Raw genomic sequence first — 57,671 nt, forward strand, 5'->3', positions numbered from 1 at the left:
GCGCCAGCGTTACCCTGCTTAAGGGTGACCTTGCCGGTATTGCCCGCGCGCGGGCACTCTCCGAAGCCACGGTTCGCAATATCCGGCAAAACCTGTTCTTTGCGTTCGTCTATAACGCAGTCGGGGTGCCTCTGGCAGCCGGTGTGTTGTATCCCCTCTGGGGCATCACGCTGTCGCCGATGGTGGCGGCACTGGCCATGAGCCTCAGTTCGGTGTCGGTGGTGGGCAACGCGCTGCGGCTGCGGCGTCACGGATAAGCAAATGGACACGCGCGCGATGCCCCCCCGCGCGCTAAGCTTCGCGTCTCCCCACCCGTTCGTGAGCTCCCCGCATGTCTCAGTCCACCGACTTTCGCATCGAAACCTATGTGGGTGCCGCGATGCTCGACTACCTGGATCAGGTAGCCGCACTGCGCACAGCCGTCTTCCGCGAGTGGCCGTATCTGTACGAGGGTGACGACAACTACGAGCGGGAATATCTGTCGCACTACGCCGCCTCGCCGCGCAGCATCTGCGTGCTGGCGCGCGTGGGTGAGCAGATTGTGGGCGCGTCCACCGGCATTCCGCTGCGCGACGATGCCGCTTCGCTGCATGTGCCGTTCGAGCGCAAGGGCATCGATGTGGACGACGTGTTCTATTTCGGTGAATCGGTGGTGCTGGCCGAGTGGCGCGGCCGTGGCATTGGTCATCGCTTCTTTGATTCCCGCGAAGCCCATGCCCGCAGTGCGGGCGACTTCCGCTGGACCGCTTTCTGCTCGGTACAGCGCGATGAGAACGATCCGCGCCGTCCGTCGGGGTACCGTGGCAACGGCGTGTTCTGGACCAAGCGCGGCTACGAGCCGCGTACCGACATGCATTGCGAATTGAGCTGGCCGGAAGTGGGCAGCGACGCTCCTGTGAAACACCGCCTCGGCGTGTGGATGCGGAAGCTGGTGCGCTGATGGAGCGCACACTCGCACAGTGGCTCACCTATCAGGAAGGCGTGCATCCCCGGGACATCGAGCTCGGGCTGGATCGCGTCCGTGAAGTGTGGGAGCGCATGGGCGGTGGCCAGCCTGCGCCGTTGACCATCACGGTGGGCGGCACCAATGGCAAGGGTTCCACCGTTGCGCTGCTGGAGGCCATGCTTCGCGCGGCCGGCTATCGCACCGGCTGCTATACCTCGCCGCATTTGCTCGTCTACAACGAGCGGGTGCGCATCGACGGCGCCCATGCCACGGATGAGGCGCTGGTCGCATCGTTCCAGCGTATCGACACGGCCCGGGGCAGCATCGCGCAAACCTATTTCGAGTTCGGCACGCTGGCGGCGCTGGATCTGATGAAGCGCGCCAAAGTGGACGTGGCCATCCTGGAAGTGGGCCTTGGCGGCCGTCTGGACGCCGTCAACATCATCGACGCCGATGCCGTGGTCATCACCACGGTAGATCTCGACCATCAGGATTGGCTGGGCTCCGACCGGGACAGCATTGGCATCGAGAAGGCGGGCATTGCCCGGCAGGGACGTCCGGCCATCGTGGGCGAAACCAGCCCGCCGGCCGGGTTGCTGATGACGCTGGGCGCCCTCGGCGCTTCGGTCGAACGCGCCGGCCTGGAATTCACGGTTCATCGCGGCGCCGACGGCTGGCGCTGGCAGCACAAGGACGGCACGACGTTCGACCTGCCGGACCCGGCGCTTCACGCCCCGTGCCAGCACGACAACGCAGCGGCGGCGATTGCCGTGCTGCACGCGCTGGGCGAGCGCGTGAATGTGGATGCGGCTGCGCTGGCTCGCGGCCTGCGCGAGGTGGTTGTTCCCGGCCGCCTCCAGCAGACCCGTTCGGCGCCGCGCGAAGTGGTGGACGTGGGCCACAACCCGCAGGCCGCCCGCGCGCTGGCCGGCTGGCTGGACGCGCAGCCCGCGAAGGGCAGGGTGTTCGCGGTGTACGGGGCGCTGGCTGATAAAGATGTGGCGGGCGTCATCGGGGCACTGGGTACGCGGATTGATGGCTGGTACATCGCGGGGCTGGACGGCGCCACGGCGCGCGGCCTCACCGCCAGGGCCGTGACCACGGTGTTGCAGGAAACCCTCCCCGGAGCCCATCACGCCTCGTTTGACGACGTGCCTTCGGCGTTGCTTGCGGCGCGCAGCGATGCATCGGCGGACGACACCCTCCTGGTTTTTGGTTCATTCTTCGTCGCAGCGGCAGGCCTGTCGCTGTCTATGTGAACGTGTTCCGTTGCCGCGCAGGCGGCAGGGACCCGTTGCCGGGTATAATCGCGGCGATACGCTAAGCGTCGGTCGTATGGAGCCTTCCTTGAAAACACGCCTGCTGGGTGCCGCCGTTCTGATCGCTCTGGCGGTCCTGTTTGTGCCGATGTTCTTTTCCAGTGCGCCGCCCAAGTCGGACGCCGACCAGACGGTCAGCCTGGAGATTCCGCCGGCTCCGGATCGCGAATTGCAGACGCGCACGCTGAATGTGGCGCCCAACGGTGGGCCGGCCACGGTCACCGGCACGCAGGTGGCCAATGGCCCCGTACCGCCCGCCCAGCAGCCGGGTCAGCCGGCAGCCACCAGCGGCGACAAGCTGGCCTCGGTAGACATCGCCTCGCGCAAGCCGGCCGACGCGCTGCCTGAAGACTTCGCCAAGGCTCCCGCGCAGACCAGGCCGGTTGCGACGCCCAAGCCGGCTGCGCCGGTCGTTACGGCACCGGTGAAGACGCCGACGGCCGTGGCCACGGCTCCCGCCGAGCCCGCAGGCACCGCCGCGCATGGCAGCTATTCGCTCAATCTCAGTGCATACGCCGATCGCTCGAAGGCCGACGCCCTGGTGTCCAAGGTCCGCGCGCTGGGTTATCCGGTAAGCGCCACGGCCACCACGCAGGCGGGGCGCGCCCTGACCCGCGTTACCGCGGGCCCGTTCGAGTCCCGCACGGCAGCGGAAGCGGCCCGTCTCAAGATCACCTCGGCGGTGCCCGGTGTGCCGGCATCCTTGTCCTCCGGTGCCAGCAACCAGCAGGCGGATGTTGCCCCGAAGGCGGCCGCCCCTCTCGCTGCCGCGCCGCAGGCCGCCGCCGCGCCGGTGGCCAGTGCTCCGCGTGCCGGCGGCTTTGCCGTTCAGGTCGCGGCGGTCAGCAGCGAAGCGGAGGCCACCCGTCTGCGCGACAAGCTGCGCGGTGCGGGTATCGCAGGGTATGTGGACTCGGTGTCCAGCAGCAGCGGCGCGAAGCTCTGGCGTGTGCGCGCCGGCCCGCAGACGCAACGCGACGACGCCGTGCGCCTGAAGGAAACGGTAAAAGCCAAGCTCGGTATCGATGGCGTCGTGGTTACCGCGCCGTAAGGCGGCTACCCCGGCGTCACGCTGTCCCATGCCTCCTCGCCGCCACGGAATGCCCGAGTGAACTGGATCGACTACATCATTCTCCTGATTCTGGGACTGTCGATCTTGATGGGCCTGTGGCGCGGCCTCATCTCAGAGATCCTGTCGCTGGTTATCTGGGCGGCGGCGTTCTGGGTGTGCTGGACGTTCGGGCCGGTGCTGGCCGCGCACTTCGAGCACGACATCCCGCAGCCCTCCGTGCGCATGCTGGTGGGTTACGGCGGGTGCTTCATCATCGTGTTGATCGTGGGTGCGCTGGTGCGCTTCCTGGTTGGCAGGCTGGTGTCGGGCACCGGTCTTGGTGGCACGGATCGCCTGTTGGGCATGGCCTTCGGGTTTGTGCGCGGAGTGTTGATCGTGTCGCTGGGTGTATTTCTTCTGGGCTTCACGCCGCTGGCGAACGACGCCTATGTGCGCCAGTCGCAGATGCTGCCGCAGTTCCGCGGCGTGGCCGACTGGCTGGGCAGCGAATTGCCCTCATCGGTGCGCGGCAATTTCCATCTGCCCGACAACATGCTCGATCACATGCCCAAGCTTCCGGACAGGCTCCCCATGCCGCAGCTTCCGCAGTTCAATCAGCTCAACCAGATGAATCAGTTGAACCAGCTCAATCAGTTCAATCCCCTGAATCAGCTGAATCCACAGAATCAGCCGAACATCCCTCAGCGACCCGGTTCGCTGGATGCGGCAAACATCGAACAACCTCACCCTGCTGCCAGTTCCACGGCAGCCATCAAGTAGAAGGCAAGTCCCATGTGCGGAATCATCGGCATCGTCGGTACCACCGAGGTGGCATCGGCCCTGTATGACGGTCTGACCGTCCTGCAACATCGTGGGCAGGACGCCGCCGGCATCGCTACCGTGGATGGCGCGCGTCTGCGCCTGCACAAGGGCAACGGCCTGGTCCGCGACGTCTTCAACCAGAGCGGCGTCACCAAGCTGCGCGGCCGTATCGGCATCGGTCATTGCCGTTACCCCACGGCTGGCTCCGAAGGCATGGAAGAGGCCCAGCCGTTCTATGTGAATTCGCCGTACGGCATCGCGTTTGCGCACAACGGCAACCTGGTGAACACCGAGGTGCTGCGCAAGGAGATGTTCGAGGACGACCGTCGCCACATCGACACCGACTCCGATTCGGAAGTGCTGTTGAACGTGCTGGCGCACGAGTTGCAGATTGAAGATCGCGGCGCGCTCACGGCAGAGCACGTGTTCAAGGCTATTTCGGCCGTGCACGCGCGTGCGCGCGGCGGCTACGCCTGTCTGGCGCTGGTGCTGGGCTACGGCCTGGTCGCGTTCCGTGACCCCAACGGCATCCGTCCGCTGGTGCTCGGTGAGCGCGAGACGCCGGAAGGCCGCGAGTATGCGGTCACCTCCGAGTCGGTGGCGCTGGACGTGCTGGGTTTCAAGCGCATCCGTGATGTTGCGCCGGGCGAAGCGGTCATCATCACCGAGGGTGGTCAGCTGCATTCGCAACAGTGCGCCCCGGGTGCGGTGCATGCGCCGTGCATTTTCGAGTACGTGTACCTGGCCCGTCCCGATTCGATGATGGAAGACGTGTCGGTGTACAAGGCGCGTCTGCGCATGGGCGAGAAGCTGGCAGAGAAGATTCTCCGCGAGCGCGGCCCGGATCACGGCATTGACGCCGTGATCCCCATTCCCGACACGTCGCGCACGGCGGCAAGCTCGCTGGCCCAGGCGCTGGGTGTGCCGATGCGCGAAGGCCTGGTCAAGAATCGCTACATCGGTCGCACGTTCATCATGCCGGGGCAGGGCGAGCGCGTGAAATCCGTGCGTCGCAAGCTCAATGCCATCGACCTGGAATTCCGCAAGAAGAACGTACTGCTGGTGGATGACTCCATCGTGCGTGGCACCACGTCCAAGCAGATCATCCAGATGGCCCGCGACGCAGGTGCGAAGAATGTGTACTTCGCCTCGGCCGCACCGCCGGTTCGCTATCCCAACGTGTACGGCATCGACATGCCGGTAACTTCCGAGCTGATTGCTGCGGGTCGTACGGTGGAAGAAGTGGAGAAGGCATTGGGTGCCGACTGGCTGATCTACCAGGATCTGGAAGACCTGATCTGGGCGGTCAGCGATGGCAACGAAGACCTGAAGCACTTCGATACCTCGTGCTTCTCGGGCGAGTACGTCACGGGCGTGGAAGCGGGTTACCTGGAAAAGCAGGAAGCCCAGCGTTCCGACGCCGCCAAGACCGAACGTCGCAGCGCCTGATTCCACGCTGATGTTGACCGGAAGGCGGCCCCGCGTGGCCGCCTTCCTTGTTTCAAGGGAGCTTCCGTGAACGACCTGCACGCCGCCGCCAAACGTTGCCTGGACGCTGCTGACCCGGCTGAGAAAGTGCGGCTGTCGTTCGAGACATGGCAGCGGCTGGTCGCCGGTGAGCTGGCGCCGGACGAGGCGTCGCCGCCCGCCGAGCCGATGGGTCCGCCGGGGCGTCCGGAGCGTCCGCGCCTGATTTCGCCGCGAGAGCTGGCGCAGCGTGGACTGGGTACGCCTCAAGGCCGTGCGGCACTGGTGCATGCCATTGCGCATATCGAGTTCAACGCCATCAACCTGGCGTGGGATGCGGTGTATCGGTTTCGCGGCAAGCCAGCGGAGTTCTACAGGGACTGGGCATCGTGCGCGAACGACGAAGCGCGACACTACACGATGCTTTCCACGCGACTGGCCGAACTGGGCTACGCGTATGGTGACTTCGATGCGCATAACGGCCTCTGGGACATGGCGGAGAAAACCGCTCACCACGACACCGCGCGCATGGCGCTGGTGCCGCGCGTGCTGGAGGCGCGCGGTCTGGATGTCACGCCGGGAATGATTGGGCGACTGACGCGGCACGGTGACGAGCGCACCGTCGCGATTCTGGAAGTGATTCTCCGCGAGGAAGTGGCGCACGTGGCGGCGGGAACGCGGTGGTTCCATTTCTGCTGCGAGCGCGATGGCATTGAACCGCGCGCCACCTTTGTGGCGCTGCTGGATGAGTACATGCACGGGTCATTGCGCGGGCCGTTCAATCATCCTGCCCGGCGCGAGGCCGGCTTCAGCGAGCAGGAACTGGAGTGGCTGGAAACGCTGGGCTGATCGCCTTTCGCGAGCCATCCTGTGGGGCCGATCCGGCTTGCGATACGTGGCGGGGCCACTTCAGCTAAATCGCGCCGCCACACTTCTTGCAATACGTTGCATCCCGATCGTGCCCCAGCAGCCCGCATTGCTCACACAGGCGCGCATCGCGGTCATTCCGCAAAATCCCCGCTGCCAGCTCCGCACCCACGATGCCGGTAGGCAGCGCAATGATCGCGTAGCCCAGCAGAATGGTGACGGAGGTCAGCATCTGCCCCAGCGGCGTGCGCGGGGTGAGGTCGCCGTAGCCGGTGGTGGTCAGGGTCACCACTGCCCAATACATCGCGGCGGGAATGCTGGTGAAGCCATGCTCTGGCCCTTCCACCACGTACATCATGGTGCCGAGGATCACCACCAGAATGCACACGGCGAAGAAGAACACGAAGATCTTCCGGCGCGCGTGCGCCAGCGCGGCCATCAGGCCGTGGGCTTCGTCGAGGTACAGGGGGATTTTCAGCAGGCGGAAGATCCGCAGCAGGCGCAGGATGCGCACGTCGATGAGGTAGTGGATGCCTGGCGTCACCAGTGCGATATAGCTTGGCAGGATCGCCAGAAGGTCAATGACGCCAAACAGGCTCAGTGCGTAGCGCAGCGGATGACGTACCGACATCAGGCGTACCGCGTACTCCACGGTGAAGGCGCCAGTGAACACCCATTCGGCGATATACAGCCAGCCGCCTGCGCGGTTGTGAATCGAGTTCACGCTGTCGAGAATCACCACCAGCACACTGGCGACGATGACCAGCAACAGGGTGAGGTCGAAGCGTCGTCCAGCGACCGTGTCTGACTCGAAGATCAGCTCGTGGGCGCGCCGCCGCCATCCGGCGTCCGGCTTGCCGAACCGCTTGCTGCGCATGTCCCGGCGTGACAGGTTCATTCCAATCGCCTTGAGGTTCCCGGTAGGCGAAGTCTAGCGCGGGCGCTGGTGTGCGCTATAGCCGGGTTCTTATGCCATCACGAGCTTGCTCGCGTTGGCTTTATGCCTTGGGCAACTGCAACCCGCGCAATGCCAGGCCATCCGGATCAACCGTCAGCACCGACCCATGGTCGTACCAGTCGCCCAGCACAATGCGTCGGGCCGGATTTCCGTCCAGTGCAAAGTCGTGAATGGCGGGGCGGTGCGTGTGGCCGTGCACCAGCCGGTGCACACCTTTTTCGCGCATCGTGGTTTCCACGGTCTGCTGATTCACATCCATGATGGCTTCGCTGATGCTGCCGGTGCGCTCCCTGCTTTCACTGCGCGCCTTCGCTGCAAACGCGCGTCGCGCTTCCAGCGGCATGGACAGAATCTGAGCCCCCCAGGCCGGATTGCGCACCTGCTGGCGGAACTGCTGGTACTGCACGTCATCGGTGCACAGCAGGTCGCCGTGCATCAGCAGGGTGGGCGTGCCGTACAGGTCATGCACGACGCCATCCTCAAGCAGAATCATGCCCGCGCGATCCGCGAACGCCTGGCCCAGCAGGAAGTCCCGGTTGCCCGCCATGAAGTACACCGGCACGCCGGCATCGCTAAGTCCGCGCGTGGCGGTGGCAATGCGTCCGGGAAGCTCGGCGTCGTCATCGTCGCCGATCCATGCTTCCACCAGATCGCCCAGGATGTAGAACGCATCGGCAGCGCGTGCTTCGTCGCTGGCCAGATAGTCTTCAAACAGCGCGGTGATGGCGGGGCGGCTATCGTCCAGATGCAGGTCGGAAATGAAAAGCGTCGTCATGCGATCAATGCTTGGCCGGCTTGGGCTTGGCCGGTGGGGCCTTGGGCGCAGCGTCCTTCGCAGCGGTGGGCGCGGTAGTGGACGCCGGGGCCGGCACGGGTTTTTCTTCGCCGACCACGGCGGCCGTCTGAATCACGACCAGGGGATTGGGTACGTCGTTGACGAACGGGCCCTGGGGGCGCGTGGGCAGCTTGGCGATCTTGTCGACCACGTCCATGCCGTTGACCACCTTGCCGAACACGGCAAAGCTCCACGCGAAGCTGCCCTGCGAGCTCACGTAGTCGAAGCGGCGGTTGTCCACCAGGTTGATGAAGAATTGCGAGGTGCCCGAGTTGGGGTCGGTGCCGCGCGCGACGGCAACGGTGCCTCGCACATTCGACAGGCCGTTGTCGGCTTCGCTGGGTACAGCGGCACGCGTGCGGCGCGGCGTGAGGTCGCGGTTGTACAGGCCGCCCTGAATCACATAGCCGTCCACCACGCGGTGAAAGACCGTGCCGTCGTAGAAGCCGTCGCGCACGTATTGCAGGTAGTTGGCGACGCTCTTGGGGGCCTTGTCGGGAAACAGTTCGATGGTGATGTCGCCCTGGCTGGTATGCAGGATCACACGCGGATGCTGCTCGGCAGCAGGCGCAGCGGGTTTGGCCGTCTGCGCCACGGGCGCGAGGGGCAGGGCGAGAAGCAGGCTGGCAAGAACGAATCGGAGCATGGGCGTCATCGGGTACGGCAAGACAGTCCGGCGATGATACGCCGGATGGCCCTGGTAGGTTATTCGGTGGCCAGCTCAAGCTGGAGGCCAAGATCGGCCAGGGGCTCACGCTCCTGTTCGAGGTCGGCTTCGGTGAGCGGGTGCTGGTCGAGCCAGTCGGCTGGCATGGACAGACGCAGGCGCTGGCGCGTGGCGGCCACGCGGATGCGAGGCAGGGCTTCCGCGCGACGGGCGCGGCGGAACAGGACGCCAAGGCGCAGCAGTGCGGTGATGTGGCGGGCCAGCATGCGGTAGCGCACCGGCAGGCTGGTCAGCACGGATTTTTCAGGCTTGCGGCGATGGCATTCGACAATCGCCGCCAGCAACTGCTGTTCCTGCCGCGAGAAGCCGGCCAGATCAGCGTGACGCAGGATGTAAGCGCCGTGGCGCTGATGCTGGCTGTGCGCGATGGCCAGACCCAGTTCGTGCACGCGCGCGGCCCAGGACAGCCACTCACGGGCATCGTCGTCCAGCTTCCACGCCTTGGCCACCTGATCGAAGAAGGCGAGCGCGGTGGTTTCCACGCGGCGGGCCTGGGCGCGGTCCACGCCGTAGCGGCTGGCGATGGCGTCGATGCTGGCCGTGCGCGGATCGCTGCCGGCTGCGCGGCCGATCAGGTCCCACAGCAGGCCTTCACGCATCGAACTTTCCGAAACCCCCAGCCGCTCGATGCCCAGCGATTCAAAGGCGGCCTCGAAGATGGCCACGCCGCCAGCGAACACTTCGGCACGGTCTTCAGCCAGACCCGGCAGTTTCAGCGTGGCAGACGAGCCCTGCTCGATGATGGCCTCGCGCACCGTCGCCAGCGCCATGGGCGTGATGCCATGGTCAGACAGCTTCATGGCGCGCACCACGGCACCAATGGACTTGGCGGTGCCCGAGGAACCCCATGCGTCGGACCAGCCGGTTTCCCGGTATTCCTCGCCGAACTGCTGGAGCAGCACGCCGATTTCGCGACGGGCTTTCTGCCAGCGCTTGCGGGTGATCTTGCCGCCGGGGAAGAAGCGCATGGTGGAGGCGATGCAGCCCACCTGCACGCTTTCCGTGTGCAGCGGCGCCGTGCCCCGACCAATGATGAATTCGGTACTGCCGCCGCCGATGTCGATGACCAGGCGGTGATCGCGCGTGGCGGGGAGGTCGTGCGCGGCGCCCAGGAAGATCAGGCGGCCTTCTTCACGGCCAGAAACGATTTCCACCGGATGACCCAGGGCCGCTTCTGCGGCCGACAGGAAGGCCTGCGGTGAAGCCAGCCGGCGAACGGTGTTGGTGGCCACGGCGCGCACGCGCATGGCGGGAATGCCCGCGATGCGCTGGCCGAAGCGCGCCAGACTGGCGAGCGCGGCAGCGCGGTGTTCGGCATCCAGTGTGCCATCGGAGCGCAGGCCCACGGCCATGCGTACGGAATCGCGAAGGCGGTCGATGACGCGCGGTTCGCCATGTTCGTAGCGCGCCACGACCATGTGAAAACTGTTGGAGCCCAGATCTACGGCGGCGAGCAACTCGCCTTCACTGATCTGTGATTTGCCGGCGTTGCTCAATGGGCGGTCCCGAGACTTCGATTTGGGCGATTCTTGCACGTGAGCGGGGCTTGCAGGCAAGCGCTTGTGTTCGCTAGGCGCTGGCCGATCGTGAAGATCGCAGGGCGGATACAACAAACAAGACGAGCCCCAGCGCGCCGTATACCCAGTAGTCGGTGGGCGCGACGCCGCACCAGTGCTTGTGCCAGGGCACATGCGAGGGGTCAAAGCGAGAAAGGCCGAAGGCCGGATTGAGCACGAACCAGAGGAAGTCTTCGGTGACCCAGAACACCATCAGGCAGGCCAGCGCGCGAATCTGGGCGCGCCAGCGCCAGTGACCCTCGACGATCATGGGGAAGTGGAAGAGCACCGCGATGAACGGAAAAACCCAGGCGTGATAGCCGGTCATGGGCCGGCCGCCCCATAGCAGATCCAGCAGCCAGTGGTGCTCGATGCGCCAGGTAGGCAAGCCGGTAGCCCAGCCGTTCGGGCCTTCAATCTGGATTTCGACGTTGGCAAACATCCAGGCCAGCAGCACGGTGGCCAGGAAGGTGCAGGCCAGACGCACGGGCCGTTCGATGTGAAACCTCACGCGTGAGCTGCCAGGTCTGCAAGAACGACGTCCAGCACGTGCTTGGCGGCATCGGGCCGGCCGATGGCGCGTGCGCGCTCGCGCATGCTGGAAAGATGGCCTGGATTGCGTGACAGATGGCCGATGCGCCAGGCCAGGGCCTCCGCATCAATGGCTTTCAGTGCGGCGCCCTGTTCCAGAAGATAATCGGCGTTGCGCTCTTCCTGCCCGGGAATGGGCGCGTTGACGATCATAGGCAGGCCCATGGCCAGGCACTCGGAAGTGGTGAGGCCACCTGGCTTGGTGATGGCAAGGTCGCAGCAGGCCATCAGGCGCTCCACCTGCTTGCTGAAGCCCTGCGGGAAGAGCCGGCCGGGATGTGCCACGGCAAGTTTTTGCAGTTTGCTGAGGGCATCGGCATTGCGGCCTGCCAGCACCACCAGTTGGAAGTCGCCCTCCACGGCGAGCAATCGTGCGGCGACCTCGTCCAGATTGCCGACCCCGGCGCCGCCGCCCATCACCAGATAGGCAGGCCGTGCCGGATCAATGCCGTATTCCCCGGCGCATTGCGCGCGCGCGGGAGCCGTGGCAAACGCGGGCATGATCGGAATACCGGTGGCGTAGACGTTGCGGCGGTCGATACCCACCGCATGCATGCGCGCGGCGATTTCGTCGTTGGCCGCAAAGTAGCCGCGCATGCGCGGCACTACCCACATGCGATGCAGGTCGAAATCGGTGACCTGCACCCACACCGGTACGTGGAAGCGTTCGCGGCGGATGTCATGCATCAGCATTTCGGCGGGCAGAAAATGCGTGCAGATGATCGCGTCTGGCTGGAACGCCGCGATGGCCTTGCGCAGCGCGCGCGTGTTCAGTCGTTCCATCGTGCGGCGCATGCGCTGGGTCAGGGCGTCCGGATGGGCGTCGCCAGTGATGCGGTAAAGCATGCCCCACAGCTGCGGATGCCTGGTGATCAGGCGCAGATAGAAGTCGGCATACAGGCGCCGGAAGCTGGACGGCACATAGTCCATCACGTCCAGATGGCCGGCCACCACGTCGTGGCCCTGGGCCGCCATGGCTTCCACGGTGGCGTGCAGGGCGTCGGCGGCGCGCACGTGCCCCGCGCCGGCCGATACGCTGAGCATCAGAATCCGGCGCGTCATGATGTTGGTTATCCGGTATAGGTTGCGAGCAGGCTTTGCTGCGCGCTGTAAGGAGCTTCGCCTTCGGCGGGTTCGCGGCGGGTGTAACGCCCGTGCGCGTCCAGCATCCAGGCCTGGGTGTTGTCGCGCAGGTAGTTGTCCAGCGTTTCCGCATACACGCGCGCGGCCAGCGCCGGGTCGAGGATGGGCGTGGCAATCTCGATGCGGCGCATCAGGTTGCGTTCCATCCAGTCTGCACTGGCGCTGTAGATCTCCGGCTCGCCGTCGTTGCCGAACCAGTAAATGCGGCTGTGCTCCAGGAAACGCCCGATGATCGAGCGCACGCGGATGCGCTCGGAAATGCCGGGTAGGCCGGGCCGCAGGGTGCAGGCGCCACGCACGATCAGGTCGATATCCACGCCGGCATTCGACGCGCGATACAGCGCCTCGATGACGTGGGCTTCGTTCAGTGCATTGAGCTTGGCCACGATGCGGGCGGGACGACCGGCTTTCGCATGTTCGATCTCGCGCTCGATCTTGCCCATGACGCTGCTGTACAGCGTGAACGGCGAATGCAGCAGGCGCTTGAGCTGGATCATGGGACCCAGGCCAGACAGCTGCTGGAACACCTTGTGGATGTCTTCGCCGATGTCAGGATGCGAGGTCATCAGGCCGATGTCGGTGTAACCGCGGCTGGTGCCCTGATGGTAGTTGCCTGTGGACAGATGCACGTAGCGGCGCAGGCCATCGCCATCGCGACGGACAATGAGCAGCATCTTGGCGTGCGTCTTGTAGCCGACGACGCCGTAGACGACCTGCACGCCGGCTTCCTGCAGGCGGTTGGCCAGCCCGATGTTGGCTTCCTCGTCGAAGCGTGCGCGCAGTTCGACCACCACGGTGACGTCTTTGCCATTGCGGGCGGCGTCCACCAGCAGGTCGACCAGCGGCGAGTCTTTGCCCGCGCGGTAAAGCGTCTGCTTGATCGCCAGCACGTTGGGGTCCTGCGACGCGCGGCGCAGCAGTTCCACCACGGCGGAGAAGGATTCGTACGGATGATGCAGCAGCACGTCGCGCGTGCTCAGCACATCGAATTCGTTGACGCCCTTGTCGAACGCCGGCGACAGGCGCGGGGTGAAGCGCGGGAATTTCAGCTCGGGCCGGTCGATCTGGTCGTACACGATGCCCGCGCGGATGATGTTGACCGGGCCGTCGCAGCGATAGATGTCCTGGTCTTCGAGCTTGAAGTTGGCCATCAGCATGTCGGTGATGGCGCGCGGACAGTTCGCGCCCACTTCAAGGCGCACGGGGCGTGCGTAACCGCGACCGGCCAGTTCCTCACTGAGTGCACGCGCCAGGTTTTCGACCTCGGCCTCTTCAACCACCAGCTCGCTGTTGCGGGTGACGCGGAACTGGTACGACGCGCAGACGCTGAAACCGGGGAACATCTCGGCGGCGAAGGCCTGGAGCACTTCGGCCAGAAACACGAAGTCGTACGCTTCGCCAGCCACTTCTTCCGGAAGACGGACCAGGCGCGGCAGCGAGCGCGGCGCACGAACCAGCGCCATGTGTCCTTCGCGGCCAAACGCGTCGCGGCCCTGAAGCACCACGGCGACGTTGAGTGTCTTGTTGAGGATGCGCGGGAACGGATGCGCCGGATCAAGGCCCAGTGGCGAAAGCACCGGCATGATTTCGTTCTGGAAATAGCCGAGCAGCCAGCGGCGCTGCTTGTCGGTCCACTGCGCGTGGGTGAGGAAACGGATGCCTTCCTCAGCGAGAGCGGGGCCGAGTTCGTCCTGCCAGGTGGTGTAGATGTCGGCCACCAGTTCCAGCGTGCGCTCGCGGATGCGCGCAAGGATTTCCGCCGAGGGCATGCCGTCGGGGCCAGGCGCGGCCGAGCTGAGTGCGTGGTGGTGCTTGAGCACCGCCACGCGCACTTCAAAGAATTCGTCGAGGTTGTTGCTGACGATGGTGAGGTAGCGCAGTCGTTCCAGTACCGGAATCGAGGTGTCGCGGGCCTGTGCCAGCACGCGGAAATTGAACTCCAGCGCCGCCAGTTCCCGGTTCAGATACAGCTCGGGTGCTCCGAGGTCGACGTGCTGGCTCATTACGTTCCGTATTTCGCGTGACAAACGCCGATGGTGGCGCGTTTGGGTCATGCCGGAAAGGGGCAACGCAGCATGTGCTCAGCCCAGCATGTGCAAATCGTGAGCCCGTTCAGGGTCCAGCAGGCGCTCGCTGCCGAATTCGCACGAGAAGGTGGAGCCCTGGCCCGGTTCGCTGGCGATTTCCAGGCGCGCCTGATGCAGGTTCAGCACGTGCTTGACGATGGACAGGCCGAGGCCGGTACCGCCCGAATCACGCGAGCGGCTGGACGATACGCGATAGAAGCGTTCGGTCAGGCGCGCGATGTGTGAGGCAGGAATGCCGAAGCCGCTGTCTTTGACCGAGAACGTGGCGCCATGTGGCGTGCGTTCCCAGCGAATGACGATGCGTCCGCCCGTGGGCGTGTAGCGCACCGCGTTGCTCACCAGATTGGAGAACGCGCTGTGCAGGTCTTTCGGGGAGCCCAGGATGTCGACCGGCGTGGCGGCGTCCAGGGAAACCTTGTGGCGGCCCTGGCTCAGCGCTTCGGCTTCCTTGCGCAGCGTGGCCAGCAGCGGCGTCATCTGCACCTGTTCGTCCGGCACGTGGTCCTGGGTTTCCAGGCGCGACAGGGTGAGCAGGTCTTCGACGATCTGACCCATGCGCTTGGACTGCGTGCGCATCTCGTCGATGACGGTGGCCAGTTCCGGGATGTCTTCCGGGTCCAGCAATTCGAGGTAGCCGTGAATGACGGTGAGCGGCGTGCGCAATTCGTGCGACACGTTAGCTACAAAGTCACGACGGATTTGTTCCAGCCGGGTGAGGTGGCTGGTGTCACGTGCAAGCAGCAGCCGCTGGCGGCTGCCGAAGGGAAGCAGGGTGACCGAGATATGGCGGTTGGGGCGACCCGGTGCCGTGACGTCGTTCAGCGGTTCACGCGCGCCATCGGTGATCCAGTCGGCCAGTTCCGAATTGCGCAGCACGTCCAGCAGATCGCGGCCACGGTCGGCCGGTCGGCGCAGGCCCAGCAGTTCTTCGGACGCATGGTTGAACCAGCGCACGTGTCGCGTCTGGTCCAGAAGGACCACCGCGTCGGGCAGGGTGCCTGCTGCGCTGCGAAGGTCACGCAACTGGGAGGCGATTCGGCGGGATCGGGTCATGAGACGGTCATATTGCGGGTCGGCCTCAGAGCGGGCCGCGGCCATCATTGGCCGGGTTTGATGACGGATCAGCGACAGCAATACGACGATTTCCGCCAGCGCGACAACGGCCAGTCCCGTCCAGGGCGCATCGACGATCGCGCCCGCCACGCAGCCGACGACCAGGCCCGCCATAAGTGCGGCGGGCAATCGAAGAGAGCTGTCGAATCTGTAAGACATGGGCGAGACCGTATGCAAAAGGCCACGGCACCTTACCGTGCCGTGGCCGCGCCGTCAGCCCGGATTTTTTCAGGTGCTGGCGGAAAACCGGTAACCGGCGCCACGTACCGTCTGCACCATGTCGTCCAGCTTCCAGGGTTCAAGCGTCTTGCGCAGGCGACGGATGTGGACATCCACCGTACGTTCTTCCACATAGACGCTGCCGCCCCACACATGATCGAGCAGCTGGGCGCGCGAATACACGCGTTCCGGATGCGTCATGAAGAAGAACAGCAGGCGATATTCCGTGGGGCCGATGGGGATGGCTTCGTCGCCCGCAAACACGCGGTGCGCCGGGCCATCGATGCGCAGACCACCCAGTTCCACCATGCCCGAACCGTCGTCACCCTGGCTGCGGCGAAGCACTGCCTTGATGCGGGCGATGAGTTCGCGGGTGGAGAACGGCTTGATGACGTAGTCGTCCACGCCGGCTTCAAGACCGTTGACGCGGTCCATTTCTTCGCCGCGGGCGGTAAGCATGATGATCGGGATTTCACGGCTCAGTTCCTCCTTGCGGAGGCGACGGGCCAGTTCCAGGCCGCTGGTGCCCGGAAGCATCCAGTCCAGCAGGATAAGGTCGGGAACACGTTCGGAGATGGCGAGCTGGGCGGCGCGCGCGTCGGCGGCGTGTGCCGCGTCCATGCCGGCCTTGCGCAGGGCGAAGGCGACCATGTCGCGTATCGATGCCTCGTCTTCGACGATCAGGATGCGCTTGTGCACTGAGGGAGCTCTTTGGCTGTGACGGTATTATTGCAGCCGTATTGTGTTACATGGCAATGACAGATCTCATATTCCCTGTTGACCGCGGCCATCGGGATTATCATCGGTCTGCACCCGGCGCTTGCGCAATTCCAGCAGCAGGGGGGTGAGGTCGGCGATGCGCGACTGGATGCGCGAGCGCTGATAGTAGTCCAGGTCGTCCCGTTTCAGCAGTCGGCGAAGCTGCTCCATCGCGTCGAAAGGGCGGCCGGCGAGATAGGCGCTGTCGGCAAACGCTTCCGCTGCGCGCACGTCTTCACCGGCCCGTTCGCTGGCCCGGGCAAAGGTGCGGTAAAGCTCCGGATCTTCGCTTTTGTCCAGCAGCGGCTTGAGCAGCAGCATGGCTTGCCGGGAATCGGCCTTCTCGCCACTGGCCACCAGCGACTGCGCGTAGCCCAGTGTCACGGCCACATTGCTCGGGGAGTTGGCGTACAGCCGCTTGTACAGCACGGTGGCATCGCCGCGGCGCCCGGCGTCCACATACGCATCAGCCATGGCCAGGCGCAACACCACGCTGTCCGGTTCGGCGGCCAGCAGAGGCTGCAACTGGCCGATAGCCAGGCTGCCGCGATTGGAGCGGATCAGCGACAGGGCATAGCCGTAGCGGTTGGCTGCTGTGTCAAATTCCTTACGGACCAGGTTCTGCTGGTAGTACGTGGCCAGGGTCAGGGCGTCGCCGGAGAGGACGCGCGCCCGCTCGCGCATGAGCGCGTAGGTGTCACCGGGGCCGTTGGGCTGGGGAGCCCTGGCGCCGCTCAGCAGGGCAGTCGGGTCTTTCACGTAAAGCACCGGGGCGGTGCTTTTTTCCCAGGTGTTCTTGTCCAGCGTGGCGCCGCGTGGCCGCTGGGCCATCTGGGTTTCCAGCACGCGGGCGCGGGCCTTGGCATCGCTGATGCGCGTGAGGGTCACCGGATGGGTCTGCAATAGCTCGGGCACGGCTTCTTCGCCGGCGCCCGTGCGCATGGTGTCTTGCATGCGGCCGAAGAAGCTTGCCATGGCTTCCGGGTCGTAGCCGGAATTGGCCAGGGTCTGGATGCCGACGCGGTCGGCTTCGGTTTCGTCTTTCCGGGTGAAGTTGATCGAGCGCTGCATCAGCAGGCTCTGGCCGCCCATCAGCACGGCAGGCGCAGCGTCGCCGCTGTGCGAGCCCGCGCCTGCGGCGATGGCCCCCAGCAGGATCAGCGCCATCAGCGGGCCGTTCTTCTTGGAATCCTCGAAGGCGCGGTACAGGTGGTTCTGGGTGATATGGCCGATTTCATGCGCCATCACGCCCGCCAGCTCGCTTTCGCTCTGGGTGATCGCAATCAGGCCGGAGTTCACGCCGATATAGCCACCGGGAGCGGCAAAGGCGTTGATCTGGTTGTCCTTCACGATGAAGAACGTGAACTTGTCCTTGGGCCGGTCGCTGTTGGCCACCAGCCGGTAGCCCACATCGTTGATGTACTGATCCAGCAGCGCATCGTCCAGCACCATGTCCAGTGCATGCATCTGGCGCAGCATGCTGGCGCCGTACTCGTCGGCCTCACGCGGCGTGAGCAGGGCATTGGCCGAGCTGCCAAGATCGGGCAGGCGCACGTCATTCTGGGCGCTGGCCGTGACCGTGACGGCCGCGGCCAGAAGGGTGAGGAGAAGGCGTTGAGAGGCGTTACGCATAGATCCTTTGACGTTTCGCGGCGGCGGACGGTGGATTCGCAGCTTCGACCGTGTCCCGTGGCGGCCGTTCACTTCTTCAGGCTTGCAATCATGGGCCTGCAACCACATCTTTTCCACATTTACCGTTCTGGAGAAGCCCCTTGGCCACCCCCGAGATCACCATTTATTCGACTGCGGTTTGCCCGTACTGCGTCGCCGCCAAAAATCTGCTGAAGTCCAAAGGGCTTGAGTGGGACGAGGTGCGCATCGACCTGGACCCGGCCCAGCGCGACCTCATGCTTGAGCGCAGCGGCGGTCGCCGCACCGTGCCGCAGATTTTCATCAACAACCAGCACGTGGGTGGCTTCGATGACCTCGTGGCAGCTGATCGCAGCGGTAAACTGGCGGAAATCCTTGGAGCCAGTGCCTGATGAGCAACGACCGCATTTCCGAATTCACCGATTTCCGCAAGCGCATGAACGAGCGCATCCTGTCGGAAGACAACCAGGTCGTGCGCCGCTTCTTCGCGCTGGACACACAGACGTACCGCGAAGGTGCGCTGGACGTCAAAACCAAGGAAATGCTTGGTCTGGTAGCGTCCATGGTGCTGCGTTGCGACGATTGCATCAGCTACCACGTGGCCCAGTGCAAGGAAGCGGGTGTCAACCGCGACGAGTTCTTTGAGGTTTTCAGTGTGGGCCTGGTGGTGGGCGGTTCCATCGTGATCCCGCATCTGCGCCGCGCTGTGGATTTCCTCGACTCGCTGGAAGTCGAACCGGGCGACGCGGCGGCCTGCGCCGACCACGCCTGATCGCATCGCGCCCGTGCCGCTTCCGGTGCGGGCGCTGAATGGCAAAGTTACGACAATACTCATGGAAACCTTGTGGCTTGCGGGCAAGATCGCCGATAATTAGGCGATTTTCTTTATTCGCGCGCACCCACGCGCGCTTCCCCGCGTTCCCTTCCAGGAGTAACCCCTATGAGCAAGACCATTGCCGTGATCCCCGGCGACGGCATCGGCCCCGAGATCATGGATGCCACCATCCGCTGTCTGGACGCGCTCGATTGCGGTCTGGATTATGAGTACGTGCAGGCGGGTGTGGTCGCCCTGGAAGGTCCGGAAAAGGATCTGCTGCCGGCCGCCACGGTCGATGCGATTGCCCGCCACAAGGTGGCGCTGAAGGGCCCGCTGACCACTCCGATCGGTGGTGGTTTCACCTCGATCAACGTGACGCTGCGCCGCAAGTTCGACCTGTACGCCAATGTGCGTCCGGCCATCAGCTTCCCGGGCACCAAGGCACGCTACGAAAACATCGACATCATCACGGTGCGTGAAAACACCGAGGGTGCTTACCTGGCCGAAGGTCAGGAGATGCTCGACAACGGCAACACCGCCGTGTCGATGATCCGCAACACCCGCAAGGGCAGCGAGCGCATCGTGCGTTACGCCTTCGAGATGGCCCGTGCGAAGGGTCGCAAGAAGGTCATGGCCGTGCACAAGGCCAACATCATGAAGACGAGTTCGGGCCTGTTCCTGGACATCGCACGTGAAGTTGCCAAGGAATACCCGGACATCCAGTTCGGCGAAATGATCGTGGACAACACCTGCATGCAGCTGGTGATGAACCCGTACCAGTTCGACGTGATCGTGACCACGAACCTGTTCGGCGACATCCTGTCGGACCTGTGCGCTGGTCTGGTCGGTGGCCTGGGCCTCGCTCCGGGCGCCAACATCGGTGCAGACGCCGCCATCTTCGAAGCGGTGCACGGCTCGGCTCCGGACATCGCGGGCAAGAAGATCGCCAATCCGTGCGCACTGCTGCTGGCTGCGGCCGACATGCTTGACCACATGGGCATGGTCGCCAAGGGCACGCGCCTGCGCAACGCCATCCGCGAAACGATCGACGCCAAGGATCGCACCACGCCGGACGTGGGCGGCACTGGCAACACCGACACCTTCGGTGACGCGATCATCGAACGGATCAAGGCTTCGGCCTGATGCATCAAGAAAAGCCCCGGGCGCCTTCTGGCGCCCGGGGCTTTTTTTTTGAAAGCTGTTTGTGAACCCGTTCCTGCCGTCAGCTGCCGCGGAAGAACGGGTAGGGCGCGAGGAATACCAGCCAGATCAGCACCACGATGCCGATGTATTTCAGTACGCGGAAGAGCTTCGGGTTGGCCTTCTTGAAGCGGCGCGTACGCTCGCGGCCGCGCTTGTTCAGCGCAAACATGCGATTGACGAAGCCGACCTGCTCGTTGCCGTCGTCGCTGTTGGGCGAGGCGGTGATCGAGCCCATGAAGGCGCCCACGCGCTTGTTGATGCCCCGCATGAGGCCACTGCGCAGCGGGCGTTCCACATCGGCGAACAGGATCACGCGTGTCTGGTCGGTGCGGTTCTCTGCCCAGTGCACGTAGGTTTCGTCAAACACCACGTCCTTGCCATCGCGCCACGCGTGCATTTCGCCATCGACGAAAATGCGGCAATCGTCGGAGTTGGGCGTGATGAGGCCCAGGTGGTAACGCAGCGATCCGGCAAACGGATCGCGATGCGGGTTCAGCTTGCTGCCCGGCGGCAGCAGCGCAAACATGGCGGCCTTGATGCTCGGAATCGAGTTCAGAAGCTCTACCGTGCGCGGGCACAGCGATTCGGCCGACGACAGCGGCTCGCCGTACCACTTGAGGTAAAAACGCTTCCAGCCCTGCTTGAAGAACGAATTGAAGCTGGCGTCGTTGTGCTTTTCCGCGGCGCGGATGAAGCCCTCGTCGAACAGGTGCATGGCTTCTTCGCGGATGACCTGCCAGTTGTTCTGTAGCAGATCCAGTTGCGGGAAGCCGGCGCGGTCCAGGATCGGGCGAGCGGGAACCGCCGAGAAGGCGTACATCAGCAGGTTGTACGGCGCAAAGATGGCCGAGTGATCCACCAGCTGGCGATCAAAGCGAAGGCGCGAGCGGCCGCGAAGGTGCACGACCAGCACGCACAGCGCGAAAAGGATCAGAACGTAAAGGGCGATGAACCGCGGCCCGAGGAAGTTCATGGGTCAGGACTCTTTGAGCATCGAGGGTCAGAAGGCCTTAAGGATACTCCGCCTCAATGCCCCAGGACGTACACGGCGCCGCCGCCGGGCTGGTAGCTGGCCGCAAAAGCGCGCTGAACATAGGAAATGGCGTGACGTACCGCATCCCGCGGCATATTGCCCCGGGCCAGTTCGGCCGCTACGGCGGAGGCCAGCGTGCAGCCGGTGCCGTGACCTTCGCGGTCGATGCGGGGGTGGCTGATTTCCATGACGCCGTGCTCGTCGTAGAGCCTGTCGACCACAGTGGTGCCTTCGGCGTGACCGCCTTTCATCAGCACGGCCCCGGCGCCCATGGCGCGCAATGCGGCAGCCGCCGCGTGGCAATCGTCGGCGGTGCGGATCGGGGCGCCGACCAGCACTTCGGCTTCGGGCAGGTTGGGTGTGAGGATGTGGGCCAGCGGGATCAATGCGCTGACCGTGGCGGCGATGGCGTCCTCGGCGAGCAGGCGCGTACCGCTGGACGCGATCATCACGGGGTCCACGACAAGCCATGCCGGTTGGCGATGGCGCATCTCGCGCGCAACCAGCCGGGTGACCGCCGCACTGCCGAGCATGCCGGTTTTGACGGCGCCCATGGAGAAGTCGTCGAAGACGGCGGCGAGCTGGCTGCGGATGTGTGTCAGCGGCACGGCGTGCACGGCGGTGACGCCACGGGTGTTCTGCGAGGTGATGGCGGTGATGACGCTCAGTCCGTGCACACCAAGGGCGTGCATGGTCTTCAGGTCAGCCTGGATGCCGGCACCGCCGCCGGAGTCAGAGCCTGCGATGGTGAGTGCTGTGGCGCGGGTCATGGGGCCAAGGATAGCCGGCCGGTTGAGCGGGGTGGCGATTTAAGACTCGCGAGCGGGCTCGCTCACAGCAAGGGCGATGGGTGCGTGCCGGGCTGGCAGGCACCCATCGTCCGTTTTCGTTACAGCGCCTCGGAGGCGAAGTCCGCCAGCCTTGAGCGTTCACCGCGTTTCAGCGTGATGTGGCCGGAGTGGGCCCAGAGTTTGAAGCGGTCGACCGCATAGGTCAGGCCGGAGGTGGTTTCGGTGAGGTAGGGTGTGTCGATCTGTTCCACATTGCCCAGGCACACGATCTTCGTCCCGGGGCCCGCGCGGGTGATGAGGGTTTTCATCTGCTTGGGCGTGAGGTTCTGCGCTTCATCAATGATGAGATAACGGCTGAGGAATGTGCGCCCGCGCATGAAGTTGAGCGAGCGGATCTTGACGCGCGATGCCAGCAGGTCGTTGGTGGCCTGCCGCCCCCACGAGCCGCCTTCTTCGGGGTTGGCCAGCACTTCCAGGTTGTCGGTAAGGGCGCCCATCCACGGGGTCATTTTTTCTTCTTCCGTGCCGGGCAGGAAGCCGATGTCTTCGCCCACCGACACCGTGGCGCGGGTCATGATGATCTCGCGGTAGCGCTGCTGATCCATGACCTGGGCGAGACCTGCCGCCAGGGCGAGCAATGTTTTACCCGTGCCGGCCGTGCCCAGTAGCGTGACGAAATCGACGTCCGGGTCCATCAGCAGGTTCAGTGCGAAATTCTGTTCGCGATTGCGTGCCGCGATGCCCCATACGCCGTGCGCGGAGTGGCTGTGATCATCCAGAAGAACGAGTTTTGCCGTGCGCTTCTCTTCGGTTTCGGTGATCTGCAGCACGCGCAGTTCGACGTCGTTCTCGCCGGGCATGTACAGGCATTCGTTGGCGTACCAGGCTTCCTCTTCGCGCAGCGTCACTTCGTAGTAGGTGCGGCCGCGTTCATTCCACGAGCGAAGTTCCGGGTGCAGGCTCCAGAAGTTTTCCGGCAGTGCATCGGAGCCGGTGAAGAGCAGGGCGAAATCGTCCAGCGCGCGGTCGTTTTCGTAGTCTTCGGCAGTGATGCCGTAGATCGAGGCCTTGATCCGGAGGTTGATGTCCTTGGTAACGAGGATGACCGGCCGGTCGGGGTACTGGTCGCGCAGGTCGATGACCGAGGCGAGAATCTGGTTGTCGGCCTTGCCATTGCCATGCGTGGCGCGCTGCTGGAAATACAGCCTTCCCACCGCGCCGCGGGTGAGCTTGATGCCTTTGGGGTTGTTGAGTTCGATGCCGTCCTTGATGCCGTGGCCGTTGCCCTGTTCGATCAGTTCGTTGAGGAAGCGACTGACCTGGCGACCATTGCGCGAGACTTCCGAAGCACCTTTCTTCTTTTCGTCCAGTTCCTCCAGCACCGTCATGGGGATGAAGACATCGTGTTCCTCAAAACGGAACAGCGAGGTCGGATCGTGCAGAAGCACGTTGGTGTCGAGGGCGTAGATGCGCTTGCTTCCGGTCATGCGGAAGTGACCTCACTTGAGAGGTTGCGGATAGCCGGCGTATACGCCGGCCGCTCTGACGGTCGCACGACAGGCGACCCTCCTTTGCCGCGGGAGGTGGGCGGCAGGAGACGGACACACGCCCGCGCCCCGCGTCCGCCCGTCGCGACATGTGCGTTCGCGACGGAGGGCAGGGCATGGGCGGTATGGAAAATCACTCGGCGGGAATGGCTTCTAGTACGTTGAGCGCGTGGCCCGGCACTTTGACGCCACGCCATTCCATGGCGAGTTTGCCGGTGGGGTCGATGAGGAATGTACTCCGTACGACGCCCATGTGGCGCTTTCCGTAAAGAACTTTTTCGCGGATCACGTCGAACGCGTTGCACCAGGTTTCGTCGGTGTCTGCGATGAGCGGAAACGGCAGCGATTGCTTCGTTGCAAAATTGCCGTGAGAGCGCACTGAATCGCGTGACACACCGATGACCTGGGCGCCGCGCGCGGTGAACTGCGGATACAGATCGCGGAAGTCCTGCGCTTCGGTCGTGCAGCCGGGTGTGCTGTCTTTCGGATAGAAGTAGACGACGACCCACTGGCCCTTGAGCGAGGACAGCGCAAGCGTGCTGCCGTCGCCGGTTTCGCCCTTCAGGGCGGGGACTTTCTTGCCAACGTCAATCATTCAGAACTTCACCGGGTCCATGATGGCGTCGAGGTTGAGCCCGTCGCACAGTTCGAGGAAATCGTCGCGCAGGGCGGCAATGTGGGTTTCGGACGGAATGCCGATGGTGATCTGCGCCTGGAACATCTCGGCACCTGTCTGCATGGCCTGGTAGCGCATGGAGGACAGCTGCTCGACGCTGATGTCGCGACGGGAAAAGAATTCGATGATCTTCACCAGGATCGCCGCCCGATCCGCCGCAATCACTTCCACCAGATACGGCAGCAGATGCGAGGTGGGTTCGCGCGGCGTGGTGCGGTAGTGGACGATCTGCACCTCTTCGTCGCGCGCCAGCTTGGCCAGCGCGGTTTCCAGCTTGGCCACGGCATCCCAGGAGCCGGTGGCCAGCAGCATCACCGAGGTGTCGTTGCCGATGGTCGAGACGCGGGCGTCCGCCATGTTGCATCCCGAATCTGCAATGCGTTTTGCCAGGGGCAGCAGCGGGGCGCGGTGTGCGGGAGAAAGCGTCTGGATCAACAACTGGTTGTCGGCGGTGGCGTTGCGCGGCGCGGAGCGATTCAAAGTGGACTACCTGTCTGCGGCTCTGCGGGGCGCGGAGCACGTTTTTTCACGTCTGGAGTTCAGCTTACTTGCCCGCGTCGGGAGGCCGCAAGTAACATGCAAGGGCTTGTAACTCGTGGGTCAGCCCTTGAACATCTCTGGAAGTATCTGCGCACTGGCCACTCCGTTCGGCGAGAACGGCGGTCTTGATCTCGAAGCCTTCGGGCGCCTCATCGACCAGCAGCTGGCTGGCGGTACGCAGGCGGTCGTTGTTGCCGGATCGACGGGCGAGTCCCATTTTCTTGACCATCACGAATTTGACCGGCTGCTCGAATTTGCCGTAAAGCGCGTGGCGGGCCGTGTCCCGGTCATTGCCGGCACGGGGGAGGCGGGTACCGCCAAAACCATCGCCATGACGCAGCGCGCGAAAGACATCGGCGCCGATGCGGCCCTGGTGGTGGTGCCGTTTTACGTGCGCCCGACCCAGGAAGGCATTCGCCAGCATTTTCTTGCGGTAGCTGACGAGGGTGGCCTGCCGGTCATCCTCTATAACGTGCCGCCGCGCACGGGCTGCGACATCCTGCCGGCGACCACGGCGCTGCTGCGCGACCACCCGAACATCATCGGCATCAAGGAAGCCTGCGGCGACGCGGAGCGTCTTGCGGCCACTGCGGAACTTGTCCGCGAAGATTTCGTCTATCTCAGCGGTGACGACGGCACGGCCCATCTGGCCATGCTTGCCGGTGCCGCTGGTACCATCTCGGTGGTGGCCAACCTTGTTCCCGATGTATTCCGTGAGTTGTGCGATGCTGCCCGTTCGGGTGACGCCGTGCGCACGCAGAGTCTCGCGGGCCGCCTGGAGCCACTGATCGACGCGCTGAACTGTGCCCCCAACCCCATTCCCGTGAAGGCCGGCCTGGCCGCCCTGGGACTGGGTCTGGCGTCGCTCAGGCTGCCGCTGGTCGAGCTCGAGGCGGGTCCGGCACTGTCCCGATTGCGCGAAACGCTTGCGGCTCTGGCACCATTGGCGTCCGCAGCCTGAAGCCACACCCCTTTCAACGGAACCCGTTCATGAAGAAATCGTCGTTCGCGCTGGCCTTCACGGCAGTCGCCATGTCCACCCTGGTCCTCTCTGGCTGCGGCATGTTCCGCTCGCACAAGGACTGGGACAAGGCACAGCAGGAAGCCCCGTTGGAGATCCCGCCGGGCCTGGATACGCCGTCCACCAGTGCAGCCCTGGTCATTCCGGACGTCGGCTCGGGTGCTCAGGCGCCGTCTGCCTCCGCCGTTTCCGATGGCTTCGTGGTCGCGGGCGATGTGGATGCCGTCTACCGTCGCGTGGGTGAAACCCTCGGCGCAGGCGATCTGGGCAAGGTGGAAGGCCACGACGACACGGCCCACACCTACCAGCTCTCGGTGGCACGTGGCCCGGCTGAGTCGAAGCCCGGCATCTTCCGCCGCATGTTCGGTGGCGGCAAGAAGGATGCGCCGGCTGACGCTCCGTCGAGCTCCGCCTCGCCGAATACCCGCCAGGTGACCCTCACGGTTACGCCCAGCGGCTCGGGCAGCGAAGTGCGCGCCCAGGGCGACAGCGATGGCGTCCGTCGCGTGATCGACGCGCTGAAGTCGCGCATGGGCAGCTGACAGCTGCCCCGTGGATCACTGAAAAAGCCGCCTTCTGGCGGCTTTTTTGTGTCTGCTGTGTTTTGAATGCCCGGCCGGGGAGGGCAGACAGCAAAACGGCCCTCTGGGGGCCGTCAGCGCTGTAGCAGGTCGATCTTGCCGGGTTTGTTTTCCCAGTCTTTCGCATCCGGGAGGGCGTCTTTGCGCTCGGTGATCACCGGCCAGTCTTTGGCCAGGTCGGCATTGAGCTGCACGAACGCTTCCTGGCCCGCGGGGACATCGTCCTCGGGGTAGATGGCATTGATCGGGCATTCCGGCTCGCACAGGGTGCAGTCGATGCACTCGTCCGGATCAATCACCAGGAAGTTCGGACCTTCATGGAAGGCATCGACCGGGCAAACCTCTACGCAGTCTGTGAATTTGCACTTGATGCAGTTGTCGGTAACGACAAATGTCATGCGGCGGACAGCCTTGCGAAGAGGAAAAGTGGTGCTCCCTACGAGACTCGAACTCGTGTTCCCGCCTTGAGAGGGCAGTGTCCTAGGCCACTAGACGAAGGGAGCATGTCGTACGTGATGTACGAGGCGCGCTAGTATAGCCAAATTGAAGCGTCCGGCAATCTTTTTGTGACAGGATTCCGGGGCTCATGCGGGTGCATTCTTACAAAATTCGTAAGTGGGCGACGAATTCGTTACATTGCAGCCACTCATCCGAGGCCGGTCAGGGCCGGCTCGGCGGCTCGATCACCAGGGCGCAACGGCGCCCGCCAGGACTTCTTTCAGCTTGAATCCAGATACAAGGAAGGACGCTCCGCCGGTGTTACGCATCATCCCGCGCGAGCAGCATTCCATCTCCCGAAAGAACATAAGCAAGGCTGCCCTGCGGGTGCTTTATCGCCTGCACGATGCCGGTTTCGACGCCTACCTCGTGGGCGGCGCCGTGCGCGACCTGCTGCTTGGTGGCCACCCGAAAGACTTCGACGTGGCAACCAATGCCACGCCTGATGAGGTCAAGGGCCTGTTCCGCAATTGCCGGCTGATCGGCCGCCGCTTCCGCCTGGCCCACGTGGTATTCGGGCCGGAGATCATCGAGGTCGCGACGTTCCGCGGTACCGGTGAAGAGGGCGGTGAGGGCGACCGGCACATGATTGACGGGCGCATCGTTCGCGACAACATCTGGGGCAGCATCGAGGAAGACGCGGTGCGCCGCGACTTCCGCGTCAACGCGCTGTACTACGACATCTCCGATTTCAGCGTGCGCGACTACGTCGGCGGCATGCAGGATCTGGAAGACCGGACCATGCGGCTCATCGGCGATCCGGAAGTGCGCTACCGCGAAGACCCGGTGCGCATGCTGCGCGCGGCTCGCCTGGCCGCCAAGCTCAATTTCACCATCGACTCGGCGGCGGCCGCACCCTTTGCCACGCTGGGTCACCTGCTGGGTGAGGCGGCGCCCGCACGCCTGTTCGATGAATCGCTGAAGCTGTTCCTCGGCGGTCATGGACTGAAGAGCTTCCGCATGCTGGAAGCCTGCGGCTTGCTGAAGTTCCTGTTCCCCGTGACGGCGCGTGCGCTGGAGCGCGGTGACGAGGCGCTTCGCTCACTGGTGGAGCAGGGCCTGGCCAACACGGACAAGCGCATTGCGGAAGGCAAGTCGGTTACCCCGGCGTTCCTTTTTGCGGTGCTGCTGTGGGGCGAAGTGCGCGATCAGGCTCATGCGTGGATGGCCGAGGGCCTGGACATCAACGAAGCCTGGCAGCGCGCCGCCGTTCACGTGGTGGGCGAGCAGTGCCAGCGCGTGGCGATCCCGCGCCGCTTCACCTTCACGATGGAAGAAATCTGGGCGTTGCAGCCCCGTTTCGAGCAAGTGCATCGCAAGCGCGTGTTCCGCCTGATGGCACACCCGCGTTTTCGTGCCGCGTTCGACTTCCTGCTGCTTCGCGCGCACGAATCCCCGCAGATGGACGAGCTTGGCCAGTGGTGGGCCCATGCCCAGCAGTTGCCGCCGGAAGTGCTGGCCCAGGCGCTGGGTGGTGGCGGTGTGCCGTCGCCGGAGCCCACGGTGGCCGCTTCCGCGCCGGCCAAGAAGCGCCGTCGCCGGCGCAAGCCGGCCGGGCGTGGCAAGGGCGATTCGGGTAACGCGTGAGCGATCCTGTTCGCGCCTACGTTGCCCTGGGCAGCAACCTCGGGGAGTCCCGGTTGCTGCTGGCCCGCGCCATGGATGCGCTGGACGCCCACCCGCAGATCGACGTGGTGGCGCGCTCGCGCTTCTTCCGCACGCCACCGTGGGGTGTGCTGGACCAGCCGGATTTCGTGAACGCCGTGGTCGCCGTGACGACCACGCTTTCCCCGGATGCACTGCTTGCCCGGTTGCTGGATACCGAACGTCAGGCCGGTCGCGTGCGCGACGGCCAGGCCTGGGGTCCGCGCACGCTGGATCTGGACCTGCTGCTTTACGAGGGCGTGGCCCGGGACGATCCGCATCTGACCCTGCCGCATCCGCGCATGGCTGAGCGGGCGTTTGTTCTTTTGCCCCTGGCCGATATCGCACCTGACCTCATCATTCCGGGCAAGGGGCGCGTCAGCGACCTGCTTGCGGCGGTGGATTCGGGCGGTTGCCAGGCCCTTTCTTGAGTCCTGCCGTCACGAGGCGGGATAATTCCAGATCGCTTCACATTCCCGACAACGAGAGACACGCCGTGTACGTCGAAAAAGCCAATGCCCCCGTTCGCAAGCCGGTCACCGTGCCGGGCCTTCGGACGATGAAGGCGGAAGGGCGAAAGATCGCGATGTTGACGGCTTACGACACCAGCTTTGCCATGCAGTCTGAGTTGGCGGGCGTGGATGTTGCGCTGGTGGGTGATTCGCTGGGCATGGTCATTCAGGGGCGCCGCAGCACGCTGCCGGTGACGCTCGACCAGATGGTCTATCACACCGCCCTGGTGGCCCGCGGCCTCTCGGCCACGCTACTGGTTGCCGACCTGCCGTTCATGAGCGACCGCGATGTCCCCACCGCCATGAACGCCGCCGCGCGGCTGATGGGCGAGGGGGAGGCGGCGATGGTGAAGATCGAAGGCGCCGGTCACATTCTTGATGTGATTTCGGCACTATCTGCGCGGGACATTCCCGTGTGCTCGCATCTTGGTCTCACGCCGCAGTCGGTCCACAAGTTTGGCGGCTATCGCGTGCAGGGCAAGAACGAAGACACCGCCGACCAGATGCTGGCCGACGCCAAAGCCGTGGAAGTGGCTGGCGCGGACATGCTGGTGCTGGAATGCATTCCCTCGGCGCTCGGTGCGCGCATCAGCCGGGAGCTGTCCATTCCGGTCATTGGCATTGGTGCGGGTCCTGATTGCGACGGGCAGGTTCTGGTCGTCTATGACATGCTGGGCATCACCCCCGGGAAGCGCCCAAAGTTCAGCAAGGATTTCCTTGCCGGGCGCGATTCTGTGCAGGCGGCTATGGCAGCCTACGTCGAGGACGTCCGGAACGGACAGTTCCCGGGCCCCGAACACGGCTTCAACTGACCATCCAGGCTCATAAGAAATCATGCAAACCGTGACAGATGCGGCTGCGCTTCGCGCCGCCATCCGTGGCTGGCGTACCGCCGGCCAGACCGTGGGCCTCGTGCCGACGATGGGCAACCTGCACGCGGGTCACCACTCGCTGCTGAAACTGGTACGCAACCGTGCCGACCGCGTGGTTGCCAGCGTCTTCGTCAATCCGACCCAGTTCGGCCCGGGCGAGGACTTCGAGCGCTACCCGCGCACCCTGGCGCAGGATCAGGCCGGGCTGGCGGAAGCCGGTTGCGACATCCTGTTTGCGCCGGAAGTGGCCACCCTTTACCCGTTTGGTGCCGACTCAAGCGTCAGCATCCACGTGCCCAGGCTCACCGAGACGCTGGAAGGCGCACATCGCCCTGGTCATTTCGATGGCGTGGCCACCGTGGTCGCCAAGCTGTTCAATCTGGTGCAGCCCGATCTGGCGGTGTTTGGCCAGAAGGATTTCCAGCAGCTGCGCGTGATCGAGCGCATGGTCCGTGACCTGTCGTTGCCCATCAAGGTGATGGCTGCGCCCACGTTGCGCGACGAGGATGGCCTGGCGCTGAGCTCCCGCAACCAGTACCTGTCGGCCGCCGAGCGCGTCCGCGCGCCCCAGATTTACGCCACGCTGACCCAGATGCGCGAGCTGTTCGCCCAGGGGCATGCCTGGCAGGCCCTGGAGCAGGCCGCCACGGCCCGCCTGCAGCGCGCGGGCTTCGTGCCCGACTATGTGGCCATCCGCCGCGCCGAGGACCTTGGCGAGCCGGAGGCGGACGAGCGCACCGGTCTGGTGGCCCTGGTCGCCGCCCGCCTGGGCACCACGCGCCTGATCGACAACCTCCCGTTCGACTGACGGGGCTTGTTCCGGGGTGGGCCGCCCCCATTAACGGCCCGACAGCGCCTTGACGACGCCCGGGGCGCAGGCAGCTATACTTGGCGTTTGCCTTTCATCGATCCCCACGGTAAACCGCTCATGCACCTGAACATGCTCAAGGCCAAGATCCACCGCGCTACGGTGACGCACGCCGAGCTGCATTACGAAGGATCGATCGCCATCGACGGCCTCCTGCTCGACGCATCGGGCATCCGCGAGTACGAGCAGATCCACGCCTGGAACATCAACAATGGCCAGCGCTTCGTTACCTATGCGCTTCGCGCCGAAGAAGGCTCGGGCATCATTTCGGTCAACGGCAGCGCCGCTCATCGCGCCCAGCCGGGTGACCTGGTGATCATCGCCGCCTTCGTTGGCCTGTCCGAAGCCGAGCTGGCTGCCTACAAGCCGGACCTGGTGTACGTGGACCGCGACAACAAGATCACGCACACGAATCACTCGATTCCGAAACAGGCTGCATAAAGCCTGTTTCGGGCGGCAGAACGGACACGCGGATACAATTCCAACACTGTCCGGTGCGGTAACATCATGGCTTCCTCCGATGCATAGCAAGTGGGAGCCATGAATTCCAAGAACGCACGCCTGCCGTCCTTTGAAGCGCACGCTTCGCGCCTCTCCTCCACCCATCTGCGTCAACTGCTTGCCGACGAGGCACGCGGTGACCGGCTGCGTACCCGTGTGGGTCCCGTGTGGCTGGATCTATCCCGCCAGAAGCTGGACGTCGCCGCGCTGGATGCCGTGGGCGAGTACCTTCAAAGCACGCACTGGCAGGCTGCGCGTGACGCGATGTTTGCCGGCGAGCACATCAACACCTCCGAGGACCGAGCCGTGCTGCACACGGCGCTTCGCGCCGGTCAGTCGCGCCATCCGCGCGCGCCGGCAGAGGTGCGTCAGGAAATCGAGGCCACGCTGCAGCGCATGGGCCACATCGTGGATGCCGTGCATCGCGGCGAGGGTGAATCGGTTGGCCTGATTCCGCAGGTCACCGACGTGGTCAACATCGGCATCGGCGGCTCCGACCTCGGCCCGCGCCTTGCCGTGCATGCGCTTGAGCAATTCCACGTCAAGGGTCTGCGCAGCCACTTCCTCACCAACGTGGATGGTCAGGCTGCGTACAACCTGATGAACCAGCTGGACCCGCGCCGCACGCTGGTCATTCTGGTATCCAAGACGTTCACCACGCAGGAAACCCTGCTCAACGGTGGCGTGTTCCTCGACTGGATTGTGCGCGCGCACGACGGCAACAAGGCGGCTGCGTCGAAGCATTTCCTTGCCGTCAGTTCCAACGTGGATGCTGCCGAGAAATGGGGTGTGCCTGCGGCGCAGGTATTGCCGATGTGGGACTTTGTCGGTGGCCGTTACTCGCTGTGGTCGGCTGTTGGCGCGTCCATCGCGTTCTCGGTCGGCATGGATCGCTTCCGCGAACTGTTGGCGGGTGCGGCAGAAGCCGACGATCACTTCCTCACTGCCGAGTGGAACAAGAACGGCCCCGTGCTGCTCGCCATTGCGGAGATGTGGAATCGCAATGTGCTCAAACGCACCAGCCGCGCGGTGGTGCCGTATGTGGACGCGCTGGTCGATCTTCCATCCTATCTCCAGCAGCTGGAGATGGAAAGCCTCGGCAAGCACGTGCATCCGACGGGCGGCCATGTGGAAGATTCCACCGTGCCCGTCGTGTGGGGCAGCATTGGCACCAATGCGCAGCATGCGTATTTCCAGGCATTGCATCAGGGCACCGATGTGGTGCCGCTGGAATTCATCGGCATCGTGAAGCCCGCTCATCCGCTGGCCAAGAATCATGCGGCACTGCTTTCCAACCTGCTGGCACAGGCCGCTGCGCTGGCGCTGGGCAAGACCTTCGACGAAGCGCTTGCCGAAGCGAAGACCGGCACCGAAGAGCAGCGTCGCGCACTGGCCGAGCAGCGCACGTTCGAGGGCGATCGTCCCAGCACGGTGCTGATGCTGGACTCGCTGACGCCGCGCTCGCTGGGTGCTCTGATCGCACTGTACGAGCACAAGGTGTTCCTGCTGGGCCACCTCTGGCGCATCAATGCGTTCGACCAGTGGGGCGTGGAACTGGGCAAGGCTATCGCGTCGCAGATTCTGCCGTCGCTGGACGCCGACCCGGACACGCTCACGCAGTTCGACAGCGCCACTGTCGAACTGATCCGCACCATCCAGTCACGCAAGTGATAGCTGCACCGTGGAGCGCGCCTGGCGCGCTACACGGTGCGATTCACGGCAGCGTGGGAAGAAACGTCGGCGGCTGAAACGCGTTCAATGCCTGCTCCGTGCCGTACGCCACGGTAATCAGCGTGGCCTCGCTCCATTTTGTACCGAAGAACACCACGCCCACGGGCAGGCCGTGCGTCATGTCGACCGGCAGGGTGATCGACGGGTAGCCCGCGATGGCCGCGGGGGCCGACACGCCACCGATGGTCGGATCGCCGCTGACCACGTGGTCACCCAGCAGCAGATCGGTAGGGAAGGCCGGGCCCCAGCTCGGCGCCAGCAGCGCATCCAGATGATGTGCCGCCAGGGCGGCGTCGATGCCTTCCGGCCCTGCCAGGCGCTTTGCACGCGTGCTGGCTTCCACATACGCCTTGTCTGTCAGCTCGCCCTTTTCCTGTGCGGCAAGAAACAGCTCCTGTCCGAACCATGGCATTTCCTCGGACGCGTGCGCGTTGTTGAACGCGATCAGGTCGGCCAGCGTATGCACGTGGATACCGGTGCGCGTGGCCAGATACGCGGCGATGTCGTGCTTGAAGTCGTAGAGCAGCACGGTCATTTCGTCGTCGCTGAATTCCTTCAGGTGCGGAATGTCCACGTTGTCGACAATGATGGCGCCCTTCGCCTTCAGGGTGGCAATCGTCTTCTCCAGCGCACGATCCGCATGGGGTTCAATGCCCGCCAGCTGACGTACCACACCGATGCGCTTGCCGCGAAGTCCATCTGCCGTCAGTGCCTTTGTGTAATCGACTTTGTGCTGATCGGCGTCTTTCGTCGCCACATCGCGGGGATCGGAACCGGCAATCACCGTGAGCACCGCAGCGGCATCGGCAACGCTGCGCGCCATGGGACCGGCGGTGTCCTGACTGTGCGAAATGGGCACGATGCCCGCACGACTGACCAGGCCAAGCGTGGGCTTGATGCCAACGAGCCCGTTGACCGATGCGGGCCCCAGAATGGAGCCGTCCGTTTCGGTGCCGATGGCGACTGTGGCAAGGCCCGCCGCTATTGCCGCGCCTGATCCTGCGCTGGACCCTGAGGGATTGCGATCCAGCACATAAGGATTGCGCGTCTGCCCGCCACGTCCGCTCCAGCCGCTGCTCGCGTGGCTGGAACGCATGTTGGCCCATTCGCTGAGGTTGGTCTTGCCAAGAATCACTGCGCCGGCCTCGCGCAGTTTCGCCGCCACGGTGGCGTCGCGCGGCGCGGGCGCGCCGACCAATGCCAGCGAGCCCGCGCTGGTCTGCATGCGGTCCCCCGTGTCGATGTTGTCCTTCAGCAGCACCACCATGCCGCGCAGGGCACCCGCAGGTTTCGCATCGCTGGCGCGTGCCAGCGACAGCGCATCCGGGTTCACTTCGATCACGGCATTGATCGAAGGACCGCTCTTGTCGATCTTCGCAATGCGATCAAGAAAAAGCTGCGTCATGCCCTGCGCGGTGAGTGCGCCGCTGGCATAGGCCTTTTGCAGCGTGTCGATGGATGCGTAGGCATCGTTGGGTGACGGTGTACCTGCCTGTGCCTGCGAAATGCCCCATGCAAGAACAACGGCCGCCCACGACAAACGACTCTTCATGCGATTCCCCCGAAACACTGACGATGGCGTCCATCTTAACCACAGTCGGGCAAGGAGACGCCGCCCGGACGATCCACGGACGTGATCGACGGGTGCGACAAAATGGGCCATCGGCGTGCTCGACGCGCCCGGGAGAAACCCGGCATGATTCGGAACTGCACCCTTGGATATTCCTCCCGGGATCAGGAGACCGCCTCATGCGTCGTCGCTCGTTGTGCTGGCCGCTGTTGGCCGGTCTTGTTCTCATGGCCACAGTCGCTCATGCGGACGACGCTCCCGTTCCCGATACCCTGAAGCAACGCATTGCTGCCTGTACCAGTTGCCATGGCGAGCAGGGGCAGGGTGGCGACAACGGATTCAATCCCCGGCTGGCGGGCAAGCCGGCGGGGTATCTGGTGCGGCAGATGCAGGACTTCAAGCAGGGGCTGCGGCATTACCCGATCATGGAGTACATGGTCACGCCGCTGACCGATGACTACATGCGCGAGATAGCCGCTTATTTTTCTGCGCAGGAAGTGCCGTATGCGCCGCAACCTGCGCAACGTCTTCCTGCCAGCGCGCTTGCGCGCGGCGAGCAGCTGGTAACGAAGGGGGATGCGGCGCGACAGGTGCCTGCGTGCATGAGTTGCCATGGTGTGAAGCTGACGGGTGTGCAGCCAGCCATTCCGGGCATTGTCGGGTTGCCATATGACTACCTCAGCGCGCAGTTGGGTTCGTGGCGCACACAGACACGCACGGCTACCGCACCCGATTGCATGGCGACGGTGGCCAGTCGCCTGACCGCTTCGGACATCAGTGCGGTGGCGGCATGGCTAGCGGTGCATCCCATCCCCGACGATCCGCGCCCCGCGGAAATCAGTGAGGGTCCGTTGCCGATGCATTGCGGCAGCGTGGAGGGATCGCATTCATGACGCTGTGCCTGAGGATTTTTGCCTGTGTTGCGGCCTTGGCTGGATGGTCAGCGGTGGGCATCGTGCATGCAGAAAATGCTGCGCAAATTGAACGCGGACGTTACCTGAGTCTGGCCGGTGATTGTGCGTCGTGCCATACCGCGCGCGGTGGGCAGGCCTATGCCGGTGGAAGAGTGGTGCCCACACCGTTTGGAAGCATTCCTGCGCCGAACCTCACGCCCGATATGGCGACGGGCATCGGTGGGTGGAGCGCGGACGATTTCTATCGCGCGCTGCACGAAGGGCGAGGCAAGGATGGGCAGTATCTCTATCCTGCGTTTCCCTATACGTCGTACACCCGGGTTACCCGTCCCGACAGCGATGCGATCTTCGCGTACCTGCGCAGCCTTCCGCCCGTGCACAGCGAGCGGCGCGATAACGACCTGCGCTTTCCTTACAGCATGCGACGCATGATGGCGGGCTGGCGCCTGTTCTACTTCACGCAGGAAGAATACGTCGCTGATTCCAGTCAGTCGGCTGCCTGGAATCGCGGCGCTTATCTGGTGAACGGGCTGGGGCATTGCAACGATTGCCATTCCACCCGAAATTCATTGGGGGCCACGGTGGATGACCCGAGTCTGGCCGGCGGCATGATTCCCATGCAGAACTGGTACGCGCCCGACCTCAGCACGAAAGCCAACGGCGGCCTGGAAGGCTGGACCACAAAAGACATCGTGGATCTTCTGAAGACCGGGCGCTCGGCACGCGGCACGGCGTTCGGCCCCATGGCCGAGGTAGTGCGCGAAAGCACCCAGCACCTCAACGACGACGATCTGGCAGCGATGGCGCTGTATCTGCAATCGCTTCCTGCGCGCCCTGTGCCGAAGAAGGACGACTCGCCCCTGCTCGGCGCGTCGTTTGTGGTGAAGGGGCAGGCGGTCTACAAGGATCGCTGCGCGTCGTGCCATGGTGATGATGGCAAGGGCCGCGGTGATGCGTATCCGCCGCTTGCGGGCAATACGTCGGTGGTTGAACCCATTGGCGCGAATGCTATCCGCGTCGTGCTTTCCGGTGGATTCGCGCCGGCGACGCATGGCAATCCTCGTCCGTATTCGATGCCGCCGTTTTCGCAGCAATTGAGCGACGAGGATGTGGCAGCCGTGGTGTCTTACATCCGCCAGGCGTGGACGAACACGGCGCCGGCCGTCACGCCGGATGACGTTCGCACTTATCGGTCCACGCCGGGAACGTGAATGGCTTGCGTCGCGTGGAAGGCATCGGCGAGGCGCTGCCATGCCGATACGTCCCACGCGCCGCGTGCCTGGCCAGAGGGTGATGGCAACACGTAGAGGCGGGTGTCGCCGATCATGCTGTCTTGCCATCCGTAAGCAGGCACGTGCCCGAGCACGGTTTTCGCTGCCTGCTTGCTGGTGAAGGCAAGAATGCGCGGTGCGTATTGTTCGATCTTCACCCGCAATGCCTGTGCGTCGTACGCATCGAAGGGCAGGTCACTATCGTTGCCGCTGTGGAACTTCGCGACATCGGTCAGGCCAATGCCCAGTGCCGGGAGCGCGATGAATTCCGCTGGCGCGAAACGCCGGGGCGTGATGCCGGTGTCGTGAAGGGTTCGCCAGAACATGTTTCCAGGATGCGCGTAGTACGCGCGATCCTGCGCGGAACGACGGCCGGCAGCGGTGCCGCAGAACACCAGGCGCAATCCGGGCTGAAGGACATCAGGCAGGACATGTGCGTCGGTGATGGGCGAAGGCATGCGGCGTACTTTACGGCTTTTGTGCAGCATGACAACAAAGCTTCCACATGCGGGCTGTCACCCTGACCCGCATGAATTCGGATGTCTGGTTGTCGGTGCTCTCCAATCCGTGGACGCGTTTTGCGCTGATCGTGGTTGTTGCACTCATCGTTGCAGCGTTTCTGCGACGCCTCTTTTATGCCTCGGTGCGCCGCCTCACGCGGCATCGGCCTACTGTTGCGGCGATGCTTGCGAAGGGGCGTGGTCCGATGGACCTCATCATTCCATTGACGGCCCTGTTGCTTGCGTTTCGCGCGGCGCCGGATGATCCGTCGCGATGGCTGGGCGGTATAGAGCATCTGGTCGGCGTGGGCCTGATCGGCGCCATGACGTGGTTCCTCGTGGGCTGCGTCGGCGCGCTGGAAGCCGCGGTTACGCGGTTCAATCCCATTGATGCGGAAGACAATCTGCGCGCGCGCCGCGTGCAGACGCAGGTACGTGTACTGAGTCGCACCGCGATGGTCATCATCATCCTGCTTGGATTCGCGGTGGTGTTGATGACGTTTCCAGCTGTGCGTCAGTTTGGCGCCAGCCTGCTGGCGTCGGCGGGTCTGGCCGGCCTTGCGGTGGGCCTGGCAGCGAAGCCGGTGCTCGCCAACCTGATCGCTGGCGTGCAGATTGCGATCACGCAGCCGATCCGCATTGATGATGTGGTCATCATTGAGCAGCAGTGGGGCAGGGTCGAGGAAATCACGGGCACGTACGTGGTGGTGCGCATCTGGGATGAGCGGCGGTTGATCGTGCCACTGCAGTATTTCATCGAGAATCCGTTCGAGAACTGGACGCGTACGAGTTCCCAGATTCTGGGGTCCGTGTTTCTATGGTTTGACTACAGTCTGGATCTGAAGCCGCTGCGCGCGGAACTGGAGCGATTGGTAAAGGACGCTCCGGAGTGGGATGGGCGCGTCTGCGTGCTGCAAGTGGTGGAGACGAATGACAAGGCGATGCAATTGCGTGCACTGGTCAGCTCGTCGAACTCAGGAAGGTCGTGGGATTTGCGCTGCCGGGTTCGTGAAGGCCTGATCGCGTTCGTGCAGCGGCATTCGCCCGAGTGTCTGCCGCGCGTTCGGGCGGACGTGGAAGAGATGGCCAGTTCGTGAAGCCGTGATTTTTGTGGGAGCGGGATCGCTCGCACGACCATGCAAAAAAAACCCGGCACTCTGGCCGGGTTTTCTTGTATCGCTGCGAGGGATTAACCGCCGCGCGAGGACTTCTTGCGATCGCTTTCCGTCAGGAACTTCTTGCGGAGGCGGATTTCCTTCGGGGTGACTTCGACCAGCTCGTCGTCTTCAATGAAGTCCAGGGCCTGTTCCAGCGTGAACTTGATGGCCGGGGTCAGCTTGATGGCGTCATCCTTGCCCGAAGCGCGCATATTGGTCAGCGGCTTGGTCTTGATGGCGTTGACGGTGAGGTCGTTGTCCTTCGAGTGAATGCCGATGAGCTGGCCTTCATACACGTTGTCGCCTTCAGCTGCGAACAGCTTGCCGCGCTCTTCCAGGGGGCCGAGCGAGTACGCCGGGGTAGCACCCGCAGCATTCGCGATCATCACACCGTTCTGGCGCTTGGCGATGGCGCCCGGCTGTGCCGGTGCGAATCGCTCGAACACGTGCGACAGCAGGCCCGAGCCCTGGGTCAGGGTCTTGAACGAGTTCTGGAAGCCGATCAGGCCACGTGCCGGAATTTCAAAGTCGATGCGAACACGACCCTTACCGTCCGGCACCATGTCCTTCATGATGGCCTTGCGATCGCCCAGTGCGGACATGACCGGGCCCTGATGCACTTCTTCCACGTCAACCACGAGGGTTTCGATCGGCTCCATCTTCTGGCCGTCGATTTCCTTGATGATGACTTCCGGACGCGATACAGCCAGCTCGTAGCCTTCGCGACGCATGTTTTCGATCAGCACCGACAGGTGCAGTTCGCCACGGCCCGAAACCAGGAACTTGTCCGAATCGGAGCCTTCTTCGACGCGCAGGGCCACGTTGTGGACCTTTTCGCGCTCAAGGCGTTCACGGATCTGACGGCTGGTGATGAACTTGCCGCCGCTGAAATCCTTGTTCCCCGCGAACGGCGAGTTGTTGACCTGGAAGGTCATGCTGATGGTCGGCTCGTCGACGGTCAGTGCCGGCAGCGCCTCGGGGGTATCCAGTGCGCAGACGGTGTCGGAAATGCCCAGTTCGGCGATACCGGAGATGGCGACGATGTCGCCGGCCTCGGCTTCTTCCACTTCCACGCGCTCAAGACCCATGAAGCCGAGCACCTGGAGCACCTTGCCCTGACGCTTCTTGCCGTCCGGGCTCACGATGCTGACGGGCATGTTCTTCTTCAGCTTGCCGCGCTGGATGCGGCCGATGCCGATGACGCCCACGAAATTGTTGTAATCCAGCTGGCTGATGCGCATCTGGAACGCGCCTTCCGGATCGACGTCCGGCGGGCTGACGTGGTCCATGATCGCCTGGTACAGCGGGGTCATGTCACCTTCGCGAGCGCTGTCTTCCAGGCTGGCGTAGCCGTTGAGCGCCGAGGCGTAAACGATCGGGAAGTCGAGCTGTTCGGAGGTGGCGCCCAGCTTGTCGAAAAGATCGAACACCTGGTCGACGGCGTACTGGGGACGCGCGCCCGGGCGGTCAACCTTGTTGACGACGACGATGGGCTTGAAACCCATGCTGAAGGCCTTCTGGGTCACGAAGCGCGTCTGCGGCATCGGGCCGTCCATCGCGTCAACGAGAATCAGCACCGAGTCAACCATCGACAGCACGCGCTCCACTTCGCCACCGAAGTCGGCATGTCCCGGGGTGTCGACGATGTTGATGCGGTTGCCCCGCCACGTGATGGCGGTGTTCTTGGCAAGGATCGTGATGCCACGTTCCTTTTCCTGGTCGTTCGAATCCATGACGCGCTCGGCGAGCACCGTACGCTCATTGAGCGTGCCGGACTGCTTCAGAAGCTGATCGACGAGGGTGGTCTTGCCATGGTCAACGTGAGCGACGATGGCGATATTGCGCAGGTTTTCGATTGACATCGGGTATGCCCCAGCTTTGAGCCGGTGCACCTCTTTGGATTGGGAAGCCGACGATTATAAAGGGTTTCTCGGACTTTCGCATGACACCCTGCGAACGGGCTTCGTTCGCAGGGTTCAGGTTGGCGACGGTCAGGGGGCCAGCGGGGCGTCGCGGCAGTCGGCGGGGAGGAGTTTGTCCTTGATATCCGCGCTGGAGCAGGTCCAGGTGACTTTCCCTGAGGACACCTGCGGCGAGAATACGACCTCGGCGGCATTCAGGTCTTCGTAGGCATGTCCGGGCTGGGTGCTGTCGAAGGTCGCCACGATTTCGCCGCCCTGCATCACTTCGATGCGGCCCAGATACTGGCTGGTCAGCGTTTCAGGGGCACCGAGGCCAGCCGCCTTGTTGCTGCCGGGGAACTTGCCGGTTTTGAGGCGCTGCGCGGCGACGGCTTCTTTCACTTCCGTGACGGCGCTGATGCCTTCGGCAACCTGGCTGCGTTTCACGTACGTCTGGTACTGGGGCACGGCGATGGCGATCATGATTGCCGCCGTGGCGATACCGGTGGTGCCTCCAGCCTGGCCGACCAGTTCTGCGGGGCTCTGCTCGTAAGTGAGGGACACGGCCAGCGTGTCCTTGTCGGCCTCAAGGGCGGCGCCGACGATGCCATCACGCGGCAGATGGAGCGTGTTTGCCGCGGGCATGGTCGCGATGTCCACGGGCTGGCCGCTGGCATCCCCCATCACCTGGAGCACCTGCAGGTATTGGTAGTACGCATCACGCTGGGCATCGCGCGAGGTGGCGAGGAAGCCCATCAGCGTCTGCGTGCCGGCGTAGTGCTTCGAGGTAAACCACTCATCGAGCGAGCCGTCCAGCGGTACGTTGTCCCGGTCGGCCAGGGCTTGCGGCACCGTCGCCATGATCATGAAGTCGCCGTCATCCACCCACCACAGGTGCGAGTTGAAGCGGGCCAGGAGCTTCGCCATTTCCATGCTGCCGGGAGAGGCATCCTTGGGGTTGGCGTCGATAGCCGGAATGGTCAGCCAGTGGACCTCTGTTCCGGAGACCCGGGCGGTGCCGGTCTTCCATCGCCGGGTGGCTACCATCTGCTCGATGCGGGCACGCACGGCCTTGCGGTCGCGGACCCGCACGGCCGAGAACGTGCCGGAGTTATCCGACCAGGCCACCAGCTCAGGGCCGAACCATTGCGCGATGTCGTTCAGGTCGTAGCCGATCCGATCCTGCATTTCTTTCTGGAGTTTCGTGTACTTGACCGCGCCTTCTGATCCGAAATCGAGCGTCAGGTTGCCGGTCATTGTCTGCCACGCGGTGGCGTCAGGCAGGGCCATAGTGAAGGCCCAGTGCGGCTTGCCGGCGGTGTGGATTTTTGGCGCGAACGAGCGCGGCGCCAGGTAGTCCAGTGCGCGCGAGCCGGGGGCGTGAATCAGTATGCGGAACTGGCCATGGCCATCCACTGTGCCCCAGCCCAGCGCCACGGCATCCGCCTTGGTCGCGAAATCAGCGGGAAGTTTGCCGAACACGCTGTCGGGGATATTGCCGGACGCCAGACCGCCCATGCCGCGGATGCTCGCCCACCCGAAAAGCCCCTGGCCCGACGTGTCCACGCGCGCCTCAAGGGAAGAAAGAGAGGCCGGTCCCGTGGCCGCGGTGGCGCTGTTCAACGTATTGATCAGCGCGGCCAGCGAGGCCGCGTCGGACGGCTCCTGCTTCGACTGGGTGATGTACAGGCGACGTGTGGCCAGGTCGTAATGCAGGGCGCCTCCTCCCACCAGTTGGGCATTGCCCTTCGCATCAATGGGGCCGGCGAGCACAGGGCCTATGGTCTCCAGGCGGGCCTTGAGGCGGGTGAGGTCTGTAAAGGAGAGCTGTGCAGTCACCACCACGCGGGACGCGGGGGAGGGAATGCCCAGCGGGTCGATGAGTGCCGCCTCCACGGGCGAACGCAATTCATCGAGCAGCGAGAGCAGGATCGCCGCTGCCGGCGTACTGCCCAGCAGCTTGTCGTTGGCGATGCCGGTGCGGATTTTGGCCACCGCATCGAGATGTGCCTGAGACGCCATGGCTGCATCCAGAGGACGACCCGATGGCGCGGCGCCAAGCAGACCCCACACGGAAGGGATGCGCAGATACGCCACGGTCTGTGCTGGCAGATGCTGACGCATCCATGCGGGCGAGGACAGCGCGGCCTGGGCGGCTGCGATGGCCTGCGTATCCGCCTTGGGCGCTTCGTCGTGATGGCATGCGGCAAGGCCGAGGGCAGCGACGAGGGCAACAGGCAGCAGAGCGTGACGGGCATTCATTGCGGTGGAACTCCCCTTGAAAGTTGGCGTCGTTGCGTGCGACGCGATGTGCAACACCGAGCTTAGCAGCGGCCCGCAGCCCCCGACATCCCGGCAGTCGCGAGTTAAGCGCTAGCATGGGCGCCCATCACGTTTTGTCGGGAATGGCATGGGCGCTTCAGAGGGGTTTTCCGTTGGCCAGATTCGGGAGACGACACACGGCGACAGTGATGACTTGCTGACCGCAGGACTTGGACTCCGTGGCCTTGCCGGTACGCTTTCTCCCTTCGCCGACCCGGCGCATCCCACTGCGCAGGAATTGCGCCGCCGGGCCATTCAGTCGAGCTGGCGCGGCATCGCCGACCTGGGGCGGCTCGGTGGTTTCGGCACGGTGTATGGCACGTTGCCGGCGGTAGCCGGGCGCGAGTTCCATGCGTTCGCGCGGCTACCTGATGCGCGCCACCCGCACCGCGTGCTGTTGCAGGTGCCCGATCATTTCGACACGACGACCCGTTGCCTTCTGGTGGCGCCCTCGTCCGGTTCGCGAGGTATTTACGGTGCTATCGCCGTGGCGGGTGCGTGGGGCCTTCCCCGGGGCTGTGCCGTGGTCTACACCGACAAGGGCACGGGCTCGGGCTACTTTGATCCGGCCGATGGTACGGGTACGACGCTGGAGGGGATCCGGGCGCCCATGGGCGAGGCCGAACTGGAGTTCTCGTTGCCTGACGCGCCCACCGACGCGGGAATTGCCGTAAAGCACGCGCACTCCGGCGACCAGCCGGAGCGCTCGTGGGGCCAGCATGTGTTGCAGGCCGCGAGGTTCGGGCTGGCCATGCTGGATCGGGCGTTTCCTTCCAGGGCGCCCTTCACCGCAGCCAACACGCGGATCATCGCGGTAGGCCTGTCTAACGGCGGCGGGGCGGTGCTGCGCGCGGCGGGCGAGGATGTCGACGGGTTGCTGGCGGGAGTGGTGGCCCTTGAGCCCAACGTCTACGTGGCGGGACGGGGACGCCCGCTGTTCGATTACGCCACCGAGGCTGCGGTGATGTTGCCCGCCGCACTGGGCTCACCCGTGTTCGACGGCGTGCCTTTTGCCCGCGCCGGGCTGGCGCCTCCTCCGGGCTGGGCTCTTCGCGGCGCCAGCCTCAAGGCACACGGAAGGCTGGCGTCGTTCATGCCGGGCGGCCAGGCGACCGAAGCGCTGGATGCATTGCGGGCGTCGGGGTGGACCCAGGAAGCGCTGGCGGTGGGAGCGTCATCCACGGCACTGGATCTCTGGCGCGCCGTGACGGCGGCTTACGCCTCGTCGTATTTGCGGCGCGGGCCGGCCGACATGCCGGGGGGCTTCTCCTGCATGTCGCTCAATGCACAAGGGCTGCCCGGGCCCGCTGATGCACGCGTAAAGGCCGCATGGTGGGCCGATGGCGCTGGTATCCCGCCCGGGCCGGGGCTTGCCCTGGCGGGTGGCACGGATGTGTCGCTGGACCCCACCTTGCCTGGCAACCTGTCGTTGCGGCAGCTGTGGGCCGGTAGCGAGGGCGACGCCGTCGCGCTGCGTCAGGCGGTGGACGCCACGGCGGTGAACCTGCCTCGCGATGGTCTGCCCGTATTTGTCGTGCACGGCACGCACGACGGGCTGGTGCCCATGGCATTCAGCTCGGAGCCTTATGTGCAGTGGCTTCGGGCGTCCGGGCGCGCGCCGGTCTTCTGGAAGGTGCCGTACGCCCAGCATTTCGACGCCTTCCTGTCGTTCCCCGATTTCGGCGATCGCCACGTGCCGCTGCTGCCGTTCGGCTATGCCGCGCTTGACCGGCTATGGGAGCACCTGACCGAGGGCAGGGCGCTGCCGGAGGATGCGCTGGTCAATCGCACGCAGCCGCGTGGGGCGGGCCCGCTGACGGCAGAGCACCTGGGCCTGCACTGAAAAGTGTCGTTTTCGTCACGCCATGACGCTTGAACTCCGGAGGCAGGGGCGCCATCTTCGGTATCCTTTGCGGCCTTCCGGGCAGTGGCGCTGTGCCATTGGTCCGGTTTTTCAACGATTTACAGGAAAAGCGATGACCATCAACGTCACCTTCCAGACCACCAAGGGCGATATCCACCTGCGCCTGCACGACGACAAGACCCCGGTCACCGTGGCCAACTTCGTCAATCTGGCCAAGCGCGGCTATTACGACGGCCTGACGTTCCATCGCGTCATCGCCGACTTCATGGTCCAGGGCGGTTGCCCGGAAGGCAGCGGTCGCGGTGGCCCGGGCTACCGTTTCGAAGACGAATTCGACGCCAGCCTGCGCCACGACAAGCCGGGCGTCCTGTCCATGGCCAACGCCGGCCCGCGCACCAATGGCAGCCAGTTCTTCATCACGCATGGCGCCACGCCGTGGCTGGACGGCAAGCACAGCGTCTTCGGCGAAGTGGTTGGCGCGGAAGACCAGAAGGTGGTTGACTCCATCGTTCAGGACGACACGATCACCAAGGTCATCGTCGAGGGCGACGTCGACGCGCTGCTGGCAGCGAAAGCCGACCGGGTTGCCGAATGGAACAAGACGCTCGACGAGCGCGGCTGATTGCTGACCGTCGGGTAAAAAGAAACCGTCATCCGCGAGGGTGACGGTTTTTTTCTGCCCCATGGTCTGGCAAGCGCGTGATAAAATGGGCCTCTTTGCTCACGCCGGATCGAGGAAACGATGCCCCAGCTTGCCCAGCGTATGGGTCGCGCGAAACCCAGTGCGATCATGGTCATTGCCGAAAAGGCGAAGAAGCTCAAGGCCGAAGGCCGCGATATCGTCAGCTTCTCTATCGGCGTTCCCAACTTCCTCCCCGGCGACCACGTTTACGCCGCAGCGCGCGAAGCGCTGAGCACGGACTCCGGCCAGTACGGCAGCAACCGCGGCCCCGACGTCCTGCTTGATGCCTTCATTGCACACATCGAGGCCCTGGGTCTTACCGGCTACACCCGCGCCAACATCACGACGGGCGTCGGTGCGAAGCAGGTGTTGTACAACCTGGCAGAAGCGCTGCTGGACGAAGGCGACGAGATCGCGTTCCCGGCCCCGTACTGGACCAGCTACCTGGACATCGCCGAAATCGTCGGCGCGAAGATCAACATCCTGCCGTGCCCGCCGGAGCAGAACTACAAGCTCACGCCGGCACAGCTTGACGAGGCACTGGCGCGCAAGCCGCGCGTGTTCCTCTTCAACAACCCGTCCAATCCCACCGGCATGGTCTACACGCGCGACGAAATCGCAGCGCTTGCCGATGTGATCGCGAAGTACCCGGACACCTGGGTCATCACGGACGACATCTACAACACCATGGTGTTCGATGGCGTGGGTTACCACAACTTCGTGCACGTGCGTCCGGAGTTGAAGGACCGCGTCATCTTCGTTGACTCGCTGTCCAAGACCTACGGCATGCCGGGCTGGCGCGTGGGCTTCATCGCCGCGCCCGAAGTGGTGGCCAAGGCGGTCACCACGCTCAACTCCAACCACATCACCAGCCTTCCCGAAGTGGTTCTGGCCGCGGCGCATGCTGCGCTGTCCGGCCCGCAGGATGTGCCTAAGACCAAATGCGCCGAGTTCGCCATCAAGCGCGACCGCGTCTACAACGCCCTGGTGTCCATCCCGGGCGTGGTTTGCCCGCGTCCGCAGGGTGCGTTCTATGCGTTCCCCGATGTGTCGGTTGCCTTCGGCAAGAAGCACAACGGCGTGGCCATCAACAGCGACGTGGATTTCTGCGCCGTGCTGCTGGAAGCCAAGGGCGTGGCCTGCGTGCCGGGCTCGGCCTTCGGTGAGCCGCGCGCCATGCGCATTTCCTATTCGTGTCCTGACGACGCACTCGACAAGGGCATGGCCCGCATCGTCGAGTTCTTCGCCGAACTGTCCTGATCGCCCCGATCAAAACGATTTCCACAGGAGTCACTCACATGAAAGCCCCCGTTCGTGTTGCCGTGACCGGCGCTGCCGGCCAGATTGGTTATGCCCTGCTGTTCCGTATCGCCGCTGGCGACATGCTGGGCCCGGACCAGCCGGTCATCCTGCACCTTCTCGAAATCACCCCGGCGCTGCCCGCGCTGCAGGGTGTGGTGATGGAACTGAACGACTGCGCGTTCCCGACGCTTGCAGGCGTGGTTGCAACCGATGACGTGAACGTTGCTTTCAAGGACGTTGATTACGCGCTGCTGGTTGGCGCCCGTCCGCGTGGCCCGGGCATGGAGCGCAAGGATCTGCTCGAAGCCAATGGCGCCATCTTCGGCCCGCAGGGCAAGGCCCTGAACGATCACGCCAAGCGCGACGTGCGCGTGCTGGTTGTCGGCAACCCGGCCAACACCAATGCGCTGATTGCCCAGCAGAACGCTCCGGATCTCGATCCGAAGTGCTTCACCGCGATGGTCCGCCTTGACCACAACCGTGCCCTGTCGCAGCTGGCCGAGAAGACCGGCGCGCACACCACGGACATCAAGAAGGTCACCATCTGGGGCAACCACAGCTCCACGCAGTACCCGGACCTGCACCAGGCCTCGGTCAAGGGCAAGGCTGCGCTCGACCAGGTTGACCAGGCATGGTACGAGTCGGACTTCATTCCGACCGTGCAGCAGCGTGGTGCGGCCATCATCAAGGCTCGCGGCGCATCGTCGGCAGCTTCCGCTGCCTCGGCTGCCATCGACCACATGCGCGACTGGACCCTCGGCACCGCCGAAGGCGACTGGGTCTCGATGGGTATCCCGTCCGATGGCTCCTACGGCGTGGAGCCGGGCGTGATCTTCGGTTACCCGGTCACCGTGAAGGATGGCAAGTACGCCATCGTCCAGGGCCTGGAAATCAACGCGTTCTCGCAGGCTCGCATTGATGCGACCGAGAAGGAGCTGCGTGAAGAGCGTGATGGCGTGAAGCATCTTTTCGCGAAGTAAGTTTCGCGATTGCGCTACAAAAAAACCGCCGAAAGGCGGTTTTTTTTGTAGCTTTGAGGGGAGCGCATCGCGAGCAGGTGCGCTCCCCTGCAAACGAGTGATGCAGCAGCCCATGGAGACTGCTGCATCATCGGGTCAGGATGCTTCGCCCTGTTTGGGCGGGGCACCGCGACCCTCTACGTGGCCGCCGAAGCCCATGCGCATCGCGGAGAGCAGGCGCTCGGCGTACGTGTGCTCCTGGCGCGAGCGGAAACGTGCGAACAAGGCGGACGACAGCACTTCCACCGGCACGGCTTCCTCGATGGCGGCAGCGATGGTCCAGCGGCCTTCGCCGGAGTCGTCCACGTAGCCGGAGTAGTTGTCCAGTGCCGGGCCCTTGGCAAGTGCGCTGGCGCAAAGATCCAGCAGCCACGAGGACACCACGCTGCCACGGCGCCACACTTCGGCGATGTCGGCCACATTGAGGTCGAAGCGCTCGCCATCGGGCAACTGCGGCTGATTGCGGTTGCGCATGATGTCGAAGCCTTCGGCGAAGGCTTGCATCAGGCCGTATTCGATACCGTTGTGGACCATCTTGGTGAAGTGACCCGAGCCGGCCGGGCCGGTGTGCATGTAGCCGTTTTCAACGCGCGGATCAGCGCCTTCGGGACGCTCGGTGCGCGGGATGTCGCCAGCGCCCGGTGCCAGGGTGGCGAAGATCGGGTCCAGATAGTCGACCGTTTCCTTGTGCCCGCCAATCATCATGCAGTAACCGCGTTGCAGGCCCCATACGCCGCCCGACGTGCCGACGTCGACGTAGTGCATGCCCTTCTGGTCCAGGACCTTCGAGCGGCGCACGTCGTCTTTGTACATGGTGTTGCCGCCGTCGATGATGATGTCGTCTTTGGACATCAGTTCGGTCAACTGGGTGATCGTGTTTTCGGTGATATCGCCGGCCGGCAGCATCACCCACACGGTGCGCGGCGCGGGCAGCGCTTCGATCATGGCAGCAAGCGAGGTGACGGCTGTGGCGCCGTCCTTGGCCAGCGTGGCGCGGGCTTCCGGGTTGTTGTCGTAAACCACGCACTGGTGGCCGCCAAGCATCAGGCGACGTGCGATGTTGCCGCCCATGCGGCCAAGTCCGATCAAGCCGATCTGCATGTGTTATGTCCTCAAGGTGTGCAAGCGGGAGCTATATGCGGGCATGACACGGCTCCGCAAGGTATACCAAAGCATATTGTGCGCCCTTTTCAGGGCGGGGCCTCGAAATCCAGTACCGGTCCCACGGGAACGATGCGTGTGGGATTGATCTGTACATGACTCATGTAGTAATGCTTTTTGATGTGCTCGAAGTTCACGGTATCGGCAATGCCCGGTGCCTGATACAGCGCACGCGTGTATGCCCATAAATTGGGATAGTCGATGATGCGGCGGACGTTGCACTTGAAGTGCCCGTGATACACCACGTCAAAGCGCAGCAATGTGGTGAACAGGCGCCAGTCGGCTTCGGTCTGCTGGTCGCCACACAGGAAACGCTTGTCGGCCAGATGCATCTCCAGCCAGTCCAGGGTGTCAAACAGCGGTGCGATGGCTTCTTCGTACGCTTCCTGCGATGTGGCGAAGCCCGCCTTGTAAACGCCGTTGTTGAGCGTGTCGTAAATCCTTTCGTTGTATGTGTCGATCTCGCCACGCAGGGCGTCGGGATAGTAATCGCCACGTCGCGCGCCCACGGCGTCAAATGCGCTGTTGAACATGCGGATGATGTCCGCCGATTCATTGCTGACGATGGTGCGGCGCTGTTTGTCCCACAGCACAGGCACGCTCGCGCGCCCACTGGCGCCCGGGTCGGCCAGCGTATAAAGCTGGTGGATGGCCTGGACGCCGTTGACATCGTCCGGAATCACGCCGTCGGCGGGTGCGAATGTCCAGCCTTCGTCAGCCATCAGCCAGTGAGTGACCGAGATGCCGACCATGTCTTCCAGGCCCTTCAGCGCGCGGAAGATGGTGGTGCGATGTGCCCATGGGCAGGCACGGGCGACATACAGGTGGTAGCGGCCTGATTCGGCCTTGAACCCACCTTCGCCCGTGGGGCCGGGGGAGCCATCAGGGGTGATCCAGTGACGAAAGCGGCTGGTGTCCCGGACGAAGCGGCCCGCCGTCTTGTCGGTGCCGTAGCCCTGTTGGGTCCACTTGCCTTCCACGAGCTGGCCCATGCGTCGTTCTCCGCGTCGATGTCATCCCGCTATCCATAGCTTATGGAGAGAGAAAGTTTTGTCACGTGGCTTCGCCATCACGTCGTGTGCTGGTGGGATGGAGAGGTGCCCGGGTGTTCTGTCTTTGGCATTTCAATATTGGATTGCGCGGCAAATGCGTGTCGGTTTTTACCTGCGTCTGGCAGCGTAAATCCCCTACATCTTTTGCTGGGTTTTCAGATTAATCGCGTTCTATTTCCGGGACGGATGAGCACAATCCGGGGTGCCCTCATGGCAATACAGGATGATTACATGTTCAGGAAAACCCTTCTCGCGGCGACGATGGCCGCAGCCATCTTCGTCTCCACCTCGGCGATGTCCGCGACGGTGGTCGACTTTCAGCCGACCGTCGATTACGTCACCGGAAGCATCGTTCGCTTCAACGACGAACTCTTCATCGCCAAGTGGTGGGTCGGGGCCAACACGTTGACGCCCGCGTCGGTGGATGAAGTGGCCAACGAATGGGATACGCCGTGGAAACGTTACGACGGTGAGGTGGAAGGTCCGGGCCCCGGTCCTGGTCCTGGCCCCGAGCCGGGTCCGGGTGACGGCCCGTACGACGCCACGCGCTTTTACGAAGCGGGCACCAAGGTCATCTTCGCTGACCAGCTCTACATCGCGAAGTGGTACGTCAATCCGGGTCAGAGCCCGGCCGATATTGACCCGGCCCTGCCGTGGAATTCGCCGTGGAAGCTCTACACGGGCGACGAGGGCCCGGTCGAGCCGCCGCTGCCCCCGCCGCCGCTGGATGCCGTGTTCCGTGGCTTGCCGGATCTGCGTGCCGAGGAAGCTCATATGCTCTCCACGGCCTCCATGCAGCAGATCATTCATTCGGTGCGGACGCTGGACAACGCGACCGTGGAGAAGGTGGTGCCCGGTGCGGCCGGCAATCCGTCGAACGTGCGTCGCGTCGAAGGCATCCTGCCGGAGTCGGAGTTCGAGTTCCTGTTCCCGTATCGCGACCCGGCATACCGTTACACCGGCTTCCTGCAGGCCGTGGCGAAGTATCCGGCGTTCTGCGGCGATTACGACGACGGTCGCGATGCCGATGCCATCTGCCGCACGTCGCTGGCCACCATGTTCGCGCATTTCGGTCAGGAGACCGGCGGCCACGATGCGAACGACACCAAGGTGCCCGAATGGCGCCAGGCACTGGTGTGGGTCCGTGAAATGAATCTGTCCGAAGGCTTTACCGGTGGCTACGGCCTGTGCGACCCGGCGCTCTGGCAGGGCTTTGCGTTCCCGTGCGCCAAGCTTACGGAAGGTCCGGATGCGGGCAAGTTCAAGAACTACTTCGGCCGCGGCGCGAAGCAGCTTTCTTACAACTACAACTACGGCCCGTTCTCGCAGTCGGTGTATGGCAACAAGCACACGCTGCTGCAGTCGCCGGAGCTGGTGGCTGACACGTGGCTGAACTTTGCCAGCGCGGTGTTCTTCTTTGTGTATCCGCAGCCGCCCAAGCCCTCGATGCTCCACGTGATTGACGGCACCTGGGTACCGAACGAGGCCGACAAGGCAGATAACCGCCTGAAGGGTTTCGGCACCACCACGCTCATCATCAACGGTGGTGTGGAATGCGGCGGCAGCAAAGAGAACGCGCAGTCGCTCAATCGCATGCGCTATCACGGCGACATGGCCAACCATCTGAAGGCTACGATTCCTGCTGGCGAGCCGCAGGGCTGCGCGGGCATGAAGGAGTTCACGGAGGCAAGTTCCGCGGCCACCAAGCTGTACTGGGTCACGGACTATTCGTGGGTGGAAGGTGCTGTCGGCGGCCTGTCGTACAAGTGCCAGCTCACCGCTGAGCAGACGCCGTTCAGTGCGCTGGTTGAGCACGATTACGAGAAGTGTGTGCAGCACTACTTCCCGAACGTGACGACCTCGCCGCTGTAACCGCGAGAGGGAAGGCCGCGGCAGTTGCCGCGGCCTTCCATGCCCTATGGCAGGTGACAGGAGGTGCGGTCCCGTTATATTGGCCGTCTATATCCCGTTACGTGTTGCCTCCCATGACCCATGTTTCCCGCCGCCTCACGGCTGCACTGGTGCTTGCCTCCCTGGCCGGCAGCGCTTTCGCAGGTTCATACGATCCGCGCGAGACCTTCGCCCCCTTTACCTATCCGCAGCAGGCCACGGCGTACCGCTCCGGCAGCGGCATGCCCGGTCCCCTGTTCTGGCAGAACCGCGCCGATTACGAACTGACCGCCCAGCTTGATCCGGTGAAAAACCAGCTGACTGGCAAGGCCGTCATTCACTACACGAACAACAGCCCCGACGCGCTGGACGTGCTCTGGTTGCAGGTGGAACAGAACCGCTACCGCGAGGACGCGCGTGGCAACTTCACCTCCGGACGCACACCGAAGCAGCACACCGACGGCTATCGCATTGCCTCGGTCAAGGTGCAGCAGGGCGGCAAGCTGGTCGATGCCACGTATGTGGTAGCCGACACGCGCATGCAGGTACGGTTGCCCGCAGCCGTGGCGGCCCATGGTGGCAAGGTATCGGTCACCATCGAATATGCCTACGACTTGCCCGGGGACTTCGGCGGCCGCACGGGCTTCGCAGGTTCAAAGAACGGCAACATCTACGAGATGGCCCAGTGGTATCCGCGCCTGTGCGTGTACGACGACCTGCGTGGCTGGGACACCGCCCCGTTCCTCAACAGCGAGTTCTATCTGGAATACGGTGACTTCGATTATTCGATCACCGTTCCCTCGGACATGATCGTGGCCGGCTCCGGAGAGCTGGTGAATCCCGAGGACGTGCTGACGGCAACCCAGCGCGAGCGACTGGCGAAGGCACGCAACAGCGACGCCACGGTGATGATCCGTACGCCCGCCGAAGTGACGGACCCGGCCAGTCGTCCGAAGAAGGGCGGCACGCTCACCTGGCATTTCCGCATGAAAAACACGCGCGATGTCGCCTTCGGCGCATCCACGGCATACGTATGGGACGCCGCGCGCATCAATCTGCCTGAAGGCAAAAGCGCGCTGGCCATGTCGGTATATCCGGTGGAAAGCGTGGGCAATCAATCGTGGGGCCGTTCCACCGAATATCTGAAAGCATCCGTCGAGCATTTCTCCACCAAGTGGTATCCGTATCCGTACCCGGTGGCGATCAACGAAGGTGGCTCGGCAGCCAGTGGCATGGAATACCCGGGCATCGTCTTTGATCCGGCCGAGGCCAATCCGAAAGAGCTGCACATGGTCACGGCGCACGAGATCGGCCACACATGGTTCCCGATGATCGTGGGTACGGACGAGCGCCGTAACGCCTGGATGGATGAGGGCTTCAACACGTTCATCGACGTGTATGAGGCGGATGCGTTCCACGGTGGCGAATTTGCACCCAAGCGCGATGGCGAGTACGCGCCCAAGGGGGGCAACCCGGTGGATGAAATCCTGCCCTTGCTGGCTGATGCGGATGCGCCGCCGCTGCTGATGGGTGCGGACATGGTCAAGGAGAAGTACCGCCATCCGGCCACGTACTTCAAATCGGCACTGGGTCTGGTGCTGCTGCGCGAGCAGATCATCGGGCCGGAGCGTTTCGACCCTGCCTTCCGCAAATACATCGCCACGTGGGCGTACAAGCATCCTTCGCCCTCGGACTTCTTCCGCCTGATGGAGAGTGAGGCGGGTGAGGATCTGTCGTGGTTCTGGCGTGGCTGGTATCAGAACAACTGGCAGCTGGACCTGGCGGTCACGCATGTGGCGTATGTGGACGGCGATTTTCAGAAGGGCACGCAGGTGACCATCGAAAACCTGGACAAGCTGGTCATGCCTTCGACGCTGCGGGTGACTTACGCCGACGGAGGGGTTACCAATGTGCGCGTGCCTGTGGAAACCTGGCAGCAGCACACTTCCTTTGTGGTGACCGTGCCGGGTACGCGGCGGGTGACTTCGGTGACCATTGATCCGGATCATGTGCTGCCGGATCGCAACCGGGCGAACAATACGGTGGCGGGTCCTCAGTAGCCCCCGCTGGCAGCGGGCAAACTCGCTCCCATAGCCGAGGTGGAATCGCAGATTTCTGCGATTCCACCGGGCGATTGGCGGCGTCACGGTCGTTGCGTACTATGCGCGAATGAATACCACCTCGCCCGTCATTACCCGCAGCACCGGCGCTTCGACAGCTGTCGCCCTCGTGATCGCGGCGGTGGCGTGGTTTGCGGTGGGTCTTCAGTACTGGCTGATGCTCTGGCGGGGCGACAGCCTCAACGAGACAGTGCGCTTCGCCAGTTATTTCACGATCATCAGCAACATCATCGTGGCGCTGGTTTGCACCTTCGTCACCACGGGGGGCAATGCGTCTTTCATGGCATGGTGGCGGCGACCCCGCGTGATGGCGGCGACCGCGGTTTACATCCTTGTGACCGGCCTGGTTTACGCCGCGCTCCTGCAACGCCTGTACCACCCGCAGGGGCCGCAGCTCTGGGCGGACATGGCGTTGCACAAGGTGGTGCCCGTGGCATATCTGCTGTGGTGGGCCTTTCTTACCCCGCACGGCGCGCTGCGCTGGCGCGATGCGTTTGCCTGGCTGGTGCTCCCGGCGGTCTACCTGGGCTGGACGCTGGCGCACGGCGCCTTGTCCGGTTTCTATCCCTATCCATTCATCAATGTGGCGCAGCTGGGCTATCCCCATGCGTTGCTGAATGCGCTCGGCGTGGGCGTGCTGTTCTACACGCTGGGTCTCATGCTCGTGCTGGTGGATCGCCTCCTCGGCACAAAAAACACTGCGATTTGACCGCTGGTTCACGGTAGCGCTGCCATAACCTGAAGGTCGCTCACGGCGACGCTCTCCCAGCGCTCACCACGTTAGTGCACTTCTTGCACAGTGGTCTTTCCGTCACCCGCAGGCGGCGAAGCCGTTCAGGCGCGCCGCGAGCAGACCGAGGTTTCCCGATGAGCAAGGCACCCCCCAAGGCACCCGCTTCCGGCGCACGCAAGACAGCACGCGCACCCGTCGACCCCAAGCTTCAGGATATGGAACGCAACACCGCCGATGCGTCCGGTCAGTTCATGACCACCGATCAGGGCACGCGCATCAATGATGACCAGAACTCCCTGAAAGCAGGTGATCGTGGAGCGACGTTGCTGGAGGATTTCATCCTCCGCGAGAAGATCACCCATTTCGATCACGAGCGCATTCCGGAGCGGATCGTGCATGCACGCGGTGCGGGCGCGCATGGCTACTTCGAGGTGTACGAGTCGATGGCGCCTGTCACCCGTGCGGCCTTTCTGCAAGACCCCGGAAAGCGCACCCCTGTCTTTGTGCGCTTCTCTACCGTGGCCGGGTTTCGCGGCTCCACGGACCTCGCCCGCGATGTGCGCGGTTTCTCTGTGAAGTTCTATACCGAAGAAGGCAATTACGACCTGGTTGGCAACAACATTCCCGTCTTCTTCATCCAGGACGCCATCAAGTTTCCCGACCTGATTCACGCAGTAAAGCCCGAGCCGCACAATGAGATTCCCCAGGCGGCATCCGCCCATGACACCTTCTGGGATTTTGTGTCGCTGATGCCTGAGTCGATGCACATGATTATGTGGGCGATGTCTGATCGTGCCATCCCGCGCAGTTACCGGATGATGGAAGGCTTTGGTGTTCATACGTTCCGTTTCGTGAACGCGAAGGGCAAGGCCAGCTTCGTGAAGTTCCACTGGAAGCCGAAGCTTGGCGTGCATTCCGTGGCATGGGATGAAGCACTGAAAATCTCGGGCAATGATCCGGACTTCCATCGCCGCGACCTCTTCGACGCCATCGACCATGGCGATTTCCCCGAATGGGAGTTCGGCGTGCAGATCATTCCGGAAGGTGACGAGCACAAGTTCGACTTCGACCTTCTGGACCCGACCAAGCTCATTCCGGAAGAGCAGGTTCCCGTGCAGCGCATCGGCCGGATGGTGCTCAACCGCAACCCCGACAACTACTTTGCCGAGACCGAGCAGGTGGCATTTCATCCGGGGCACGTGGTGCCGGGCATCGACTTCAGCAATGACCCGCTGCTACAGGGGCGACTGTTCTCGTATACGGATACCCAGCTGTCCCGTCTCGGCAGTCCGAATTTTCATGAAATCCCCATCAACCGCCCCATCGCTCCGGTGCATAACCATCAGCGCGATGCGCATATGCGGCAGACGGTCGACAAGGGGCGGGTTGCGTATGAGCCGAACACGCTGGGCGGCGGATGCCCGATGCAGGCCACGTTCAAGGACGCGGGCTTCGTGAGCTATGCCGAGCGCATTGACGCGAAGAAGGTGCGGGCGCGCAGCCCGTCGTTCTTCGATCACTTCACCCAGGCACGGATGTTCCTGCACAGCCAGTCCACGCCGGAGTACAACCACATCGTCAGCGCGCTGCGGTTCGAACTGGGCAAGGTGGCGACGCCGGCCATCCGGCAGCGCATGCTTTTCATGTTGGCTCAGGTAGACAGGGAGCTTGCCGCCGCGGTGGGCGTGGGGCTGGGGATGGCGGTTCCGAAGAAGATCGAGGGGCTGCTTAATCAGAGCATTCCTGCCGACGGCGACCCGAAGCGCTTTCAACCCACGCCAGCCCGTGATGTGCCGCCGTCCCCGGCGCTGAGCATGGCCAACACGCCCAAAGACAGCATTGAAACCCGGCAGATTGCCTTCCTGATTGCCGATGGTTTCGACAGTTCCGACATCGCCACCGTGCGCAAGGCCCTGTTGGCTGGCGGGGCACAGGTGAAATTCGTGGCACCACACCTCGGGCAGGTGGCCGGCTCGCAAGACCCAGTCGAAGCGGACTTCAGCTTCCTTACCTGCAACAGCGTGCTTTTTGACGCCATTTACATTCCGGGCGGCCGCAAGAGCGTGGATGCGCTGAAGAAAATTCCGGACGTCGGGGTGTTTGTGACCGACGCGTGGCGCCACTGCAAGGCCATCGGCGCGAGTGGCGAGGCGGACGAGCTGCTGGTCGGTCTGCCGCATGGTGCTGGCACGAAGGGCAAGGACCCGGTGAACGACCGGTATGGCGTGGTGCGCGCGCAAGGCAAGGCTACGACGGCGTTTGCTGCGGCGCTGGTGCAGTCGATTGCGCAGCACCGTCACTGGGAGCGCGAAACACTGGCGTAAACCTGCGGACACGCGCATCACGGACGGGTGTCCTAGAATGGCGGCATGATCTTTCGCCGCTTTGAATCTCTTATCGACATCTTCAAGGAGGCGCCCGACAAGGCGCCTCCTTCGGGTGTTCTGCGTTTTTACGCCTACTACGTGCGCCAGGTCTGGCGGGTTTTCGCCGCTGCCCTGGTCGTTGGCCTGATCGTCGCCCTGATTGAAGTGGCGATGTTCGACTTCCTTGGCCGTCTGGTCGACATGGCCCAGAAGACGCCTGCCGCCACCTTCTTTGAAGTGCACTGGCGCGAACTGGCGTGGATGGGCCTGGTGACGGTGGTCATGCGGCCGATCTTCATCGGGCTGCACGATCTGCTGGTCAACCAGACCCTCACGCCCGGCATGACCACGATGATGCGCTGGCAGCATCATCGCTACGTGCTGAAGCAGAGCCTGGCGTTTTTCCAGAACGACTTTGCCGGTCGCATCGCCAATCGCATTCTGCAAACGGCTTCGTCGCTGCGACAGTCCACCGTGCAGATGGTGGATGCGCTGTGGTACGTCACCGTTTATGCGGGCACCGCCATTTACCTGTTTGCACGCGCGGACGTGCTTCTGGCCTTGCCGCTGGTGGCATGGATCGCCATTTACATCGGCATGCTGGTGTACTTCGTGCCGCGGGTGAAGCAGCGGTCGTGGCTGGCATCGGAGTCGCGCTCCAAACTGATGGGGCGCATTGTCGATGGCTACAGCAACATCATGACGCTGAAGCTTTTCGCGCACACCCATCGCGAAGAGGCCTATGCGCGCGAAGCGATGGCCGAGCAGACCGAGAAAGTGCGTTCGTCCTCGCGCATGGTCACCTCGATGGATGTCTCCATCACCACGCTCAACGGGTTCCTCATCGGCGGCACCAGCCTGCTGGCGCTGTGGCTGTGGTCACGCGGCTCTGTTTCCACCGG

General features: G+C 63.9%; 52 protein-coding genes and 1 tRNA gene (2 of these 53 cut by a window edge). 30 read left to right on the top strand and 23 right to left on the bottom strand.

From position 1 onward, the window contains the following. From FHW69_RS16480 to FHW69_RS16510, 7 genes are all read left to right on the top strand, one after another. A protein-coding gene (locus tag FHW69_RS16480) for a heavy metal translocating P-type ATPase (RefSeq protein ID WP_255494865.1) crosses the window boundary here: on the top strand, positions 1 to 257 show its end. It extends 2,068 nt beyond the left edge of the window; 257 of the gene's 2,325 nt are visible here — the last part of the coding sequence; its start codon lies beyond the left edge, outside the window; its stop codon occupies positions 255 to 257. 74 nt (positions 258 to 331) lie between these two features. Next, positions 332 to 940, top strand: a complete 609-nt coding sequence (locus FHW69_RS16485; protein ID WP_183424199.1) for a GNAT family N-acetyltransferase — start codon at positions 332 to 334, stop codon at positions 938 to 940. After that, positions 940 to 2,205, top strand: coding sequence for a bifunctional tetrahydrofolate synthase/dihydrofolate synthase (folC, locus tag FHW69_RS16490; RefSeq protein WP_183424200.1), 1,266 nt, complete (start codon positions 940 to 942; stop codon positions 2,203 to 2,205). Before FHW69_RS16485 ends, folC begins: the two co-directional genes overlap by 1 nt. A gap of 88 nt (positions 2,206 to 2,293) precedes the next feature. Then, a complete protein-coding gene (locus FHW69_RS16495; RefSeq protein ID WP_183424201.1) occupies positions 2,294 to 3,316 on the top strand; it encodes an SPOR domain-containing protein in 1,023 nt (340 codons plus the stop codon). Between the two features lie 57 nt (positions 3,317 to 3,373). Then, positions 3,374 to 4,096, top strand: coding sequence for a CvpA family protein (locus FHW69_RS16500; protein WP_183424202.1), 723 nt, complete (start codon positions 3,374 to 3,376; stop codon positions 4,094 to 4,096). Positions 4,097 to 4,108: 12 nt separating this feature from the next. After that, positions 4,109 to 5,587, top strand: coding sequence for an amidophosphoribosyltransferase (gene purF / locus FHW69_RS16505; protein ID WP_183424203.1), 1,479 nt, complete (start codon positions 4,109 to 4,111; stop codon positions 5,585 to 5,587). 66 nt (positions 5,588 to 5,653) lie between these two features. Continuing rightward, positions 5,654 to 6,454 carry a ferritin-like domain-containing protein gene (locus tag FHW69_RS16510; protein ID WP_183424204.1) on the top strand — a complete coding sequence of 267 codons (801 nt, stop codon included), beginning with the start codon at positions 5,654 to 5,656 and terminating at the stop codon, positions 6,452 to 6,454. Between the two features lie 64 nt (positions 6,455 to 6,518). On the opposite strand, the gene FHW69_RS16515 is transcribed toward FHW69_RS16510, so the two are convergent. The 10 genes from FHW69_RS16515 to FHW69_RS16560 all read right to left on the bottom strand — a co-directional run bounded on the left by FHW69_RS16515 (position 6,519) and on the right by FHW69_RS16560 (position 18,092). Beyond that, on the bottom strand, positions 6,519 to 7,370 hold the full coding sequence (locus FHW69_RS16515) for an ion transporter (RefSeq protein WP_183424205.1): 852 nt from the start codon (positions 7,368 to 7,370) through the stop codon (positions 6,519 to 6,521). 100 nt (positions 7,371 to 7,470) lie between these two features. Further along, positions 7,471 to 8,205 carry a UDP-2,3-diacylglucosamine diphosphatase gene (locus tag FHW69_RS16520; protein WP_183424206.1) on the bottom strand — a complete coding sequence of 245 codons (735 nt, stop codon included), beginning with the start codon at positions 8,203 to 8,205 and terminating at the stop codon, positions 7,471 to 7,473. Positions 8,206 to 8,209: 4 nt separating this feature from the next. Continuing rightward, the gene (locus tag FHW69_RS16525) at positions 8,210 to 8,911 is read right to left on the bottom strand and encodes a peptidylprolyl isomerase (RefSeq protein ID WP_183424207.1); all 702 of its coding nucleotides are present in this window, start codon (positions 8,909 to 8,911) and stop codon (positions 8,210 to 8,212) included. A 59-nt stretch (positions 8,912 to 8,970) separates the two neighbouring features. Continuing rightward, positions 8,971 to 10,488: a Ppx/GppA phosphatase family protein gene (locus tag FHW69_RS16530; protein ID WP_183424208.1), complete on the bottom strand. Its 1,518-nt coding sequence runs from the start codon at positions 10,486 to 10,488 to the stop codon at positions 8,971 to 8,973. A gap of 73 nt (positions 10,489 to 10,561) precedes the next feature. Then, positions 10,562 to 11,059, bottom strand: coding sequence for a hypothetical protein (locus FHW69_RS16535; protein WP_183424209.1), 498 nt, complete (start codon positions 11,057 to 11,059; stop codon positions 10,562 to 10,564). Next, positions 11,056 to 12,201 carry a glycosyltransferase gene (locus FHW69_RS16540; RefSeq protein ID WP_183424210.1) on the bottom strand — a complete coding sequence of 382 codons (1,146 nt, stop codon included), beginning with the start codon at positions 12,199 to 12,201 and terminating at the stop codon, positions 11,056 to 11,058. Before FHW69_RS16540 ends, FHW69_RS16535 begins: the two co-directional genes overlap by 4 nt. A gap of 8 nt (positions 12,202 to 12,209) precedes the next feature. Beyond that, positions 12,210 to 14,285, bottom strand: a complete 2,076-nt coding sequence (ppk1, locus tag FHW69_RS16545) for a polyphosphate kinase 1 (RefSeq protein ID WP_183424211.1) — start codon at positions 14,283 to 14,285, stop codon at positions 12,210 to 12,212. 78 nt (positions 14,286 to 14,363) lie between these two features. After that, a complete protein-coding gene (gene phoR, locus FHW69_RS16550) occupies positions 14,364 to 15,467 on the bottom strand; it encodes a phosphate regulon sensor histidine kinase PhoR (protein WP_255494870.1) in 1,104 nt (367 codons plus the stop codon). A gap of 243 nt (positions 15,468 to 15,710) precedes the next feature. Then, positions 15,711 to 16,400 (bottom strand): phosphate regulon transcriptional regulator PhoB, encoded by a 690-nt coding sequence (phoB, locus tag FHW69_RS16555; protein ID WP_183424212.1) that lies wholly within the window; start codon positions 16,398 to 16,400, stop codon positions 15,711 to 15,713. Positions 16,401 to 16,466: 66 nt separating this feature from the next. Beyond that, complete coding sequence (locus tag FHW69_RS16560; RefSeq protein WP_183424213.1) at positions 16,467 to 18,092, bottom strand: M48 family metalloprotease; 1,626 nt, start codon at positions 18,090 to 18,092, stop codon at positions 16,467 to 16,469. Positions 18,093 to 18,232: 140 nt separating this feature from the next. Here FHW69_RS16560 and grxC point away from each other — a divergent pair, with 140 nt between their 5' ends. From grxC to FHW69_RS16575, 3 genes are all read left to right on the top strand, one after another. Beyond that, positions 18,233 to 18,502, top strand: a complete 270-nt coding sequence (gene grxC / locus FHW69_RS16565; RefSeq protein WP_183424214.1) for a glutaredoxin 3 — start codon at positions 18,233 to 18,235, stop codon at positions 18,500 to 18,502. After that, complete coding sequence (locus FHW69_RS16570; protein ID WP_183424215.1) at positions 18,502 to 18,882, top strand: carboxymuconolactone decarboxylase family protein; 381 nt, start codon at positions 18,502 to 18,504, stop codon at positions 18,880 to 18,882. The genes grxC and FHW69_RS16570 overlap by 1 nt, the downstream gene beginning before the upstream one ends. 168 nt (positions 18,883 to 19,050) lie before the next feature. Continuing rightward, complete coding sequence (locus FHW69_RS16575) at positions 19,051 to 20,070, top strand: isocitrate dehydrogenase (RefSeq protein WP_183424216.1); 1,020 nt, start codon at positions 19,051 to 19,053, stop codon at positions 20,068 to 20,070. 79 nt (positions 20,071 to 20,149) lie between these two features. Here the strand turns inward: FHW69_RS16575 and FHW69_RS16580 are convergent, their stop codons facing one another. The 5 genes from FHW69_RS16580 to FHW69_RS16600 form a co-directional block, all read right to left on the bottom strand. Continuing rightward, the gene (locus FHW69_RS16580; RefSeq protein WP_183424217.1) at positions 20,150 to 21,103 is read right to left on the bottom strand and encodes an aspartyl/asparaginyl beta-hydroxylase domain-containing protein; all 954 of its coding nucleotides are present in this window, start codon (positions 21,101 to 21,103) and stop codon (positions 20,150 to 20,152) included. A 53-nt stretch (positions 21,104 to 21,156) separates the two neighbouring features. After that, entirely contained in the window at positions 21,157 to 21,933 is a 777-nt protein-coding gene (gene thiD / locus FHW69_RS16585) for a bifunctional hydroxymethylpyrimidine kinase/phosphomethylpyrimidine kinase (protein ID WP_183424218.1), read from the bottom strand. 119 nt (positions 21,934 to 22,052) lie between these two features. After that, the gene (locus FHW69_RS16590; protein ID WP_183424219.1) at positions 22,053 to 23,441 is read right to left on the bottom strand and encodes a PhoH family protein; all 1,389 of its coding nucleotides are present in this window, start codon (positions 23,439 to 23,441) and stop codon (positions 22,053 to 22,055) included. A 193-nt stretch (positions 23,442 to 23,634) separates the two neighbouring features. Next, positions 23,635 to 24,096 carry a peroxiredoxin gene (locus tag FHW69_RS16595; RefSeq protein ID WP_183424220.1) on the bottom strand — a complete coding sequence of 154 codons (462 nt, stop codon included), beginning with the start codon at positions 24,094 to 24,096 and terminating at the stop codon, positions 23,635 to 23,637. Then, positions 24,097 to 24,657 carry an ACT domain-containing protein gene (locus FHW69_RS16600; protein WP_255494866.1) on the bottom strand — a complete coding sequence of 187 codons (561 nt, stop codon included), beginning with the start codon at positions 24,655 to 24,657 and terminating at the stop codon, positions 24,097 to 24,099. 127 nt (positions 24,658 to 24,784) lie between these two features. Here FHW69_RS16600 and dapA point away from each other — a divergent pair, with 127 nt between their 5' ends. Both dapA and FHW69_RS16610 read left to right on the top strand, forming a co-directional pair. Next, positions 24,785 to 25,678 (top strand): 4-hydroxy-tetrahydrodipicolinate synthase, encoded by an 894-nt coding sequence (gene dapA, locus FHW69_RS16605; RefSeq protein ID WP_183424263.1) that lies wholly within the window; start codon positions 24,785 to 24,787, stop codon positions 25,676 to 25,678. 29 nt (positions 25,679 to 25,707) lie between these two features. Next, the gene (locus FHW69_RS16610) at positions 25,708 to 26,280 is read left to right on the top strand and encodes a hypothetical protein (protein ID WP_183424221.1); all 573 of its coding nucleotides are present in this window, start codon (positions 25,708 to 25,710) and stop codon (positions 26,278 to 26,280) included. 113 nt (positions 26,281 to 26,393) lie between these two features. On the opposite strand, the gene fdxA is transcribed toward FHW69_RS16610, so the two are convergent. Further along, positions 26,394 to 26,717 (bottom strand): ferredoxin FdxA, encoded by a 324-nt coding sequence (gene fdxA, locus FHW69_RS16615; RefSeq protein ID WP_183424222.1) that lies wholly within the window; start codon positions 26,715 to 26,717, stop codon positions 26,394 to 26,396. A 29-nt stretch (positions 26,718 to 26,746) separates the two neighbouring features. Further along, positions 26,747 to 26,822 (bottom strand) — tRNA-Glu (locus FHW69_RS16620). Between the two features lie 220 nt (positions 26,823 to 27,042). Here FHW69_RS16620 and pcnB point away from each other — a divergent pair. From pcnB to pgi, 6 genes are all read left to right on the top strand, one after another. Then, complete coding sequence (gene pcnB, locus FHW69_RS16625; protein ID WP_183424223.1) at positions 27,043 to 28,404, top strand: polynucleotide adenylyltransferase PcnB; 1,362 nt, start codon at positions 27,043 to 27,045, stop codon at positions 28,402 to 28,404. Next, complete coding sequence (gene folK / locus FHW69_RS16630) at positions 28,401 to 28,892, top strand: 2-amino-4-hydroxy-6-hydroxymethyldihydropteridine diphosphokinase (protein WP_183424224.1); 492 nt, start codon at positions 28,401 to 28,403, stop codon at positions 28,890 to 28,892. The genes pcnB and folK overlap by 4 nt, the downstream gene beginning before the upstream one ends. Before the next feature lie 110 nt (positions 28,893 to 29,002). After that, entirely contained in the window at positions 29,003 to 29,785 is a 783-nt protein-coding gene (gene panB, locus FHW69_RS16635; RefSeq protein WP_343204044.1) for a 3-methyl-2-oxobutanoate hydroxymethyltransferase, read from the top strand. Between the two features lie 22 nt (positions 29,786 to 29,807). Then, a complete protein-coding gene (gene panC / locus FHW69_RS16640; RefSeq protein WP_183424226.1) occupies positions 29,808 to 30,653 on the top strand; it encodes a pantoate--beta-alanine ligase in 846 nt (281 codons plus the stop codon). A gap of 120 nt (positions 30,654 to 30,773) precedes the next feature. Next, the gene (gene panD, locus FHW69_RS16645) at positions 30,774 to 31,154 is read left to right on the top strand and encodes an aspartate 1-decarboxylase (protein WP_183424227.1); all 381 of its coding nucleotides are present in this window, start codon (positions 30,774 to 30,776) and stop codon (positions 31,152 to 31,154) included. Positions 31,155 to 31,253: 99 nt separating this feature from the next. Further along, positions 31,254 to 32,885, top strand: a complete 1,632-nt coding sequence (gene pgi, locus FHW69_RS16650; RefSeq protein WP_183424228.1) for a glucose-6-phosphate isomerase — start codon at positions 31,254 to 31,256, stop codon at positions 32,883 to 32,885. Positions 32,886 to 32,928: 43 nt separating this feature from the next. On the opposite strand, the gene FHW69_RS16655 is transcribed toward pgi, so the two are convergent. Then, a complete protein-coding gene (locus FHW69_RS16655; protein ID WP_183424229.1) occupies positions 32,929 to 34,497 on the bottom strand; it encodes an amidase in 1,569 nt (522 codons plus the stop codon). 197 nt (positions 34,498 to 34,694) lie between these two features. Between FHW69_RS16655 and FHW69_RS16660 the strand changes: the two genes are divergently transcribed. After that, positions 34,695 to 35,408, top strand: a complete 714-nt coding sequence (locus tag FHW69_RS16660) for a c-type cytochrome (RefSeq protein ID WP_183424230.1) — start codon at positions 34,695 to 34,697, stop codon at positions 35,406 to 35,408. 62 nt (positions 35,409 to 35,470) lie between these two features. Further along, positions 35,471 to 36,640: a c-type cytochrome gene (locus FHW69_RS16665; RefSeq protein WP_343204043.1), complete on the top strand. Its 1,170-nt coding sequence runs from the start codon at positions 35,471 to 35,473 to the stop codon at positions 36,638 to 36,640. Here FHW69_RS16665 and FHW69_RS16670 read toward each other — a convergent pair. After that, positions 36,616 to 37,158: a mismatch-specific DNA-glycosylase gene (locus FHW69_RS16670; protein ID WP_183424232.1), complete on the bottom strand. Its 543-nt coding sequence runs from the start codon at positions 37,156 to 37,158 to the stop codon at positions 36,616 to 36,618. The two genes, FHW69_RS16665 and FHW69_RS16670, sit on opposite strands and share 25 nt — an antisense overlap. A gap of 47 nt (positions 37,159 to 37,205) precedes the next feature. On the opposite strand from FHW69_RS16670, the gene FHW69_RS16675 reads away from it, so the two are divergent. After that, a complete protein-coding gene (locus FHW69_RS16675; protein WP_255494867.1) occupies positions 37,206 to 38,297 on the top strand; it encodes a mechanosensitive ion channel domain-containing protein in 1,092 nt (363 codons plus the stop codon). Positions 38,298 to 38,389: 92 nt separating this feature from the next. On the opposite strand, the gene typA is transcribed toward FHW69_RS16675, so the two are convergent. Next, the gene (typA, locus tag FHW69_RS16680; RefSeq protein ID WP_183424233.1) at positions 38,390 to 40,219 is read right to left on the bottom strand and encodes a translational GTPase TypA; all 1,830 of its coding nucleotides are present in this window, start codon (positions 40,217 to 40,219) and stop codon (positions 38,390 to 38,392) included. 129 nt (positions 40,220 to 40,348) lie between these two features. Next, positions 40,349 to 42,520, bottom strand: coding sequence for a pilin (locus FHW69_RS16685; protein ID WP_183424234.1), 2,172 nt, complete (start codon positions 42,518 to 42,520; stop codon positions 40,349 to 40,351). A 148-nt stretch (positions 42,521 to 42,668) separates the two neighbouring features. On the opposite strand from FHW69_RS16685, the gene FHW69_RS16690 reads away from it, so the two are divergent. The 4 genes from FHW69_RS16690 (at position 42,669) to FHW69_RS16705 (ending at position 47,408) form a co-directional block, all read left to right on the top strand. Continuing rightward, a complete protein-coding gene (locus FHW69_RS16690) occupies positions 42,669 to 44,423 on the top strand; it encodes a 3-hydroxybutyrate oligomer hydrolase family protein (protein WP_183424235.1) in 1,755 nt (584 codons plus the stop codon). Positions 44,424 to 44,556: 133 nt separating this feature from the next. After that, positions 44,557 to 45,066, top strand: coding sequence for a peptidylprolyl isomerase (locus FHW69_RS16695; protein ID WP_183424236.1), 510 nt, complete (start codon positions 44,557 to 44,559; stop codon positions 45,064 to 45,066). A gap of 120 nt (positions 45,067 to 45,186) precedes the next feature. Continuing rightward, positions 45,187 to 46,386 carry an aminotransferase class I/II-fold pyridoxal phosphate-dependent enzyme gene (locus FHW69_RS16700; RefSeq protein ID WP_183424237.1) on the top strand — a complete coding sequence of 400 codons (1,200 nt, stop codon included), beginning with the start codon at positions 45,187 to 45,189 and terminating at the stop codon, positions 46,384 to 46,386. 38 nt (positions 46,387 to 46,424) lie between these two features. Then, the gene (locus FHW69_RS16705) at positions 46,425 to 47,408 is read left to right on the top strand and encodes a malate dehydrogenase (protein WP_183424238.1); all 984 of its coding nucleotides are present in this window, start codon (positions 46,425 to 46,427) and stop codon (positions 47,406 to 47,408) included. Between the two features lie 135 nt (positions 47,409 to 47,543). Here the strand turns inward: FHW69_RS16705 and gnd are convergent, their stop codons facing one another. Together gnd and FHW69_RS16715 are read right to left on the bottom strand one after the other, a co-directional pair. After that, positions 47,544 to 48,548 (bottom strand): phosphogluconate dehydrogenase (NAD(+)-dependent, decarboxylating), encoded by a 1,005-nt coding sequence (gene gnd / locus FHW69_RS16710; protein ID WP_183424239.1) that lies wholly within the window; start codon positions 48,546 to 48,548, stop codon positions 47,544 to 47,546. An 89-nt stretch (positions 48,549 to 48,637) separates the two neighbouring features. Further along, positions 48,638 to 49,600, bottom strand: a complete 963-nt coding sequence (locus tag FHW69_RS16715; protein WP_183424240.1) for a glutathione S-transferase family protein — start codon at positions 49,598 to 49,600, stop codon at positions 48,638 to 48,640. A gap of 291 nt (positions 49,601 to 49,891) precedes the next feature. On the opposite strand from FHW69_RS16715, the gene FHW69_RS16720 reads away from it, so the two are divergent. The 5 genes from FHW69_RS16720 to FHW69_RS16740 form a co-directional block, all read left to right on the top strand. After that, positions 49,892 to 51,532 (top strand): glycoside hydrolase family 19 protein, encoded by a 1,641-nt coding sequence (locus FHW69_RS16720; protein WP_183424241.1) that lies wholly within the window; start codon positions 49,892 to 49,894, stop codon positions 51,530 to 51,532. Positions 51,533 to 51,645: 113 nt separating this feature from the next. Further along, complete coding sequence (locus FHW69_RS16725; protein ID WP_183424242.1) at positions 51,646 to 53,610, top strand: M1 family metallopeptidase; 1,965 nt, start codon at positions 51,646 to 51,648, stop codon at positions 53,608 to 53,610. 109 nt (positions 53,611 to 53,719) lie between these two features. Further along, positions 53,720 to 54,379 carry a Pr6Pr family membrane protein gene (locus FHW69_RS16730; protein ID WP_183424243.1) on the top strand — a complete coding sequence of 220 codons (660 nt, stop codon included), beginning with the start codon at positions 53,720 to 53,722 and terminating at the stop codon, positions 54,377 to 54,379. A gap of 239 nt (positions 54,380 to 54,618) precedes the next feature. Then, on the top strand, positions 54,619 to 56,727 hold the full coding sequence (locus FHW69_RS16735; protein ID WP_255494872.1) for a catalase: 2,109 nt from the start codon (positions 54,619 to 54,621) through the stop codon (positions 56,725 to 56,727). A 45-nt stretch (positions 56,728 to 56,772) separates the two neighbouring features. Continuing rightward, on the top strand, positions 56,773 to 57,671 hold the 5' portion of the coding sequence (locus FHW69_RS16740) for an ABC transporter ATP-binding protein (RefSeq protein ID WP_221195597.1). 934 nt of this gene lie beyond the right edge of the window; 899 of the gene's 1,833 nt are visible here — the first part of the coding sequence; the start codon lies at positions 56,773 to 56,775; the stop codon falls past the right edge of the window.

The organism is Luteibacter sp. Sphag1AF, assembly GCF_014192715.1.
In the GTDB taxonomy this organism is placed as follows: Bacteria; Pseudomonadota; Gammaproteobacteria; order Xanthomonadales; family Rhodanobacteraceae; genus Luteibacter.

Bases quoted from the DNA above. Each gene is read 5' to 3' on its own strand.
- FHW69_RS16660 (WP_183424230.1), top strand. From the start codon at position 34,695: ATGCGTCGTCGCTCGTTGTGCTGGCCGCTGTTGGCCGGTCTTGTTCTC.
- FHW69_RS16540 (WP_183424210.1), bottom strand. From the start codon at position 12,201: ATGACGCGCCGGATTCTGATGCTCAGCGTATCGGCCGGCGCGGGGCAC.
- FHW69_RS16515 (WP_183424205.1), bottom strand. From the start codon at position 7,370: ATGAACCTGTCACGCCGGGACATGCGCAGCAAGCGGTTCGGCAAGCCG.
- FHW69_RS16610 (WP_183424221.1), top strand. From the start codon at position 25,708: ATGAAGAAATCGTCGTTCGCGCTGGCCTTCACGGCAGTCGCCATGTCC.
- panC (WP_183424226.1), top strand. From the start codon at position 29,808: ATGCAAACCGTGACAGATGCGGCTGCGCTTCGCGCCGCCATCCGTGGC.
- FHW69_RS16675 (WP_255494867.1), top strand. From the start codon at position 37,206: ATGCGGGCTGTCACCCTGACCCGCATGAATTCGGATGTCTGGTTGTCG.
- FHW69_RS16570 (WP_183424215.1), top strand. From the start codon at position 18,502: ATGAGCAACGACCGCATTTCCGAATTCACCGATTTCCGCAAGCGCATG.
- pgi (WP_183424228.1), top strand. From the start codon at position 31,254: ATGAATTCCAAGAACGCACGCCTGCCGTCCTTTGAAGCGCACGCTTCG.
- FHW69_RS16595 (WP_183424220.1), bottom strand. From the start codon at position 24,096: ATGATTGACGTTGGCAAGAAAGTCCCCGCCCTGAAGGGCGAAACCGGC.
- ppk1 (WP_183424211.1), bottom strand. From the start codon at position 14,285: ATGAGCCAGCACGTCGACCTCGGAGCACCCGAGCTGTATCTGAACCGG.
- thiD (WP_183424218.1), bottom strand. From the start codon at position 21,933: ATGACCCGCGCCACAGCACTCACCATCGCAGGCTCTGACTCCGGCGGC.
- FHW69_RS16520 (WP_183424206.1), bottom strand. From the start codon at position 8,205: ATGACGACGCTTTTCATTTCCGACCTGCATCTGGACGATAGCCGCCCC.
- FHW69_RS16655 (WP_183424229.1), bottom strand. From the start codon at position 34,497: ATGAAGAGTCGTTTGTCGTGGGCGGCCGTTGTTCTTGCATGGGGCATT.
- FHW69_RS16485 (WP_183424199.1), top strand. From the start codon at position 332: ATGTCTCAGTCCACCGACTTTCGCATCGAAACCTATGTGGGTGCCGCG.
- FHW69_RS16725 (WP_183424242.1), top strand. From the start codon at position 51,646: ATGACCCATGTTTCCCGCCGCCTCACGGCTGCACTGGTGCTTGCCTCC.
- FHW69_RS16730 (WP_183424243.1), top strand. From the start codon at position 53,720: ATGAATACCACCTCGCCCGTCATTACCCGCAGCACCGGCGCTTCGACA.
- FHW69_RS16705 (WP_183424238.1), top strand. From the start codon at position 46,425: ATGAAAGCCCCCGTTCGTGTTGCCGTGACCGGCGCTGCCGGCCAGATT.
- FHW69_RS16525 (WP_183424207.1), bottom strand. From the start codon at position 8,911: ATGCTCCGATTCGTTCTTGCCAGCCTGCTTCTCGCCCTGCCCCTCGCG.
- FHW69_RS16590 (WP_183424219.1), bottom strand. From the start codon at position 23,441: ATGACCGGAAGCAAGCGCATCTACGCCCTCGACACCAACGTGCTTCTG.
- FHW69_RS16560 (WP_183424213.1), bottom strand. From the start codon at position 18,092: ATGCGTAACGCCTCTCAACGCCTTCTCCTCACCCTTCTGGCCGCGGCC.
- FHW69_RS16720 (WP_183424241.1), top strand. From the start codon at position 49,892: ATGTTCAGGAAAACCCTTCTCGCGGCGACGATGGCCGCAGCCATCTTC.
- typA (WP_183424233.1), bottom strand. From the start codon at position 40,219: ATGTCAATCGAAAACCTGCGCAATATCGCCATCGTCGCTCACGTTGAC.
- FHW69_RS16715 (WP_183424240.1), bottom strand. From the start codon at position 49,600: ATGGGCCAGCTCGTGGAAGGCAAGTGGACCCAACAGGGCTACGGCACC.
- FHW69_RS16685 (WP_183424234.1), bottom strand. From the start codon at position 42,520: ATGAATGCCCGTCACGCTCTGCTGCCTGTTGCCCTCGTCGCTGCCCTC.
- FHW69_RS16575 (WP_183424216.1), top strand. From the start codon at position 19,051: ATGAGCAAGACCATTGCCGTGATCCCCGGCGACGGCATCGGCCCCGAG.
- purF (WP_183424203.1), top strand. From the start codon at position 4,109: ATGTGCGGAATCATCGGCATCGTCGGTACCACCGAGGTGGCATCGGCC.
- FHW69_RS16695 (WP_183424236.1), top strand. From the start codon at position 44,557: ATGACCATCAACGTCACCTTCCAGACCACCAAGGGCGATATCCACCTG.
- FHW69_RS16690 (WP_183424235.1), top strand. From the start codon at position 42,669: ATGGGCGCTTCAGAGGGGTTTTCCGTTGGCCAGATTCGGGAGACGACA.
- FHW69_RS16700 (WP_183424237.1), top strand. From the start codon at position 45,187: ATGCCCCAGCTTGCCCAGCGTATGGGTCGCGCGAAACCCAGTGCGATC.
- panD (WP_183424227.1), top strand. From the start codon at position 30,774: ATGCACCTGAACATGCTCAAGGCCAAGATCCACCGCGCTACGGTGACG.
- FHW69_RS16735 (WP_255494872.1), top strand. From the start codon at position 54,619: ATGGAACGCAACACCGCCGATGCGTCCGGTCAGTTCATGACCACCGAT.
- fdxA (WP_183424222.1), bottom strand. From the start codon at position 26,717: ATGACATTTGTCGTTACCGACAACTGCATCAAGTGCAAATTCACAGAC.
- phoR (WP_255494870.1), bottom strand. From the start codon at position 15,467: ATGGCCGCGGCCCGCTCTGAGGCCGACCCGCAATATGACCGTCTCATG.
- FHW69_RS16580 (WP_183424217.1), bottom strand. From the start codon at position 21,103: ATGAACTTCCTCGGGCCGCGGTTCATCGCCCTTTACGTTCTGATCCTT.
- FHW69_RS16670 (WP_183424232.1), bottom strand. From the start codon at position 37,158: ATGCCTTCGCCCATCACCGACGCACATGTCCTGCCTGATGTCCTTCAG.
- folC (WP_183424200.1), top strand. From the start codon at position 940: ATGGAGCGCACACTCGCACAGTGGCTCACCTATCAGGAAGGCGTGCAT.
- gnd (WP_183424239.1), bottom strand. From the start codon at position 48,548: ATGCAGATCGGCTTGATCGGACTTGGCCGCATGGGCGGCAACATCGCA.